Here is a 48629-nt window from a genome sequence, read left to right on the forward strand (position 1 = left end):
CTTATTGGGTACAAGTTGAAGGCATAATTAGTCAACAAGCTATAGATAAACTCGCTCAAGGTGTTCAGTTAAAAGAGTTCTATACTGCCGCAGCTATAGCGACTAAGCTGGAAGCGCCGACTAATCTATGGCAACGCGTTCCGCCTATTCGTGAACGTAAAGCTATTCCTACTTCTTGGCTAAGTTTAACTATTACGGAAGGAAAAAATCGTCAAGTTAGAAGAATGTGTGCTGCGGTTGGTTATCCTTGTTTACGTTTAATCCGTGTTCAAATTGGCAATTATAATCTCTTTACTCAGCATCTGCCGTTAGGTGAATGGCAATCTATCAGCGTAAATGATCTTTAGGCTTAAATAGATCACATTAATAAATACTAAATCATCACTTATTATCATTATTTTATAATAATATAACTCAATAATATTATTCACATTTATTGAATACATTGGGGTTTATTCTAAAATAAGATAAAATGATTATCAGTTATGCTCATGGGACAATTTATTTATGGTTGAACAAAAAAAAGAAGGTTTCTTTGCTCGTTTAAAAAAAGGTCTTTTCAAGACTAAACAAAATATTGGATCGGGTTTTTTAAATTTATTCAAAGGCAAAAAAATTGACGATGAATTATTTGAAGAACTAGAAGAACAACTGATTATTGCAGATGTAGGATTTGATACTACACAAAAATTAATAAGCTCATTAACACAACAAGCCTCAAGAAAAGAGTTAAAAGATGCAGATGCACTTCATGAAATTTTAAAACATGAAATGAAGTCTATTTTAGACGGGGTTGATCAACCGCTTGATATTGAAAGTCATAAACCATTTGTTATTTTAATGGTAGGGGTAAATGGTGTTGGTAAAACAACGACAATTGGTAAATTAGCTCGTCAATTTCAACAACAAGGTAAATCAGTGATGCTTGCTGCAGGCGATACCTTTCGTGCAGCAGCTGTTGAGCAATTACAAGTTTGGGGTGAGCGAAATAATATCCCCGTTATTGCACAGCATGTTAACGCTGATTCTGCCTCAGTTATTTTTGATGCAATACAAGCAGCAAAGGCAAAAAAAATAGATGTCTTAATTGCCGATACAGCAGGTCGTTTACAAAATAAATCACATCTAATGGATGAATTGAAAAAAATAGTTAGAGTGATTAAAAAACAAGATGAGACTGCTCCACATGAAATCATGTTAACAATAGATGCAGGAACAGGCCAAAATGCTATTAGCCAAACTAAATTATTTAATGAAGCTGTTGGTGTAACAGGAATGACATTAACTAAATTAGATGGTACGGCGAAAGGTGGTATTATATTTAGCATTGCTGATCAATTTAATATTCCAATCCGTTACATCGGTGTTGGTGAAAAAATTGAAGATTTAAGACCTTTTGTTGCTGATGATTTTATTAATGCGCTGTTTGAACAAACAGATGAATAGAGAGAACTCATGATCCAATTCCAGCATGTAAGTAAAGTTTACTCGGGTGGAAAGCCCGCCCTTCAAAATATAAACTTTACATTATTATCCGGAGAAATGGCATTTTTAACAGGTCACTCTGGTGCAGGTAAAAGTACTTTGATGCGTTTAATTTGTGGATTAGAAAAAGCTAATGACGGCAAAGTATTATTAAATGGTATCAATGTATCTAGCTTGAAAAAACAAGATATGCCGTTTTTACGCCGCACAATTGGGATGATTTTTCAAGATCACCAATTATTAATGGATCACACTGTTTATGATAATGTGGCTATTCCATTAATTATTTTAGGAAAACCTATCGAAGAAATTCGTAGGCGTGTTTCGGCCGCGCTCGATAAAGTCGGTTTGATAGATAAAATGAAATTCTATCCTATACAGTTATCAGGTGGTGAACAACAGCGCGTAGGAATAGCGCGTGCCATTGTTAATCGTCCAAGCGTCTTATTAGCCGATGAACCAACCGGTAACCTAGATGATAAACTTTCGAAAGATATTTTAAAGCTATTTGAAGAGTTTAACCAAGCAGGTGTCACCGTATTAATGGCAACCCATAATATGGGGCTTATTCGTCGTAAACACCATCGAATACTAAATTTAAATCAAGGGCGTTTAGAGGAATAACATAATGATAAACGCTAACATTAACACTATTAAGTCAAAATCGAAAAATAAAAATAACTTTTTATCCCGATGGAAAAGACAAATTAGTTATGCATGGCATAACGTATTTAATGATTTTCGTCAGCATATTTTTGCTTCAATATTGACAATTTTTGTCATTGCAATTTCAATAACATTGCCAACGATTAGTTATTTGTTGTGGAAAAATGCAAATCAAGCAGCGCATCAATGGTATCCAACTCCAAACTTAACTGTGTATATCAACAAATCACTTACGGCAGAACAAACTAAAGAATTAATCAGTAAATTTAAAACATACTCGGAAGTTGAGAAAATAGATTATCTTTCACGAGATGATACACGAGAAGAATTTAAAACTTGGTCTGGTTTTGCAACAGCACTTGATCTGTTAGATGAAAACCCTTTACCTGCTGTTGCTATTATTTTTCCTAAAGAAGAGGCTAAGCAAACTAGCATATTACATGGATTACAATCACAAATCATGAAAATAGAAGGGGTTGATGATGTACAACTTGATGATAGCTGGTTTACGCGATTAATGGCATTGACAGACATGGTAAAATCAATAGTCTGGACAATTTCGATTTTCATGATTATTGCTGTATCACTTGTTATTGGCAATAGTATTAGATTAAGTATCTTTTCCCGTCGACAAACGATTTTGGTGATGCAATTAATTGGTGCTACTGAAGGTTTTATATTAAGACCTTTTTTGTATAATGGGATTTTTATTGGGTTTATCAGTGCAGTACTTGCATTAATATTATCCAAAATATTCATTTGGCAAATTGACTCAATTATTTTGCACGTTTCAACTGTTTTTGGAACAAAATTTACTTTAGAAGGACTGTCATGGGATGAAAGTGTATTAATTATTTTGTTCTCAATAATTATTGGATGGCTTTCAGCCTTGATCGCGACTAAAAAATATTTGAAAGTAATGTACATTACTTAATTACAAAAATAAGATAGTTACTTATTGTTAAAAATTTTATTAAAATGTGAACTAATTGACTTTTTTGTAGTCTAATATAACAGTTAGAATTTAAATTGTTGCATACATAAAATTATGCAACAAAATCAGTTTAAATGAAGGAGGGAATTAAATGAGTACTGATTTAAAAATGCCAGTAAGTGCTTTAATCCCACAAGGCAATATAGAATCATACCTTCGTATGATTAACACCTATCCGATGTTAACAGCAGAAGAAGAAAAATCGTTAGGTGAAAAACTTTATTATCATGATGATGTTGATGCTGCACGACAATTAATCTTATCTCATTTGCGCTTTGTTGCGCATATTGCTCGAGGTTATTCTGGGTATGGTTTACCACAAGCAGATTTGATTCAAGAAGGTAATATTGGATTAATGAAAGCTGTACGTCGTTTTAACCCTGAAATGGGGGTTCGATTAGTTTCTTTTGCTGTGCACTGGATAAAAGCTGAAATTCATGAGTATGTGCTTAAAAATTGGCGAATTGTTAAAGTTGCAACCACAAAAGCACAAAGAAAATTATTTTTTAATTTAAGAAAGAATAAACAACGCTTAGGTTGGTTTAATAATGCAGAAGTTGATATGGTGGCAGATGAACTTGGCGTAACACCTAAAGATGTCCTTGAAATGGAATCGCGAATGTCTGCTCAAGATATGTCATTTGATGTAGATAGTGATGACGATGATAATTCTATTGTTGCTCCAGCACTTTATCTAGAAGATAGTAATTCTGATTTCTCAAAATCAATTGAAAATGATAATTGGGAAAATGACGCAACAGATAAATTGCATGATGCTTTATCACAATTGGATGAACGAAGTCAGGATATTATTAAAGCACGTTGGTTAGATTCCGACGATAGTAAATCAACTTTGCAAGTTTTAGCTGATAAGTATAGTGTTTCTGCTGAACGTATTCGTCAACTCGAAAAAAATGCAATGAAAAAATTACGAGTTGCAATCGAAGCATAATTTTTTTTCGTTAATGTTAACTTCCTGAACCTTACTTGTAACAAAGTAAGGTTTTTTTATAACTAAATTTTACTCACTATTGATTTTGCTATTTTATTTGAAATAAATATTAAACGATAAAAAATTATCGTTTTACTTTAATTTATTATTGTTATTTCTATTTTTATAGGCTAGACTGTGCTCAATCTTTATAAAAAAGGAAATAAATATGAACACAACATTAGCTCGATCAAACTTACGCTTAAATCAATATTGTCGATTTATGGTACTATTAACAACTCTTATTATCATAGTTATGTTGATTGGTGCATTATCGCCACTACTTTATTACTTTTTTAATATTGAAAATATTGGATTAGCATCAGGAGGATATTCTTTTTTTATATCTAACAGTGTTGATGTTGATCCAACTGAACTCGAGTTTTGGCAGGCTTTTTTAGCAACGTTAATTGATACTGTAGAAATCTTTATTTTAATTTATGCATTTTATCAGTTGCGATTACTTTTTTTAAAATACAGTCAATCTGATTTCTTTTCAGAAAGGTCAGCTAATCACTGCTATATTTTTGGTAAAATGTTAGTCATCTGGTCTATTGTTAGTATTTTATCTGAGCCTTTGTTAACTTCAATTTTAAGTTTCAACCAAGCTGAACGTTATTTTTCTTTTTCGTTTTCAAGTGATGATATTATGGTATTGTTCCCAGCTATCAGTATTATGGTTATTGGACAAATATTAAAAAAAGCATGCCAACTAGCGGAAGAAAATCAGCAGTTTGTATAGGGGGAATTAAACATGCCAATTACTATAAATCTAGATGTAATGCTCGCTAAACGAAAAGTAAAATCTAAAGATTTAGCTATGGCTATCGGTATTACGGAACAAAATCTATCTTTGCTTAAACAAGGTAAAGTGAAAGGTTTTAGATTAGCCACACTTGAGGCAATCTGTGAATATTTAGATTGCCAACCTGGAGATATTTTAGAGTATATTAACTATAAAAATGATAATGCTTAGTGACTTATTGCTAGCATAGCGGCGGCTTCTGCATGAATTAAGGCTGTATCAAAAAAAGGGATATTTCGATCTGATTGTGATATTAATAAACCAATTTCTGTGCAGCCTAAAATCACACCTTGTGCTCCGCGTTCAACTAATTTATCAACAATCGTTAAGTAAGCTTGTTTAGATGCAGGTTTAATAATCCCTTTACAAAGTTCATCGTAAATAATTTGGTTAACAACATTTCTATCTTCTTGATCCGGTATTAATACTATTAAGCCTTGGTCAATCAATTTTGATTTATAAAAATCTTGCTCCATTGTGTATTTAGTCCCTAACAATGCTACAGTTTTAATACCTTGTTGAATCAATTTTTTAGCTGTGACATCTGCAATATGAATAATTGGAATAGTAATTGCTGCTTGAATCTGATCTGCGACTTTATGCATAGTATTGGTACAAATGACAATAAAATCTGCACCTGCTATTTGTAATTTTTTGGCTGCATCAATTAAAATCAGTGCACTTTTATCCCACTCACCATTGGCTTGGCATAATTCAATTTCTTGAAAATCTACGCTATATAATAGCGTTTTCGCTGAATGTAATCCCCCTAATGATTTTGCTACCATTTGATTAATTACTTGATAATAGGTAACGGTACTTTCCCAACTCATACCGCCGATTAAGCCAATTGTTTTCATTTAAAAATACCTTATAAAAACTTATGATTTCATTGAAAATTTAGTTAACTAATTGATAATATTATATCATCTGTAAAGTTAATTAATATCAACTTTTGATCGTTAAGCGAGGGTTCACGCTATTTATTTAACATGGTTATTGTTTTTATTTAAAAGTAGATAACATAAAGCAGTCTATTTATTTTTTACATTACAACCATAAAATTTATAAGGAAACCGCTTTCAAGTTATCACATTAAGCTATATGGTTAAGCGTAAACCAATGTTGATTACCTTACTATTTACTTGGTGCTTCTCTTTTTGTCGACTGGTTGGCAAATCAATTCAAAAATGAGGCGTTATTGATCCCATGATGCTTTCATTTGGTGAGGATATTGGTCAATATTAGCTATTTCACATACTAGTTAGCAATCTATTTAGAACTAGACATCATAGCAAGCGCTAACCACAGCTTTGAAACTTTTCCTAATAATGGATATGTTTTACCTTTTGGCTTAAATATGGCTATTTTTTATAATTATGTCAATTGAATGCGCTATAATTTGACTGATAAAATTTTACAAATTGTATGAAATGTCGACTCGCATTAACTTTAAAATAATTATAGTATAATCAAGAAAATCAATGTACTTATTATAATGATGAAAAATACCTTTATTGGTCAAAACGGTGTTACTTAGCGAAAGAATAAAATCTGGAAAGATACATTGATTAAACAGAATGCTGCCGGTATGCTGAAATGTATTTCTTGCAAAGTGATGTATAAAATTTAGTTATAGTTAAATATGAAATTGATGAGGAAAGTATCAATTATGAACAAAATTAGTCCTTATTTATGGTTGATATCATTCTTATCGTTTTTTTTATCTTTTTCATGTTTAGCCGACACAAAAGTTATTCATGTTCTGGTCGCATTATGTGATAACAAATATCAAGGTATAGCGCCAGTTCCAGCTGCGATTGGTAATGGTCAAGATCCCAAAAATAATCTCTATTGGGGCGCGGCTTACGGTTTTAAAACCTATTTTGCTAAGCAAAAAGAGTGGCAAGTTATACAAGTTAATAAGCCTAATGATGGTAAAATATTAGAAGAGATAATATATAAACATCAAAATCAAGATGTTTACCTTATTGCTCAAGCCTATGATGGTAAATATATTGATGATACGGTAAATGATTTTATTGACTATTCTGCGGGAAAAAATTCGCTGTCATTATCAGTAGATAAAAAACAAATCAATGCTGGTGGTAACGCTGATCTTGTTGTTTATATTGGGCATAATGCATTAATGGAAACGCCATCTTGGCGCAGTTATTTACCAGGTAGTTGGCGTTGGAGCACATTATCTAAAACTCAACAAGAAAAGCAAAAATCGCGTTATGCTGCTGTATTTGCTTGTAAAAGTCAGAAATATTTTACTCCACCACTATCTCATTTAGGTATTAATCCATTAATCTTAACCTTGCACCGTATGGCACCAGAAGCTTATAGTATTCATGCTATGATTAACAGTTGGTTGGATGGTGAATCAAAAGATGAAATAAGGCTTAAAGTAGCAAGTGCTTACAGCCAATATCAAAAATTAAGCCAACCAGCCTTACATATATTTACCACCGAATATAGCCAATAATCTTTTATATCTTAGTAGATTATTTAACTTATCAATAAAAAGGAAAATAGATATGTTAAAAACGCCCAAAATTGTCATTTTAACAGGGGCTGGCATTTCAGCCGAATCGGGGTTATCAACCTTTCGAGCCCAAAATGGATTATGGGAAGGTTATGATGTTAATGATGTTGCCACTTATGAAGGTTACCGTCGTGATCCCATTGCGGTGCATAATTTTTACAATATGTTACGAAGAAAATTGCAAGATCCATCGGTAAAACCTAATCAAGCTCATATTGCACTGGCTGAGTTAGAACAAAAACTCGGTTCAAATAATGTATTGGTTGTAACTCAAAATGTTGATAACTTACATGAACAAGCTGGATCGAAAAATATTATTCATATGCATGGCGAATTATTAAAAGCGCGTAATGAAAAAACCGGAGAAATTATTGACTGTTTCAACGATATTAATTATCAACAAAATAAATTAATACGCCCGCATATTGTTTGGTTTGGTGAAATTCCATTACAGATGGATCAAATTTATGATGCATTATCACAAGCAGATTATTTTATTTCAATTGGCACATCGGGCAATGTCTATCCTGCCGCCGGTTTTGTTCAAATTGCTAATCAATCCGGTGCTAAAACGATTGAACTTAATTTAGAGCCAAGCTTAGGCGAAAGTTTATTTCAAACTAAAATTTATGGCCCAGCAAGTCAGGTGGTACCCGAATTTATTCAGACATTAATTTAAAACAGTTTTTACTCCATCTGTTTTAAATAATTTTTACCACCAAGATTAGCCATTTGCGCTCGAATCCATTCTGCTTTTTTTTGGACATAGTTTGTGGGGGTGGCTGGGCTCCATTTTCTTGGATTAGGTAACGTTGCTGCAAGTAAACTCGCTTGATAAGGTGTTAATTGATTTGCACTGACATTAAAATAATAACGAGATGCTGCTTCAATGCCAAAAATCCCCTCCCCCCATTCTACACTATTTAAATAGATTTCAAGGGTTCTTTGTTTTGACCAAATTAACTCAATCCAGATAGTAAACCAAGATTCTATTGCTTTACGTAGCCAACTTCGTGATGGCCATAAAAAAATATTTTTAGCTACTTGTTGGGTAATAGTGCTTGCGCCACGAATTTTTTTTGCATTTTGATTGTGTTTCAATGCTCGATTAATTGCATCAAAATCAAAGCCCCAGTGTGTTGCAAAGTTCTGATCTTCTGAAGCAATAACTGCGATTTTAATATTGTCTGAAATTGCATCCCAATCTTTCCATTCCCGCTGTTGTGTGATGCCCCAATTAACAATTTTTCTTTCCACCATTAACATTGAGCCAATCGGATCGATCCAACGCATTATTAAAATGAGAAAAATAGATAACAGCATTAATCCAATAACTACGTTTCTTGTTTTGATTAATATCTTTTTTAATAATGGATGCATATTGCTTAAATCAGGATATAGCTAAAGGTTAGCTATATTAACATATCATTTACATTGTTTTATTTAATGTTTATAAATTTTTGTTTGGAATATCAATCTTTCATTTTTCAATTGGCTATTTATGTTAAACAAGCTAGTAAATGAGTTACATCGCTATAAAAAATTAACTTTACTCAATACGTTTTATTGCCAATCAGAACATCATCATTAGATCAGTTAAATAGGTAATCGAGTATAAACTTCACAACTTGTTGTGGTTGATTGGTATCTAGCAATGGAATCGATATATCTAATTGGTTATCACTGGCGATAGCAAGCGTAAAGTCATCGATAAAAACGGGATGACTAATGGTTTGACGATGACAGATAATTTTAGGTATTTTTTCGTGTTTAAATCCTTCAATTAATATGATGTCTACATCTGTAAACTGATTTATCAGTGTAGTCAGATCTGCTGGTTTATTGGGCGTTTCATGAATAATTGCATAACGATTATCGCATACGATGGCTGTTTGTACTGAGCCGGCCTTACGCAATTCATAACTATCTTTACCAGGGATGTCTAACTCGATGTCATGATGGGCATGTTTTAATGAGCCTACATTAACGCCCTGTTTAATAAGTAGTGGAATAACCTGTTTTAACAATGTAGTTTTGCCACTACCGCTATAACCACAAATTCCGATAATCTTTTTTTTATTCATCACTAGTTTATGTTAATGTACCATATTCGATAGATAAACAATATTACATGATTTTTTGCAGCAGATGTTCAAAAAGAGAATAATATGAACGATTTTTTGAATGATTACAATCAAACTGTTCACCCCAGTTTGTTAGAAAGTTTTATTGCTATTAATAATAAGAAATTAGCGGGTTATGGTTTAGATGAATATTGCAAACAAGCTATAACAAATATCCAAAAACGATTACAATCTCCTCATGCTGATGTGCATTTTATGCCTGGTGGCACAATAACCAATCTAACGGTCATTTCACATATTTTAAAACCCTATCAAGCCGTAATTGCCGCGAATACCGGACACATTAACGTGCATGAAACCGGAGCGATTGAAGCGACAGGGCATAAAGTAATCTCGGTGCCAACAGCTGATGGAAAACTTACGCCGGAATTGATAGAACCTGTATTATTTCATCATAGTGATGAACATATGGTACAACCTAAGCTTATTTACATCTCTAATACCACTGAATTAGGCACAATATATAGTCAGCAAGATCTTAAAAATCTTTATCAATATTGCCAAAAAAATCGCCTTTTTCTCTATTTAGATGGTGCCCGCCTAGCGATGGCATTGGCAGCAAAAGATAATGATCTGACTTTGCCTGATTTAGCTAAATACACTGATGTATTTTATATTGGTGGAACCAAAGTCGGGGCGTTTGCTGGTGAAATGGTTATTTTTAATAATCTATCTATTAATCAAGACTTTCGTTTTAGTATGAAGCAAAAAGGTGCAATATTAGCAAAAAGCTGGATTGTTGCTGTACAGATGAATGAGTTGATGCAAAATGATTTGTACTTCCAGTTAGGGCAACACAGTAATAATATGGCCGATAAACTAAAAATTGTTTTTGAAAAAGCTGGATTAACATTTGCCAGCAAACCACAAACTAACCAACTATTTGTTAATTTTCCCAACCAACTGGCTGAAAAGATTATTGCTCATTATGCGGTTGATAATTTAGGTCCTATCGATGACCATAACTGCTGTTTACGTTTTTGTACTTCATGGTCAACTCAAATAGATGAAATTGATAGGTTAGATAGACTATTGCAATCATGGTTATCGTAAAATTTGATTTAGGATAAATGTGCGTTGGCTAATACGTCATAGGTATTAATATTCACAAAAGATGTTGGCGTATCACTAAAATCTACGGCTTTAGCTTGTACTTGCTGCAAAAATAGCATTAGTTTGCGGTTCCCTAGTGCTAAATATTGTTCTAATTGTACAAGTACACAACGATGTATAAGTAAAATCGTTGGATGAGCGTATTTGCCATCAAAAGGGTAGATAGCGCTATAATTGGTCGTATATTTTGCTAAACGGGCAATTAAATCCTTGGGTAAATAAGGGGTATCACAACTAACAAATAAGTTCCAATCGGTATTGGTCCGACGTAATCCGCTATAGATGCCCGAAAGTGGCCCTAAAAAACCCTCTAAATCATCACTAAATATGGCATAACCTGCTTTTTGATATTGATCTAAATGACGATTGCAATTGATCATTAGTGTGCCGACTTGAGGCGCAATGCGATCAATAACATGTTGATAAAGCGCTTTGTCATTTAATAAGATTAAGCCTTTGTCTTCACCATTCATGCGTGAGCTTTGACCTCCAGCTAAAATGATTGCGGTAATAGCGCTTTTCTGCATAAATTATTTCTCTTTTACATTGCCAAAACACAAAATAACATTACTATATAGCAAAGTTATTTTAAATCGTACAATTTATAACATAGTCTTCATACTTAGATTAAGTAATCAAGTGTTGTAATTGGAAAATGAAATATATCTGTATTGGTTTTTCAGGTATGGAATAATTGATAAATTCAATTAAACATGTTTACATCATTTATTTTGATAAATTGTTTTTATCAATAGTGTTATGCTTAAACTAATGAGTAACACAATATCAAAATAAAATATTAAATCATCATCTTCAATGGGTTTGAAGATTCAAAAAAGGTATAATTTATGAAATGTCATCGTATTGATGAAGTAATGGAATTATTAAAGTCAGCTTGGGAAAATGATTCAGATCTCAGTTTGTTACAATTTTTAGTTAAACTCGGTCAGGAAGCTGGCTTCGAGGGCGATTTAAAAGATCTGGGCGATGAAGTGTTAATCTATCACTTAAAGATGCGCGATGCAGATAAAAGTGAAGTTATTCCCGGACTAAAAAAAGATTATGAAGAAGATTTTAAAACCGCACTATTAAAAGCTCGCGGCATCATTAAAGAATAAGGAGAATTAGTTAAATGAAAAAAACGCTTATTGCTATGGGAGTATTACTGTTTTCGGTAAATTGTTTTGCTGATGAAGCGCCTTCTAATGCAAAAACAGACGCATCGCAAACAGCCGCTCCGGCGACGACTCAAGCTCCGATTGAAGTGGATAAACAATATATTGTATTACCCACTAATCCATCGCCAGATAAAGAAGTGATCGAATTTTTTTCGTTTAATTGTCCTAGTTGTTATAGATTTGAAAACCAATATCATGGTTCACAAGTTATAGCTAAAGCTATCCCTCAAGATATCAAAATTAAACGTTATCATTTATTGGATTTTGGTCCACTTGCTCAAGATTTAGCTCAAGCATGGGCGATTGCTAATGTACTTGGTATTGAAGATAAAGTTTCACCAGCACTGTATAATGCAGTACAAAAAGATCGTAGTATAAAAACGCCAGATGATATTAAAGCTGTATTTGCTGAACTCGGTGTGGATTCTGAAACTTATGATAAAACCAAAGACAGCTTTTTAGTTAAAGCTTTTATGGCGCAACAAGCTAATGCTATTAAAGAAATGCAGCCAACATCCATACCAACTTGGATTGTTAATCGTAAATTCTATATCAATACTAAAGGGTTAGATGTGTCAAGTGATGATGCATTTATTAAAGATTATGCGAGGGTTACAGCCTTTTTAGTTGGTTTAGATCCGAATGTCAAAGCTCATGATAAACAAGCAAACAGTAATGAGTAATTTATTACTGTTTAAATAATTGATAGATACATAGAAAATATTCATTGCATTAATCAATTAGCGAGCTGTAAATTAATCAATCCCTTTGTTTGAGTTATTTCAGCAAAGGGATTTTATTGGAGTATTATTCACGTTCTAGTGCATAAATTGGATCAAGTTTTGCCGCTCGTTTGGCAGGAAAATAACCAAAAATAATACCAATGATACTTGAACAACTAAATGCCGCAATAATTGAAATGATTGAAAAACTCATAGCAAATAAAGAGACAAAATAATTGAAAATCAGCCCAACCACAAATGATAGTATAATTCCCAAAATACCACCAATTAAACAGACTAACACTGCTTCAATTAAAAATTGTTGAAGAATATCACTAGAGCGAGCACCAACCGCCATTCTTACCCCAATTTCTCGCGTTCTTTCTGTGACTGATACCAGCATAATATTCATTACGCCAATACCGCCAACCAACAGTGAAATTAACGCAATAGTTGAGATTAATAATGTTAACACCAATGTTGAAGAATTAACGGTTTCACGAATACTATCGGAATTAAATATAAAAAAGTCTTTAGTGCCATGGCGTTGTAGCATAATCTTATTAATCGCTTGTTCTGCTACGGATAGATCAACATTATCATTTACTCTAACAGTAATGCTTTTTAATGATGTTTGCCCAACCATGCGATTGATCACTGTGGTATAAGGTAACCAAATATTCAGGCTTTCATTACTACCAAAGCCTTGCTGTTGTTTAGTTGCAATACCAATGACTTTAACTGGTAGTTGCCCAACCATAATAATTTTACCAATTGGATCTTGATTATTAAATAAGCGATTAACGGTATTTTCATCGATGACAGCATCTTGCGCGGACGACAGAACACTTGCGTGATCAAACGCTTTACCTTTAGTTATATTATAACCACGTACAGTAAAATACTGTTCACCAACCCCATTAACCGTTCCTGTTACCGCCAAATTATTAACGCGAAAATAGACACTAGTTGAAAGGTTAGGCGTGGTACTATGGACAAAACTTTGTTTGGCTAAAAAGTCAGCATCAGAAGATCGCAATGTTGTGATTTTATCGGCATTACGATCACCAAATCCATTACCAGCATAAATTTCTAAGGTGCTTGTTCCTAATGAATTAATGTCAGACAGAATTTTTTGCTTGGTTCCTTGCCCTAATGCCACCATTGACACAACAGAAGCGATACCAATAATAATACCAAGCATGGTTAAAAAAGTACGTAGTCGCTGCGATAACATAGATAATATTGCCATATTAAATGCATCACGAAAACGATAGTATTTGGCTAACCAGTTATCTTGTGTTTTGGTTGTTTCTATCTGTTTTATTTGTCGATTATCATCATCATCATGATAGTTAGGATTACTAGCATCTGAAATAATATTACCATCACTGATTTCTATAATGCGCTGTGCACTTTGGGCAATATTGCTATCGTGAGTCACAATGATGACAGTATGGCCTTGTTTATGAAGTTCGCGCAATATTGCCATAACTTCTAAACCGCTTTTACGATCTAGCGCGCCGGTTGGTTCATCGGCTAAAATCACTTGCCCACCATTGATTAACGCTCTCGCAATACTGACTCGTTGCTGCTGACCGCCAGATAATTGATTCGGCTTGTTATTGATTTTATCTTCTAACCCTAATCGCGTTAAAATTTCAACAGCACGTTGTTGCCTAAATTCATTAGATGCGCCAGCATAAATTGCTGGAATTTCGACATTCCCTTGCGCAGTAAGGGCACTTAATAAATGATAACGTTGGAAGATAAAACCAAAATGTTCACGACGTAATTCGGCTAATTCATCGGGGGATAATTGATTAGTGGTTCGACCTCCAATAGTATAAACCCCCGAACTGGGTTTATCTAAACAACCCAAAATATTCATTAAAGTTGATTTGCCCGATCCTGAAGCGCCAATAATGGCAACCATTTCACCAGCATTAATCGACAAATTGATACCTTTAAGCACTTTTATGGTTGAATCGCCAGCAGGGAATTCACGTACTATATTTTCCAGTTTAATCAGCGGGTTATTATTTGTCATATTAGAATCTTATCCTTGGGGTCCGTCCATTAGGATTGAGTTGTGCACCATTGATACTACTTACAATGACGACTTCTCCTTCTTTAAGCCCTGATTTGATTTCAACATTAACATTATTGTTGACACCTAAACTGACTTTTCGCTCTTCAATATCATTATGTTGATTAAGTACGTAAACAATAGCTTTATCGTCATCTAAATTCTTTTCAATAGCTTGTGATGGAATCGTAAGCACATCCTTAGCTTGTGATAACACTATATAAACTTGAGCTGTCATCGAAATACGTAAAATGTGATTTGGATTATCAACATCAAACAAACCATTATAGTAGATGGCTGTTTTAGTCGTTGAAGAGGAGGTACTTGAGTTAGATGAACTTTCGGTATTAATTGAGTCTGGTGCAGGCTCGATTGCTCGTAGTGTTAATCCCTCAAAACGTTTATTGGGCTGGCCTAATATTGTAAAATAAACAGGCATGCCTTTTTTTACATTAATCACATCTGCTTCAGAAATTTGTGCCTCAATGGTCATTTTATCCAGTTGTGCAACTTTGACTATTGTTGGCGCACTTTGAACAGAGTTAACAGTTTGCCCTTGATCAACCGGAATTGCCACAATGACACCATCAATTGGCGAACGAATTTTAGTATACCCTAAGTTCACTTTAGCGGTATCAACGGCAACTTGAGCACTGATAATATCTGCATCTAGTGCTGCTATATCGGCTTTAATTCCATCAAGATCAGCTTTAGCGGCATCTAAATCGGATTGAATTCCAACCCCTTTATTGACTAACTTTAATTGACGATCGTAAGTAAGTTGATAGTTAACTAATTTTGCTTTTTTCGATTTACGTTGAGCTTCTAAACTATTTAATGAAGCTTCTGACTGTCTTAAATCATTATTTTGTTTAAGATCATCTATTTCGGCAATCATATCGCCTTGTTTAACTTCATCGCCTAATTCCACATATAATTTTTTGATTTGACCAGAAACCTGAGCACCAACGCTTACTTGCTTAAAAGCACTGATGGTTCCATCGGCAAGAACAGTTTTTTCAATATTACTTTTAGTCACTGGTGCGGTAATATAATTTACTGCTTTTTCAGAAGGGGATAAAATCCAATAAACAAGATAAATAATGGCTAATATAATAAAGGTTATAGCAATATTTTTAATTTTTAAAAACTTTGACAATCTTTTCATCCTATTATTTTTTATAAAATTTTTCGTCATTGTATCGTATAAAATCAAATGCCATTGATAACTAACGATAATAAATTGTAATAATTATGAAAATATTTTAAGCAATTTTAAGTGTGATAAGGCTTTCTTTGGTTGTAGCATGAAAATTTGGAAGATATTTTTGAATTTCAACAAAAATACTCATTTAACTAATCTAATAGTTTATATTATCTTACTTAGATAAAGGTATACTCATACATTACCTTTTTTATAAAACAGACTAATTTTGAATTTGCTTACTGCATCTTATCTTAGGTTTTATTAAGGATTGCGTTATAATGGCGCAAATTTTTTAAGTGGATTAAGAAAAACAAAGTAATGGCGTTAAAAATAACCTCTAAGTGTATTAATTGTGATATGTGTGAACCTGAGTGTCCGAACGAGGCTATCTCGATGGGGTTTGACACCTACGAAATTGATCCCAATAAATGTACTGAATGTGTGGGTTATTATGATCATTCAACCTGTCAACGTGTTTGCCCTATTCAAAATGCGATTATTGCTGATCCTGAGCATATCGAGACCCATGATCAGCTACTGGCAAAATTTGAGCAACTAAAACACTCAAATTAAACTGTTAGTTTGCTTTTACTTCAATCCGAAGTGCTTTAGGTATTTCAAATGTAATATTTTCTAAAATACCGTCGGTTTCGGTGAGTGTTGTACAACCTAAATTTTTTAAGTGATCGATAACTTGTTGGACTAAAATATCGGGTGCAGAAGCGCCTGCCGTCACTCCTATTGTGCGGGCATTGGTTAACCAAGCGGGATCAATATCAGAGGCAAAATCAATTAAATAAGCATGCTTGCTATTGCGTCTAGCGAGTTCAGCTAAACGATTTGAATTAGACGAGTTTTTAGAGCCAACAACTAATACCACATCTGCTTGTGAAGCGAGCTGTTTAACCGCTTGTTGGCGATTAGTTGTGGCGTAACAAATGTCATTTTTACGAGGGCTGCGGATATTTGGGAAACGCTTTTTTAGTGCAGCAATAATTTCAGCTGTATCATCAACTGATAGTGTGGTTTGCGTGGTAAAACAAAGGTGTTGTTCGTTTTTCACTTTTAGTTTTTCAACATCTTCAATGGATTCGATCAGATAAATTCCACCTTCTGGGTTATTGTACTGCCCCATGGTGCCATCGACTTCAATATGTCCAGCATGACCAATTAAAATGACTTCTTCACCTCGATAACTCGATCGAGCCACTTCCATATGCACTTTAGTGACTAATGGACAAGTAGCATCAAATATACGAAGTTGACGTTGTTTGGCTTCTTCACGAACGCTTTTAGACACACCATGTGCTGAAAAAATTAAAATAGCATTGTCTGGCACCTCATTGATCTCTTCAATGAAAATAGCCCCTAACTCTTTAAGGCGATTAACCACATAGCGGTTATGAACAACTTCATGACGGACATAAACTGGTGCACCAAATAACTCTAGTGCTCGTTCAACGATAGTAATCGCACGATCAACACCGGCACAAAAGCCTCGTGGATTCGCTAAAATAATTTGCATGTTAGATGGTCTTCTTGGGTTTTTTTAAGCTGCTAAGAATAAATAATCCAATACCTACGCAAATTGCACAGTCTGCAATATTAAACGTTGGATAGTGCCAATCACCAAAATTGACATCAAGAAAATCGACAACAAAACCATGGTAAAGGCGATCGAATAAATTTCCTAATGCGCCCCCTAAAATTAATGATAATGAAAAGTTTTCTAATTTTTGTCTGCCTGTATTGCGATATAACATATAGATAATTACACCACTAATAATTAATGCAATAGATGCAAGCATCCAACGTTGGCCTTCAAAAATACTAAAGGCTGCACCAATATTACGCACATAAGTGATTGAGAAGAAAGGTAAAAGATTCACTGACTCATATAAAGCAAAGCGATCTAATATCCAGAATTTACTTGCAATATCAACAATAAAAACAACTATTGCTAACAATAGCCAGTAAAGCCCATTGTTTTTTTTCATAGCGTATATGCTCATTATGTTTCCGCCGACAATTGTCGGCGGTAAAGAAATTAAATTGTTATAGTGTGGTTGCCTATAACCCTTGTTTGATGAATTAATGACTATTTATTAAGCAAAATGTCTGATTTCACCATTACCATGGATGTTTTGTTCACAACGTTTGCATAAATGCGTTGTTGGATCATTATCGTCAGTATAATGCCAGCAACGAGGACATTTATCACCTTGCGCTTTAGCCAATTCAATTTTCAAACCTTTGATATCGCTTTGTATTGCTGATTTTGGCGCAGACGCTAATGTTTTAACACTAGCTTGTGAAGTTAATAAAACAAAACGTAATTCATTTTCTAATTTTGCTAAAGCATCCGCAATTTTTTCATCGGCGTAAAGTGTCACCGCAGCCTCAAGTGAGCCACCAATCACTTTATCGTTACGACCTTGTTCAAGCACTTTATTGACTTCGCTACGAATAGCTAAAATTTGTGCCCAATATTCGCTATTTAATGCTTCACTATCAGATAAACTAAAGAGTGAACAATACCATTCATCTTCAAACACAAATTCTGATTTTTGTGATGCAGGTAAGTATTGCCAAATTTCATCAGCTGTGAACGATAATACCGGCGCTATCCAACGTACCATGGCTTGCGCAATATGATATAACGCTGTTTGGCAACTATGGCGAGCAATACTGTCGCTTTTTGCTGTATATTGGCGATCTTTAATAATATCTAAATAGAATGAGCCCATTTCAATTGAACAGAACTGCATGATACGTTGAACAACTTTATGGAAGTCATAGTTTTCATAAGCTTGTATGATTTGTTCTTGTGCTTCTTTAGCCATACTAACAGCCCATCGGTCTAGCACCACCATATCTTCCGGTTTTACCATATCCTTAGCTGGGTCAAAGCCATTTAAGTTAGCTAATAAGAAGCGAGCTGTATTACGAATTCGACGATAGCTATCGGCTGAGCGTTTGATAATTTCATCGGAATAGCTCATTTCACCGGAATAATCAGTTGAGGCGATCCATAAACGTAAAATATCTGCACCCAGTTTATTCATTACTTCTTGTGGTGTCACAATGTTACCAAGTGATTTTGACATTTTACGGCCTTGACCATCAACCACAAAGCCATGGGTCAATACTTGCTGATAAGGGGCTTTGTTATCAATCGCGGTTGATAACATTAATGAAGACATAAACCAACCACGGTGCTGATCTGAACCTTCTAGGTACATGTCTGCTTCATGACCTGCAAATTCAGCACGAACACCAACGACTGAATAGAAAGTTGATCCGGAATCAAACCACACATCTAATGTGTCGGGTACTTTACGGTAATCATCGGCATCAGGACCTAATAGATCTCTAATATCAGCATCCCACCAAGCTTGAATACCATTTTGTTCAACTAATTTAGCGACTTTTTCAACTAATGCTAATGTGTCTGGGTGTAGCGCTTCGGTCTCTTTATGCACAAATAACGTCATTGGTACGCCCCATGTACGTTGACGAGAAATACACCAATCTGGGCGGTTTGCTACCATGGTTTCAATTCGTGCTTGTCCCCAATCTGGGATCCAACGAACTTGTTTGATCTCTTTTAATGATTGCGCACGTAACCCTTGTTTGTCCATGCTGATGAACCATTGTGGTGTTGCTCGGTAAATGACCGGTGTTTTATGTCGCCAACAACATGGGTAACTGTGTTCAATGTTTTCAAAATGCAGTAATGCATTATTTTCTTTTAGAATGTCAATTACAACTTTGTTAGCTTTAAATACAAATAAGCCATCTAAACCTGCACCTGTACCCGGTAAATAGCAGCCATTGCCACCAACAGGGTTAGCCACTTCAAGACCATATTTTTGACCGACAATAAAGTCTTCCGCACCGTGACCTGGTGCGGTGTGCACTGCACCTGTACCGGCATCAACAGTAACATGATCACCGAGTACAATAGGTTCGTCAAAGTCAAGGAAAGGGTGTTTAAAGCGTAATAGCTCAAGCGCATCACCTTTACAGCTGCCAATAATTTTCCACTCTGAAATTTCGGCACGTTTCATGACTGATTCGACAAGGTCAGTGGCTAAAATTAAGCATTCTTTATCATTGATTTGTACCAGTTGATACTCAAAGTCAGCATTTAAGGCAATACCTCGGCTTGCCGGCAATGTCCAAGGTGTTGTTGTCCAAATCACGGCATAGATGGTTAAATCAGTATTGACACCAAATTTATTAGCAACAGCTTGGTTATCCATCGCTTTGAATTTTACGTCAATGGCTGGTGAAGATTTATCGTAGTATTCAACTTCAGCTTCAGCTAACGATGACATACAATCAGTACACCAATAAACAGGTTTAGCACCTTTAACTAAATGACCATTTTGAATGACTTTTCCTAAAGCACGTATAATATTGGCTTCAGTATCATAGTCCATTGTACGGTATGGATTTTGCCAATCACCCAGCACACCCATACGAATAAAATCGGCTTTTTGTAGTTCAACTTGTGAAGCGGCATAATCACGACAAATTTGACGAAACTCAGCAGGTGTTACTTTTACGCCCGGTTTTCCTACTTGTTCTTCAACTTTTTGCTCAATCGGTAAGCCGTGACAGTCCCAACCTGGAATATATGGGGAATCATAACCACTTAACCCTTTTGATTTAATGATAATATCTTTAATTATTTTGTTAACTGCATGACCAATATGAAGTTTGCCATTGGCATATGGAGGTCCATCATGCAAAATAAAGGCTTTTTTACCCTTTTTTACTTGGCGGATTTTACGATAAAGTTCTTTATCGTACCAATTTTGTAACATTGCCGGTTCTCGTTTAGCAAGATCGCCTCGCATTGGAAAGCCTGTTTCCGGTAAGTTTAGTGTATTTTTATAATCTGTCATGCTGATTTATTCCAGTTAATTTGGTTGATACTACTTCTTTTTAATGGGTTAATTGTGCACTGATCTGTTTGGCAGTGCAAACATCTTGTGTAATTTGTTGTTTTAACTCAGCCAATGAGTCAAATTTTTTCTCGTCGCGCAATTTTTGGACAAAAGTCACGTCTAAATATTGTCCATAAATGTCACCCGAAAAGTCAAATAGATTCACTTCTAAAACTGCTTTTTTTCCTTGAATAGTCGGTCTTAAGCCAATATTAGCAATGCCAAAATAGTGTTGTTGGTTACAGCAATTTTTAACTTTAACCACATAAACCCCTTGCAATGCAGGCTTTTTTCGATGTAGATGAATATTAGCTGTTGGAAAACCGAGTTGTCTTGCCAACGCATTACCGTGCACCACACGACCTTGGATGGTGTAATCACGCCCTAATAAACTGTGTGCTAATTGAAAATCATTATTCAACAAAGCTTGGCGCACTGCTGTGCTACTAATTCTTAAATGATTCCAAACAAATGTCGGCATATTTTCCACAGCAAAATCGTGTTGATGTGCATAGTGTTGTAAAAGGTTGATATCACCTTGCCGTTCGAATCCAAATCGAAAGTCATCACCAATAGTGATAAATTTGGCTTTTAGCTTATTGATTAACCAATCTTGAATAAAACAATCAGCTGACATGCGGGCAAAGGTCTGAGTAAATGGAATCGCTATAATATAATCAATCCCAAGCTCTTTAATAAAAATCACCTTTTCTTGAAATGATGTTAACCGTGAAGGCGCATTATTAGGATTAAAAAACTCTAATGGCTGTGGTTCAAATAACATTAACACAGTGGGTAAATTTAATTTTTTACCTTGTTTAATAAGATGATGAATTAATTGCTGGTGACCCAAATGCACACCATCAAAATTTCCTAATGTTAAAACGCATTGAGAAAATTGATTTTTTAAATTAGCGATACCACGGATAATCTTCATGAAAACAATGTTATTTATATTAAGTAGCCGAGAATTATACCAATCTTTCTTGAAGATGCACGTAATATAAAGTCGGATTTGTTATTGTCTTATATCACTTATTTTAATATGTTTTAGACCGATATTTAATGCTAAGTTTGGGTTTAACATCAATATCAATCAAATCGGGCTATTATTGTTAATAATGATTAAGTGCTCGTAAAAATTCTTGTCTGGTACTTGGATTTGTTTTAAACCCGCCGCCCAGCGCTGTTGTCGTTGTTCTACTACTTGAATCTTTAATGCCTCGAGCCTTAACACAATAGTGGGTTGCATCAATTGAGACCGCCACATTGACCGTCCCTAGTAAGGTTTGAAGGGCAACGAGTATTTGTTGAGTTAACCTTTCTTGTACTTGTGGACGTGAGGCAAAAAATTCGACAATTCGGTTAATTTTGGATAAGCCTATCACTTTATCTTTAGGGATATAAGAGACAGTTGCTTTGCCGTCAATGGTGACAAAATGGTGTTCACATACACTGGTTAAAGTGATATCACGAACGGTTATCATCTCGTCAACTTGCATTTTATTTTCAATTAAGGTGATCTTCGGAAAGTTTTCATAGTAAAGCCCCGAAAAAATCTCATCAACGTACATTTTAGAAACTCGATGTGGTGTTTCAGCCAGACTATCATCTGTTAAATCAAGTTCCATTAACTTCATAATTTCACGAAAATGAGCTTCAATTTTAGCCTTACGCTCACTATTATCCATAGCTAGACGACATGATGGCGTTTCAAGATTTTTATCAGCTAAGGCCGCTTTGACTTTTTGCGCAGCTAGACTTAATTGTGTCATTTATCAAATACTCAGGCAAAAAATAGATGTGATATTATATAACAGTCACAGTGTAAGATACAGTTTTTTACGCGTTTTTTATACTAAAGTGTATGATTCATATTAAACATTTTTACGTTATATTATCGGTCATAATAAGAATATTATTGCCAATTAGGTTATACTATTCACTATTATATAGCATAACCTAGGTGATTATGATGCCAAATAACACACCCATTATCTTAATTGATGGTTCTTCTTATCTTTATCGTGCTTTTTTTGCATGTCCTCCGTTAACTAATGCCAAAGGTGAACCAACAGGGGCTATTTTTGGTGTCATTAATATGATTCGTAGTTTAATTAATCAATTTAATCCGACTCATATTGCTGTGGTTTTTGATGCTAAAGGGGGATCTTTCCGTAATGAGATTTATAGCGAATATAAAGCAACCCGCGAAGCGATGCCTGAAAATCTTCGCCCTCAAATTGAGCCTATTCATACTATTTTGAAAGCAATGGGATTACCCTTACTGTGTATTGAAGGTGTTGAAGCTGATGATGTTATTGGTACGTTAGCTAGACAAGCTGAAAGCGAAAATCTGGATGTGCTAATTAGTACTGGTGATAAAGATATGGCTCAGTTAGTGAGTCATAACATTACTTTAATTAACACTATGAATAACACCGTACTTAATCCTCAAGGGGTGATCGAAAAATTTGGTGTTCCACCCGAGAAAATTATTGATTATTTAGCACTGCGTGGCGATTCTTCCGATAATATTCCTGGCGTTCCTGGTGTTGGTGAAAAAACAGCTCAAAGCTTATTAGCTGAATTTAGTGGCATCACAGATATTTATGCTCGTCTTGATGAAATTGAAAAACTTTCAATTCGTGGCGCAAAATCTTTAAAACAAAAACTGATTGATAACCAAAAAGAGGCTGAACTCTCTTATTTACTTGCCACCATTAAAACTGATGTAGAATTGGATTTTACTAGCGAACAACTGATGGTAAGTGATATTGATGTGAATGCATTAAACGAATTATTTGCCTATTATGGTTTTCACCGCTGGCAAAAAGAGTTAATGGCAGGTACTTTCTTAAAACAACAAAAATCATCCCCTAGCGGTGGTGTGCCATTATTTTCCGATAATGAAGACGTTAAACAAAATAAAGAGTCTGATTATCAATGCATTTTAACGTCGGCACAACTCGATGAATGGCTCACTAAGTTAAGTAATAGTAAACAATTTGCTTTTGATACAGAAACAGATAGTGTTGATCATGTGCATGCTAAGCTCGTTGGAATATCGTTAAGTGTGGTTCCTTATCAAGCCGCTTATATTCCTCTAGCTCATCAATACTTAGGGGTTCCAGATCAGTTACCACTTGATGAAGTATTAGCAAAATTAAAACCAATTTTAGAAAATCCTAATATCAAAAAGATCGCGCAAAATGCTAAGTTTGATTATAGTATTTTGGCTAATTATGATATTAAAGTGCAAGGCATTGCTTTTGATACGATGCTTGAGTCTTATGTATTAAATAGTACCGAACGTCATGATATGGATAGTATGGCTCATCGTTACCTAAATCATAAAACTATTACTTATAATGAACTGACTAAGTTAGATAAAAAACAGCTAACTATTGATGCCATTGATATTGAAAAAACCACTCAATATGCCGCTGAAGATGCCGATATTACGCTACAACTGCATAATAAATTGTGGCCAAGCCTTGAAAAAGATCCAAAATTAATCAAACTCTTTACTGATGTTGAAATGCCGCTTGCTCTGGTACTTGCCGAGATGGAAAGAACAGGCGTTTTAGTCGATGCTAAGTTGCTCAATGAATATTCAAAGGAATTGGACAGCAAACTAAGGGAAACCGAGCAACAACTACAATTTTTGGCTGGCGAAAAATTTAATCCTGCTTCGCCAAAACAAATACAAGCCATTTTATTTGATAAGCATCAATTGCCGGTATTGAAAAAAACACCTAAGGGTGATCCATCAACCAGTGAAGAAGTGCTAAGTGAACTTGCTAATGATTATCAATTGCCACGTATGATTCTGTTTTATCGAGGCTTGGCAAAACTTAAAAATACCTATACTGATAAATTACCATTAATGATTAGCCCTATTGATCATCGTATTCATACCAATTATAACCAAATTGGTACAGTGACGGGGCGCTTATCTTCTAATGACCCAAATTTACAAAATATTCCAGTTCGAAATGAAGAAGGTCGCCGCATTCGTCAAGCGTTTATTGCCCCAGAAGGGTATAAGATCATCTCGGCGGATTACTCACAAATTGAGTTACGTATCATGGCGCATTTGTCGCAAGATAAAAGCTTACTTAATGCTTTTGCTCATGACAAAGATATCCACCGCGTAACTGCGGGCGAAATTTTAGGCAAGTCCGAAAGTGAAGTGACATCAGAAGAAAGGCGCCGAGCGAAAGCGGTGAATTTTGGACTGATTTATGGCATGAGTGCTTTTGGTTTGTCGAAACAAATCAATGTAGCTCGCAAAGAAGCACAATTTTATATCGATCGGTATTTTGAACGTTATCCCGGCGTACAAAACTATATGGAACAAACGCGTCAGTTAGCCGCTGAACGTGGTTATGTTGAAACACTTTCGGGTCGACGTTTATATCTACCAAAAATCACCTCAACAAATGGCATTGAGCGCCGCGGAGCGGAACGCGCAGCGATTAATGCACCGATGCAAGGCACTGCTGCTGATATTATCAAAATTGCCATGATTGAGATGAGTAAATGGATTAAAAAACAGTCAGCCGGTAATATAAGAATGGTTATGCAAGTGCACGATGAGTTAGTGTTTGAGGTTAAGCATGAATTAGTTGATGCGTATCGAACTGAAATTAAATCTATTATGGAAAATTGTTACCAATTATCAGTCCCGTTAAAAGTGGATGTCGGTGTGGGTAATAATTGGGATGAAGCACATTAATTTTTAGTTAAAACACGCATAGATTTGTTTGTTCAACGATTTCTATTAAATCGTCTAAATCAACTTAACTGTATTAACGATTGTCGCAATCATGTTGCCGATAGTAATCGGCTATTGCCGAAACCTTTTACCATGCTAGAATAAGCAACTAAACTGAATTTATATCAAAAAGTTATTCTATTGACTGATTGGGTCGAATTAGAGAAAAAAGCGTTGGTTTTGAGTTTTCATGACCAAGCTTACTTTTGTTATTATTAGGATTATTTCATGAAAATTAAAACTCGTTTTGCGCCAAGTCCAACTGGCTATTTACATGTTGGTGGTGCTCGTACTGCACTTTATTCTTGGCTCTATACTCGCCATGCCAAGGGTTCATTTGTCTTACGTATAGAAGACACTGATCTTGAGCGTTCAACACCAGAAGCGATTGATGCTATCATGGATGGTATGAATTGGCTTAAATTGTCATGGGATGAAGGCCCATATTTCCAAACTAAGCGTTTTGATCGCTATAATCAAGTGATTGACGAAATGTTGGCCAAAGGAACGGCTTACCGTTGCTATTGTTCTAAAGAGCGCCTAGAAAAACTGCGCGAAGAGCAAATGGCAAAAGGGGAAAAAGCCCGTTATGATGGGCATTGTCGTTGTGATGCTGTACAAAAACAGCATACTCATGATGAGCCGCATGTTGTGCGTTTTGCTAATCCGGTTGATGGCGTTGTTGTTTTCAACGATTTAATTCGTGGTCCAATTGAAATTGCCAATAAAGAGCTTGATGATTTAATTATTCGCCGAACTGATGGTTCACCTACTTATAATTTTTGCGTTGTCGTTGATGATTGGGATATGCAAATTACACATGTTATACGCGGTGAAGATCATATTAATAATACGCCTCGTCAAATTAATATTCTTAAAGCATTAGATGCACCTCTACCTGAGTATGGGCATGTATCAATGATTTTAGGTGACGACGGACAAAAATTATCAAAACGTCATGGTGCAGTAAGTGTGATGCAGTATCGTGATGATGGCTATTTACCGGAAGCATTACTTAACTATTTGGTGCGTCTTGGTTGGTCACATGGTGATCAAGAGATCTTTTCGATATCTGAAATGATAGATCTATTTTCGTTAAATGCAGTAAGTAAATCTGCAAGTGCGTTTAATACCGAAAAATTACTTTGGTTGAATCATCATTATATTAATCATTTGGATGCCGACTATGTTGCGCAGCATTTAGTTTGGCATATGAACCAACATGGCTATGATTTAAGTCAAGGTCCTGATCTTATAACCATAATTAAATTGTTTGCTGAGCGTTGTAAAACCTTGAAAGAGATGGCTGAGTCATGTGCGTATTGTTATCAAGATTTTGATGATTTTGATGCTGATGCAGCTAAAAAACACCTACGCCCAGTTGCTAAAGCGCCACTATTAGCTATTAAAGCGAAAATTGAGGCGATTGCTGATTTTGATTGGCAAATTGATAAAATTCATCATGCTATTGAAGCAACCGCAACTGAGCTTGAGGTTGGTATGGGTAAAGTGGGTATGCCATTACGCGTTGCTGTAACGGGTATTGGTCAATCTCCATCGGTTGATGCAACCGTTTTTGCTGTAGGTAAAAAACGGACTTTAGCTCGTATAGATAAAGCGCTTGCTTATATTGATCAACGGGAACAGACATCAGTGTGATTCAATTATCATTGCCGGCAAAACCGGCAATGAATGTAATGGGTCAGGAATATTAAATGGTACGTTTAAAGAAGCGTTATTTGATCCCATCTTTTCTATTACTCATTGTGCTATTATTTAGTTCATTTGGATGGTGGTATTGGCAGAGTTTAAAACAAGAACTCGGTCTTACAGTTGATTGGCGAGGTATGAGCATCGGTTTTAACGGTTTATGTTTTGATGAACTGACCCTATCTAAACAATCTCAACTGAAAATTACCGGTAAAAATTTAAAATTTTCTTGGTCGAATTTATCGGCGACAGATTTAGAAATTTACTGGCAAGCAAATCAAAGTAAAATCGATACAGATTCATTGCCAATAGATGATAAAAGTCATACTGAACAATCAGATAGCCCCTTTTCCAATTTCGCTAGTTTTTATACATGGCTTCCCAAATTAATACATATTGATTCAATACGTTTTTATCAGCAACGCAATGAACTTATTGATATTAAAATTAATGTGGAAAAGCAGTTAGATTCATTGCAACTTCGTGCTTCATTCAATAAAAATTATAGTGGTGAACTTTCAGCTAATTTATTGTTAAATCGTGCTGAATCTCGAGTGGATATCACCACTGCTGAATTTAATACTATCTTAAATCAAGCTGATATAAAAAATGCCAAAATAACGGTTCTTTTTAATGGGTGGCTAAAACATGATCGTCTTTCACTCAATGTCAGTAACTCGACAATAAATGCAGAGCAAGTAAGTATTTCACCCAACCTAATGTTAGCTAATCTTAATGGCACACTAAATTTTGCAATGCAATCTAAAATTCCAGTTACTATTGAAAATGTCATCATTGACGGAAGATTTAATATCCAAAATTTGGATGGTATTTATGATAATGTTGAAATCAAATCAGCATCAAGTGGTGGGCAACTTTTAGTTAAAGATAATAAGTTCTTGATTGAAACATTTAATACAAGAATACGAAATGTGAATGTCGGCATATTATTTGAAAATGTAAAATTTGCCGGAGAATATTTAGCATCTTTTAACGCCATAAGCAAAGGCAAATTAAGTTGGCATCGCTTTGAGTCAACGCTTTTTTCTGGAAAAATTTTGGTTAACAATAGCACAATAAATTTCAATAAACTTAAGCAAAGTATCAAAGTCTATTTAAAAGCAATCCAATTAAAGGATATCTTAACCACTTACCCGGTTGAGGGACTTAATGGTGAAGGATCTATTGATGGTATGTTACCAATCAAAATAACTCAGATTTCAACAGCAAATAATAATAGGTATAATGTCTCTATTGAAAACGGTGAACTTGCTACAACTGCATCAGGGTATTTAGCATTTAATAATTCAGCATTGCAAGATTATGCAAAAAACAATCCTAACATGCAATTAGTCACCAATGTGTTACAGAATTTTGAATATACTAAACTTGCTGCTAGTGTTAATTATGCTGATGAAATAGCAAATTTAGCGATTAACATTCAAGGCAAAAATCCAAAAATAAAAAAAGGTAAAGCCGTTAATTTAAATATTAATCTACAAGAAAATATTGTTAAATTATTGATGAGTTTACAATTATCAGATCACATTAGTGAACCGATTCGTCAACGTATTGAAGCACATTTAAAGAAGGAATCTTTTAAATAAGAGGTTATTTTATGCTACGAAATGTTATTGCAATGGTGATATGTGCCACTATATTAAGTGGATGTTCACCCACAGTTAAAGTAGAAGCACCAAGTGAACCTATTAATATTAATTTAAATGTAAAAATAGATCACCAAATTAATATTAAAGTTGATAAGGCATTAGATAATATTATTAATAAGTCAGGCTTATATTAAATGATTGGATTTTAGTGTTTGATTGGCATTTTTGATATTGATAAATAAAAATCTAATATGGTATATCAATAACTTTTGTTATTTATATTCAATTAAATAAATTATGATGTAATTGTTTAGGGGGTTGTTATGACAATCTATAAAAAAGTATCATGTGTTTTATTGTCGATGGTTTTATCTTTTTCCGTTTTTGCATTAAATTTAGATCAAGCAATGGATGCATTGAGTCAAGCTAAAGCGCAAGGTTTTGTGGGTGAGCAAGATGATGGTTATTTAGGTGTAGTTAAAAATGAAGCTAATGCAAGTGAAATTGCTCAATTAATTAACCAGGCTCGTAAAGCACAATATCAAAAAGTCTCAGCTGAAACGAATGTGTCTTTAAGTGAAGTTGAAAAAAGAGCGGGTAGTAAAGCTCAAGAGAAAACCCCAGCAGGGCAATATATCAAGCAACAAGGTCGCTGGTTAAAAAAATAATTTTTAGCTTTTCGCAGTAATAGGAAAAGTATAATCACATTGTACTTTAATTGTGTATGAATAATGTGTATGCTGTTAAACAGATAGTTTGACATACCTTATTTTACTAATAACAATGGTGTGAATTTTTTAGTTAGTTTTTTATTTTGTAATAGTATCGCGTGTGCGATTTTAAATGGAGAAAATCAATGTGTTCGATTTTAGGTATTCTTGATATTAAATCAGATCCAGAACAACTACGAACAAAAGCACTAGAATTATCAAGTCTACAGCGTCATCGTGGACCTGATTGGTCTGGTATTTTTGCTTCTGATAAAGCAATCCTTGCTCATGAACGTTTATCAATTGTTGATGTTAATACTGGATCTCAGCCACTTTATAATAAAGATAAAACATTAGTTTTAGCAGTTAATGGCGAAATTTATAATCATCAAGAACTCCGAAATCAGTACAAAGATCGTTATGAATTTCAAACAGGATCAGACTGTGAAGTAATCCTTGCTCTGTATCAAGAAAAAGGCATTCATTGCCTTGATGACTTACAAGGTATGTTCGCGTTTGTTCTTTATGATATTAATAAAGATGCTTACTTTATTGGTCGTGACCATATTGGCATTATTCCTATGTATATGGGTTATGACGAAAATGGCACATTTTACGTCGCTTCTGAAATGAAAGCATTAGTGCCAGTTTGTAAAACGATTGAAGCTTTTCCGCCGGGCAGTTATTTGTCAAGCACTGAAGGTGAAATCAAAACTTATTACAAACGCGATTGGATGGATTACGAAAATGTCAAAGATAATAAAACTGACATTAACGAACTTCGTGTAGCATTAGAAGAGTCGGTTAAAAGCCATCTTATGTCTGATGTTCCTTATGGCGTACTACTTTCTGGAGGACTTGATTCTTCGGTTATTTCAGCTATTACCAAAAAATTCTCAGCAAGACGGGTTGAAGATCATGAAAAATCTGAAGCTTGGTGGCCACAATTGCATTCATTTGCTGTTGGCTTGAAAGGCGCGCCTGATCTTAAAGCTGCACAGGCTGTTGCTGACCATCTTGGTACCGTTCACCACGAAATTAACTTTACTATTCAAGAAGGTATTGATGCTATTCGTGATGTAATTTATTTTATTGAAACTTACGATGTAACAACCATCCGAGCTTCTACACCAATGTATTTGATGGCGCGAAAAATTAAAGCGATGGGCATTAAAATGGTCTTATCGGGTGAAGGTGCCGATGAAGTATTTGGTGGCTATTTGTATTTCCATAAAGCGCCAAACGCCAAAGAGTTCCATGAAGAAACGGTTCGTAAATTAGCGGCACTTCATATGTATGATTGTGCTCGTGCTAATAAAGCCATGGCAGCATGGGGCGTTGAGGCTCGTGTTCCATTCTTGGATAAAAAATTCTTAGATGTGGCGATGCGCATTAATCCTAAAGATAAAATGTGTGGCAGCAACGGCAAAATGGAAAAACATATTGTCCGTGAAGCATTTGAGTCTTATTTACCCGCATCTGTTGTTTGGCGTCAAAAAGAACAGTTTTCTGATGGTGTAGGTTATAGCTGGATTGACACATTAAAAGAGATTGCTGAAAGTAAAATTACTGACCAGCAATTAGCAAATGCTAAATTCCGTTTTCCATATAACACACCCGCTTCAAAAGAAGCATATATGTATCGTGAAATTTTTGATGAATTATTCCCAGTTGAAAGTGCTGCTCACTGTGTACCGGGTGGTCCAACGGTTGCTTGCTCAACAGCAAAAGCGATTGAGTGGGATGAGTCATTTAAAAATCTCAATGATCCGTCAGGTCGTGCTGCGATAGGCGTGCATAATGATGCTTATAAAAAGTAATATATCAACTTTAAATACTCGCTTATTTATCTGAATTGATTATAAAAAGGGCTATATGCCCTTTTTTATTGTTCAGTGAAGTCTAAATACTTTCTTTATGGCCCTATCTATACGGGATCTTATCATTCACCATCTGCCTATTGCAGTGCTCAATTTTTTTATTACTGATACTCATTTTAAGTATGATTCAATTGGATTGGTTAATTTGATAATTGATGAACTAAATTGCATTGCGATTTTTTATCAAAAATAGTTTATTGGCTTTCCAATATCTTTCGTTTTTGGGCTCTATTTAATAGAAAAAGTTTTTTATTAAATCTGTGATCTAAATTCACTTTTTTCTAAATCTTATAAATTATACTAAATGTTACCAGTCACATTATGGCTGTCTGGAAAGTAAATTACCTTTATTTTCCGATAATTAATACGTAAGGGTGTATGATTAATTAGGAGCATTGAGTGAAAAATTATAAAATTGCAATAATCAACTCAAGTAGTTTTGGGAAATATTTTCCTGATCATTTAAAACGATTAGAAAAAATTGGTGAAGTAAAACATTTTACTTTTGAAAATAATATTCCCGGAAAAGAACTCGCCGACGCATTGCAAGAATTCAATATTGTTATAGCAAGTGTTAGACCATTTTTTAACAAGGCGTTTTTTGATAATAAAAAACAACCTTTACTCCTACTTTCACGTCATGGTATCGGCTTTAATAATGTTGATGTAGTAGCAGCTAAAGAGCATGGAACTATCGTCACTATTGTGCCGCCTTTAGTTGAGCGTGATGCGGTTGCCGAAAATGCTGTGACTAATTTATTGGCATTAATTAGACAAACTGTTCAATCTCAAGCTGCGGTTAAGGCAAATGAATGGCAAAAAAGAGCCTCTTTTCTAGGCATCAATGTTACGGGTAAAACTGTTGGTGTTATCGGATGTGGGAATATTGGTAGCCGCGTAGCAGAAATATTCAAACACGGTTTTAATGCTCGATTACTGGTTGTTGATCCTAAAGTTAACAAAACATGGGCGAGTAAACACAGTATCGAAATTGTTGAGTTAGATTATTTGCTGAAAAATGCTGATATCATCTCTTTAAATGCATCATTAAACGAAACAAGCTACCATATATTAAAACAACCTCAATTTTCTTTGATGAAAAAAGGTGTTTATATTACAAATACCGCACGAGCCGAATTGATTGACGAAAGTGCATTAATTAACGCGCTAGATAGTGGTGTTGTTGCAGGACATGCAACAGATGTAATGTACGTTGAACCTTCATATAACGATAATCCCTTAGTCCAGCATCCAAAAGTGCTTGTCACACCTCATACTTCAGCTTATGCCATTGAATGTTTACAAGGTATGGGTGAAAAATGTGTGCAGGATGTAGAAAATTTTGTCAATAATTTACAATTGCAATCCGTTGTTTCTTAATGGTTTATTTTAAAGTTTAATTGATAATAACAATATCAAGGAGTTTAGATATGCAAGATATGCATGTTACATTTCTACAAGCCGCGATTATTTCAGTATGGGTTGCGATGGTTATGTCTCGGGGGCTAGGTGGGGCAACTTTGACACTAAGATTTACACCGATGATGACGGGGTTAATTGTCGGTATTGTCTTTAATGATATTCATAATGCCATGATAACCACAGCAGCTATTCAACTAATCTACATGGGCGTTTTTTCACCAGGTGGGCAAATGCCATCAGAACCTGCCATTGCAACAGCCGTTGCGGTTCCTGTCGCTTTACTGGGTAAAATGGAACCAACCGCTGCAGTTGCCGTTGCAGTGCCTGTTGGATTATTGGGATCTTACCTATATCAGTTAAGATTTTTCTTTAATACGATGATTATGAAATTAACTGAAAAGTATGCACAAGAGGCAAATAGCTCTGGTCTAACTTTATCAATCATCATACTACCAATAATTTGTAGCTTTGTTCTTTTTGTCCCATTTATGTTTGTAGCACTGTATTTTGGTGCGCCAATTATTGCGGATGTTATTAAAACAAATGCAGGGGGATTAGTTTTCCACATCCTTAATGTTATTGGTGGCGGACTTGCTGCTGTCGGTATTGCATTAACTATCTATGTTATTGGTAAAAAAAGTTACATTATTTTCTTCTTACTTGCGTATTTTATGGCTGTTATGGCAAAACCACTTAATATCACCATGGTCACTTACGCGATTGTTGGCGCTATCATTGCATTTATTTTTGTTCTAGCAAAAAGTGAAGCAGTTAATTCTGTCGCAGATCAACCAAGAAGTAATTCAAATAATAACAATCAAATTGATGATGATGATTATTAATCTGTAACTATTTGATTAATAGATTAGAAAGAGGAATTTTATAATGACACAAATAGTACAAGAAAGTATCGATCTAAAGCCAGAGGCAATTACTAAACGAGATATCACTTTTGCTTGGTTACGGTGGTATTATGCTAATGAGATCCCACACTCATTTGACCGTTATCTAGCTGCTTCGTTAATGTGGGGGTTAATGCCAATTCTTAAAAAATTATATAAATCAAAAAGTGAGTTAGCTGCTGCTTACCAAAGACATTTACTGTTTTTTAATACCCAGATAACTTGGGGCGGCGGTACTATCTCAGGCATTATGGCTTCATTAGAATCTGTAAGAGCAGATGAAGTTTATCAGAAAAAACCGATCAGTATTGATAATGATGTGCTTTATAATACCAAAGCGGGTTTAATGGGGGCCTTGGCGGGAATTGGTGACGCGATTGACTCAGGAACCATTCAGTATATCTTCATAGCCATTGCGCTACCTTGGGCTCAAGAAGGTCTAGCAATCGGTGCTTTATTTCCTTTCTTTGCTTTTGTCATTTATCAACTTTTTGTGGGGTACTATTTTGCTCAGTTAGGCTTTAAGTTAGGTCGAAATGCGGCAACTGAAGTTGTTGGTAATAAAATGCAGATGATTATTGAAGCACTATCCATTTTAGGGTTGTTTATGATGGGGATTTTAGCTGCTAGTTATATTAAAGTATCATCAAGTTTAAAATTTACTTTATCAGGCAAAGATTTCGTGATCCAAGACACATTGGATAAAATTTTACCAGGGGTTTTGCCACTTATGGTTGTGATGGGATTATATTTCTATTTTTATAAGAAAGGATTAAAAGTAACTCAAGCATTAGTTGGATTAACAATAATACTCGGTGTATTAGCAGCTATTGGCATTTTATAAAATTAAAAAATATAGAGGTTAAATTATGGGAAAAGTCGTTTTAGCGCGCGTAGATAGTCGCCTTATTCATGGTCAAGTTGCCACTAATGTGTCTAAAGCAGCCGGAGCAAATGCGTTGTTTGTAGCCGATGATTACTCTGCAAATGATGAGTTTACTAAAAATATTATTTTAGGTGCTGGTGCCAGCACAGGGCATAAAATAAGAGTATTAAAAGAAGATGGTGCAGTAAGATATTGGAATGATCGCCAGTATGATGATTTTAATGTTATTTTGATTACTAAAAATATTGAAGTTATGTATAAAATTATTAAGGCGGGCGTGCCAATAACCAATCTTAATATTGGTGGTTTACCACTTGTACCGGGAGCAACGTCAATAATTAAAGAAGTATCAATTAATAAACAACAACTTGATTTGCTAATCGATTTACAAAACAGCTATCCCAATATGGATATCTATTTTCAAGCAACCCCTTCTTTGAAAAAAGTAACGTTAAATGAAGCGATTAAAATGTTTGAATAATCGAGGAAAATAATATGATAGGTGTATTATTAGTGAGTCATGGCAAGATGGCTGAAGGGATTAAAGATAGTGTTACAATGATTGTTGGTGAACAAGATAAATTTGCATCATTATCGCTTAATCCAGGACAAGATATTAATCAATTAAAAACCGATTTGTTTAATTGTTCAAAGTCGCTTAATAGTGGTAAAGGTGTATTAATTTTTGTCGATTTGTTTGGTGCCTCGCCTTATAACGCATCAATGCGATGTTTGCCTGAGTGGGAAAAATTAGGTATGAATGTCCGGATAATTACCGGTATGAACTTGCCAATGGTCATTAATGCTGTATGTAATAGGGATTCATTATCACTACTGGATTTAGCAAAAGAGTGTATTGAGGCAGGACAAGAAAATATTCAAGAAGCTATTGGCAATATGGCTAATTTTGCCCAATCTCAAAACGAAGATGATTATTGATTAAACTCACATCTTTAATAGATAATCATCATTTTAATATTATCTATTTGTTTCGCTGTTAGTGTGAATGATAAATCGCACTAACAGTTTTTCTAAATTCAAATAATGATTAAAAATGGATAAATTTAAAGACCTTGTACTAAGATACTGTGTCATTTTTGGTAAACGATTTACGTCTAAAGAGAAAATTACTTTTTTAAGAGTAATATCGAAAGAACTGATTCAATTAGGTTATAGTGTTGAAGCCAAAGTAGCAAAATTAAAGTTAGCAACAAGACGATATGAAAATTATTACAATGCTTATATTGGTGATTTAGATAAAGCTGAATTAATTATTTGTACTTATTATGATACCGGTATTAAAAATTTTAATCTTCAGAAAAAATACGCATTCACGCCTCAATTTAGTAAATTAGGTTATTTAGTAGGTATTTTACCTATTATTATCTTATTTATCGCGTCACTGATATTAAATTACTTTGTTTTTATTCCTAAAATTCAAGTTGAGGGATTTTTTAGTATTTCCGGAATATTGTCGATTATTTCGACCATTTTATTATTTTTTATTGTTTTAAAATACAAAAATGGCATTCCCAATCAAAAGAATTTTGTTTGTAATACTTCAAGTATTATTACAATTATTAATTTAATTCATCAGCTTGATAAAAAAGAAAAGAAAAAAATTGCGTTTGTTTTATACGACGATGGTAATGGTGGCCAATATGGTTTAAAAATGTTAGAAAGCTATTCGGAACAAATGAAAGAAAAAAAATTTATTTTTATCGATAGTATTGGTAATGGGGAGGATTTAATTTTTTTAAAACCGAAAACATCAATGCTAACTTTAGATGGTGTGACTTTTCATTCTGGTGAAATGGCAACACAATTAACCAACTACTTAATGATTACATCTGGTAATATCGATCAAGATAGTAAAATTCTTATCAAGAATGCTGGCTCTTCAAAAGATAATTATCTATCAGAGCAAATAATTACCAAGCATACTCAATCTCTTGTAAATGTATGCAAGGCTTTACTCACCAAACACACTAAATAATTCATTAATTGAGTAATTTTTTATAAAAAAAACGGGGTATCCCCCGTTTTTATTACTCGCTTATTCGTCATTGCATGACGACTTAATATTATTAATGTGCAGCACCTTTAGGCGCGCCAATTGGTAAAATTGTACGGCCATATTGTTCATTAAGTACTTCGGCCATGGCAAGGTAAATAGCGCTAGCTCCGCAGATAATACCTTCAAAACCAGCTATATGAATAATGTCATGGTTGCCACAAATGTTACCAATTGCTAATAAAGCAAATAAAATCGTTAAACTAGCAAAAACGAATTGTAATGCACGATTAGCTTTTAAGGTACCAATAAACATAAAAGCGGTAAAAATCCCCCATAACGCAAGGAAAATACCGACAAAAGTTGCATCAGTTGGTGCAGTTGCTGGTGAGGTTGGTAAATACCAAATTCCTACTAATGCAATCCAAAAGAAACCATAAGAGGTGAATGCAGTTGTACCAAACGTGTTACCTTTGCGAAATTCTAAAATTCCAGCAATGACTTGCGCAAGCCCTCCATAAAAAATACCCATAGAAACGATTGCTGTCATCACAGGGAAAAATCCTGCATTATGAATATTTAATAAAATGGTGGTCATGCCAAATCCCATCAAGCCAAGTGGACCTGGGTTTGCAAGTTTAGTTTGTTCCATAAGGATCCTATAAATAATTATCATAATAAAAAAGAGCGGCAATAATAAGTGTAGAAAAGCTGATAATCAAGATTTAAGAAAAAATAATTTTTTTGCCCCCTTGATATTGATAATAATGTTCCCATTTATGTGGAAACAATAACATTTCTTTGTGAAAAATAAGCTCTTGAAAATAAATATTTAAGACTTATATACAAGAAATAAAATACAGGTTTTGAGGAGAAAAGATTATGGGTAAAATTATTGGTATTGATTTAGGTACAACAAATTCATGTGTTGCAGTAATGGACAATGGTCAAGCAAAAGTATTAGAAAATGCTGAAGGCGATCGTACAACCCCGTCAATTATTGCATATACACAAGATGGTGAAATTTTAGTTGGTCAACCCGCTAAACGCCAAGCAGTAACCAATCCACAAAATACACTATTTGCCATTAAACGTTTAATTGGTCGTCGTTATGATGATGCCGAAGTACAACGTGATGTTGCTATTATGCCTTATAAAATTGTTAAAGCTGATAATGGCGATGCATGGGTAGATGTCAAAGGTCAAAAAATTGCGCCACCGCAAATCTCTGCTGAAGTATTGAAGAAAATGAAAAAAACCGCAGAAGATTATCTTGGTGAGCCAGTCACTGAAGCAGTTATCACTGTTCCAGCGTATTTTAATGATGCACAGCGTCAAGCAACTAAAGATGCGGGCCGTATTGCTGGTTTAGATGTTAAACGTATTATTAACGAACCAACAGCCGCTGCACTTGCTTACGGTTTAGATAAAGATGTGGGTAACCGCACTATCGCTGTATACGACCTTGGTGGTGGTACATTTGATATCTCAATTATCGAAATTGACGATGTTGATGGAGAGAAAACATTCGAAGTATTAGCAACTAATGGTGATACTCATTTAGGTGGTGAAGACTTTGACTCACGCTTAATTAACTATTTAGTTGATGAATTTAAACGTGAACAAGGATTCGATCTGAAAAATGATCCACTTGCAATGCAACGTTTAAAAGAAGCGGCAGAAAAAGCGAAAATTGAATTATCATCAGCACAACAAACTGATATCAACTTACCATATATCACGGCTGATGCATCAGGTCCAAAACACTTAAATATTAAAGTGACACGCGCTAAACTTGAATCATTAGTCGAAGATTTAGTTAAACGCTCAATGGATCCGGTTAAAACTGCACTACAAGATGCTGGTTTATCTGTATCTGATATTAAAGATGTTATTTTAGTCGGTGGTCAAACTCGTATGCCTATGGTGCAAAAAGCGGTTGCTGACTTCTTTGGTAAAGAACCACGTAAAGACGTTAACCCTGATGAAGCTGTAGCAGTGGGCGCAGCAGTACAAGGTGGGGTACTTGGTGGTGATGTTAAAGATGTGTTATTACTTGATGTAACACCATTATCTTTAGGTATTGAAACAATGGGTGGTGTGATGACTACCTTGATTGAGAAAAACACAACTATCCCAACTAAACATAGTCAAGTGTTCTCAACAGCTGAAGATAATCAATCAGCGGTAACCATTCATGTGTTACAAGGTGAACGTAAACGTGCAAGTGATAACAAATCATTAGGTCAGTTTAATCTTGATGGTATTCAAGCTGCACCGCGTGGTATGCCACAAATTGAAGTAACATTTGATATTGATGCTGACGGTATCTTACATGTATCAGCAAAAGATAAAAACACTGGACGTGAACAAAATATTACTATTAAAGCTTCTTCAGGTTTAAGTGAAGAAGAGATTCAAAAAATGGTAAATGATGCTGAGGCGAATGCAGAAGCTGACCGTAAGTTTGAAGAGTTAGCTCAAATTCGTAACCAAGCAGATCACCTTGTTCACTCAACGCGTAAACAAGTGTCTGATGCAGGCGATAAATTACCAGCTGCTGATAAAACAGCCATTGAAGATGCAGTGAGTGCATTAGAAGTTGCAGCGCGTGGTGAAGATAAAGCTGAAATCGAAGCGAAAATTAATGCATTAATGGAAGCATCTAAAAAATTGCTTGAATTAGCACAGCAACAAGGTCAGACAGAACAGTCAGACCAAGCTGGAAGTAGCTCTACAGCGCAAGACGATGTTGTTGATGCAGACTTTAAAGAAGTTGATGATGATAAAAAATAAGCATTAACCGCTGTGTTTTTTAATGAGTTATTTCAACGAGTTTTAAACATGTAACACATTAAACGGGCGCGAGGTAACTCAAGCCCGTTTAGTTGTTTATGTAATAAATAAAAATAAAGGTAAATTATGGCGAAGAAAGATTATTATGAAACATTAGGCGTAAGTAAAAGTGCCACTGAAGCTGAAATAAAAAAAGCCTATAAACGCCTTGCCATGAAATATCATCCTGATAAAAATCAGGATAATAAAGCTGAAGCAGAAGCAAAATTTAAAGAAGTGAAAGAAGCTTATGAAGTTTTGACCGATGCGCAGAAAAAAGCAGCTTATGATCAATATGGGCATGCTGCTTTCGAGCAAGGTTTTGGCGGTGGTGCAGGAGCGGGTGCCGGTGGATTTGGTGGCTTCGGCGGCTTTAGTGGTGGTTCAGCATTTGATGATATATTCAGTGATTTCTTTGGTGGTGGTCGTGGCGGACGAGCGCAAAGCGCATCACGTGGTGCTGATCTGCAATACAATATTACCTTAACACTTGAAGAAGCCGCTGCAGGTGTCAGCAAAGAAATAAAAGTACCAACATGGGTTACTTGTGATACTTGTCATGGTCAAGGTACAGAAAAGGCATCAGATGTTGTTACCTGTGAAACTTGCCATGGTGCAGGGGTTGTGCAAATGCGCCAAGGTTTCTTTGCCGTACAGCAAGAGTGCCCAACTTGTCATGGACGAGGCAAAGTAGTTAAAAATCCTTGTAAAAAGTGTCATGGCGAAGGTCGTATCCAAAAAACAAAAACACTTTCTGTAACTATTCCTGCGGGGGTGGATACGGGTAATCGTATTCGACTTTCCGGTGAAGGTGAAGCAGGCTTAAACGGTGCACCAGCTGGTGATTTATATGTTCAAGTGCAAGTTAAACCACATGGTATTTTTGAACGTGATGGTAATAATTTACATTGTGAAATTCCAATTAATATTGCATTGGCGTCACTAGGTGGCGAAGTTGAAGTACCAACACTTAATGGTAAAGTCAGTTTAACGATACCAGCCGAAACACAAACAGGAAAAATGTTTAGATTACGTGGTAAAGGTGTCAAATCATTACGCGGTAGTACAATGGGTGATTTGTATTGTCATGTTGTGGTTGAAACTCCTGTTAATTTAACGGGTAAACAAAAAGAGTTGTTAAAAGAATTAGGCGAAAGTTTTAAAGCCGATAAAAGTTCTAAGCATAGTCCAAAAGAAAAAAGCTTTTTTGATAAAGTGAAAAAGTTTTTTGGCTAATAATTTTCAATAATGTACAAATGGCGAGGCAGAAAAACTACCTCGCCATTTTTATTTATCTAGTTCATATCAATAAACCCTCATTTTTAAATGTTTTTTTGTTAATTCTTGATAGCTAAATTTTGTGCAATATTTTGTATCAAACGTAGATAATCGATGTTGTTCAAAATTAAATTGATGTAGTATATTGAATTACATATTATTTTTATTTGTATATAATTTTAATCACTTTTATCTATAGGATTTTTTTATGTTTTTTAAAAAACTTTGGCAAAAATTGCGACCACAAAATGTAGTCATTGCTCAACAATCAACACAAGATGATAACCTCAAAATAGCTATCCAATCCTTTTGGAATAAAGTTAAACAGTCAGAACAGTCTCTTAGTGAATTGCAACCTTTAGATTTAATGGAAAAGCTCAATAACTTGTTAAGTGAAAACCAATTAGACGTTATTGCCGAAATTATGGGGGGAGAGGTAAAAAAACATAAAATTATTTTTACTGCTGAAGGTAAAATTGAACGTTTTGAACTAGTAGTAGAAATTGTTAAATTAGCACCTAGTTTAGATCTATTTGAAATCGAGGCATTTCGTCAACGAGCTAATAAAATTTCTGATTTTGAAATAAATTTTAATGGTACCTCTTTTTCATTGGGGGCATCTGATTTATTGATTCAATATCATGAAGATCATCGTAAAATTGCTTTGGATTTAATGTTTGCTAAACCAATCGCCAAAGATCAAATAAATTATGCACAAACATTAGCTTTAGTCATTTTGGATCATCTTTTAGGGGAGTACGACTTAGCTATAAAAGTGCAATCAATTAATTTTGTCGACACAATGCCTGATTCTAATAGTATTACGGCTGAAGAGTTTGCTAAACGATTTGATGATATCTGGAAAAATGATTTAAAACACACCGGTATTTTTCCTATTTCTGAAAGTGAAGATCAATTGTTTGTATTTGAATTAGCAAGTAAAGATGATCCTGATGATACGACCTTAGTGCAGCGTAACGAAACGGCTAATGCATTGGCTTGTGATATTAATTATGGTTATGGACTTAATCTGAGTATAGAGCTAGATTGTAAAGAGACCTTATCGTTAGTTTACGATATAGAAGATGCCATTAGCGCCGCTTTCCGTGAAAATAAGAAAGGCATTCATGCCCAAAATTCTTTACACCAAGCAACAAGAACTATGCTTTGGTATGTAGAAGATAAACATTTTGCTACTCAAATAATTCAAAATATATTAAATCAATATCAAGATCTATCAGTAAAAATTGACTGTGAGTTTGATCCTGCTTGGATGGAGTATTTAGCTTGGGTAGACTAGTTTAGAACAAAGAAATTTGTTTTTTCATAAAAATAAACCCAGCATAAGCTGGGTTTTAATCATTCGATAATAAACTAAAATTACATTTTAGTTGTGAATGTACGAGCAATAACGTCGCGTTGTTGTTCAGCAGTTAATGAGTTGAAACGAACTGCATAACCAGAAACACGAATAGTTAATTGTGGATATTTTTCTGGGTGTTGAACAGCATCTTCTAAAGTTTCACGACGAAGAACATTCACATTTAAGTGTTGACCACCTTCAACTTTGATAGTTGGAGCAACATCTAATGGAACTTCACGATATTCGAATTGACCAAGTTCTGCAGTTGGGATAACTTGATCTTCTTTATAAACTGATTTTGCAGCGACACAACGAGCTTCTTTTGTAGAGTCGTCCAATAACCAGAAAGAGTTAAGAAGTGCTGCATTGTCTGCTTTAGTAATTTGGATACCTGTAATCATTTTTAAATCCTCCTAACGGGGCCTTATTGCCCTAAAATAATTAAGGTTAATATAGCACTTTCAAGTTTTGATTAAAGTCAAAAAAAGCTATTAATTCGATAAGTAATACCTTTGATAAAAATTGATTAATATTTTTTTTAAACTAATCAACTGATTGATATGTAAGATATTATTATTCAATTGTATTAAAATACTTTACAAGTAATAAAACGACGATTAATAAGTTAGGTAAATCAAGTTGCCTTAAAAACGGTATTTTTTACATCAATTTTAAGCGGTTCACTTAAGGTAAAAGTAAATTTTAATGCCACACCTAGCCTATTATCATTTAATAACTTTTTATCAATAGCAATACGATTATCAATACAAATATGATCTTATGCATATTTTATATTATTCATCTAAGTATACGTATTGCCAATAACCATAAATATCATTAATCCCTTTGGGATGATTACTTTGATGATGAGTGTGTTACTCATTAATAAAATTAATTAGATTATTAATCAATCCAAATTTCAGATCTTAATTCAAAAACTTGGATTATTACAAAAATGATCGTTAAATATTGATGCTGAACGAGCAAGTTATGCCTAATTTATGTTTAATTGAATTTTTAAGCGTGTTTATTTAGATTAAACGTACTTGATTACTGTTAGGTTTATTATTATTTTTAGGTATAATTAATGTTATCGGCTGATAATGTTGTTGAGCCATATGAAATAATAATATAGGTATTGTATGAGTAATCAATTAACATGGCATGATGTCATTGGATCGGAAAAAGATAAACCTTATTTTCAACAAATATTGCAATTTGTCGCATCAGAACGAGCTAAAGGTAAAGTGATTTATCCTCCACAGCATGATGTGTTTAATGCATTCCGCTTTACGCCTTTTAATGACATTAAAGTCGTGATATTAGGACAAGATCCATATCATGGACCTAATCAAGCTCACGGTTTGTCGTTTTCAGTACTACCTGGCGTTAAACCACCACCATCGTTACTTAATATCTATAAAGAGCTTTCGACGGATATTGAGGGTTTCAAAATTCCTTCTTATGGTTATTTAGGTTCTTGGGCAAATCAAGGTGTTCTTTTATTAAATACGGTATTAACTGTTCAAGCAGGGCAAGCTCATTCCCACGCTAAAATAGGTTGGGAAACGTTTACTGACCATGTTATTGCGGCAATTGATAAATATCTTGAAGGTGTTGTATTTTTATTGTGGGGCTCACCCGCTCAAAAAAAAGGGCAATTTATCGATCGGCAAAAACATCATGTTTTAACGTCTGTGCATCCATCACCATTATCTGCACATCGTGGCTTTTTGGGTTGTAAGCATTTCTCAAAGGCAAACGATCTTATTATAAAACAGGGTAAAACACCGATTGATTGGCAGCCACAACTTCCGGAAAAACAGTGATGAGTTATAGTAAAAAACGGCGAACTGGTTTGCAAGAAATTGCTAATTTAATTGGCATAAGTAAAATGACAGTGAGTCGATATTTACGCGATCCTAATTTAGTGTCTAAACCACTACAGTCTCAAATTTCAGCGGCAATCGAGCAGCTTGGTTATATCCCTAATAAAGCGCCTGATATGTTATCAAATGCAAAAAGTAATGCGATTGGGGTTGTGTTTCCATCGTTAACCAACCAAGTTTTTGCGGATATTTTAAAAGGAATTGAGATGGTAACTGATGCCAAAGGATATCAGACCATGATTACTCATACAGGATACAATGCCGATAAAGAAGAGCAACGGGTTCGTTCATTACTTTCTTATAATATTGATGGATTAATCTTAACTGAAAGAATCCATAATCCTGCTACATTAAAAATGATCGAAATTTCGGGCGTTCCTGTGGTTGAAATTATGGATAGTGTGTCGCCGTGTATTGATATGGCCGTTGGATTTGATAATTTTACTGCAACCCGAAATATGATTCATCGTATGATCGAAAAAGGGCGTCGCAATATTGTTTATTTTAGCGCAAGGCAAGATCAACGTAGCATTATTCGTCAACAAGGCTATGAAAAAGCTATGCAAGAAGCAGGCTTAACGCCGCGTACGTTAGCGACTAAAGAAGCCTCCTCTTATGAACTTGGCGCACGTTTTTTACACCAAATTTTAAAAGAGTTTCCTGCCGTTGATGGGATTTTTAGTACTAACGATGATTTGGCTTTAGGCGTACTGCTTGAATGCCAACGAATGGGCATTGAAATTCCTAAACAAATAGCTATTGTTGGTTTTCATGGGCATCAAATAGGTCAATATATGAATCCAAAATTAGCATCAATACATACTCCAAGAATTGAAATGGGTAAAATAGCTGCAGAACTATTATTAAAAAGAATTAATGGGGAAAGGATAGATCAAAAAGTGGTGGATTTGTCTGTTGAATATCTAGATGGAGAAAGTATTTAATTGCATAAAAATAATGTTGGAATAATAGAACCTCATCAATAAAATTAATGAGGTAAACAAGCAATTATAATCCTTTCGGATTATCACCATATTGGTTACTACCCGGTGTAGAATTTATACACATGAAAACAAGCAGTACAATACCACCAACAAATGGGATGAAACTAATTAAATACCACCAGCCTGATTTGTCGGTATCATGCAAACGACGTACCGTCACTGCTATGTTTGGGATAAGAATAACAAGTAAAAAAATTACTTCAATTAGTGACATTGCTGATGCCATAGTTTCACTGAGTGAAGCTAAAATGATTAATACCAAATAAAATATAGCGACAAATAAGGTGAAAAGCCAATACTCTTTACGACGAGCTCGGCCACTAAAGTTTGCATAATTTTTTGTCATACAACTGATAAACCAATTCATTGTTATAATTCCTTTTTTTTATTTATATTTGACTTTTGCTATTTAAAGCGGCGACTATTCTAATAAAAAAACATAAATAAAACAAAATATTTACACATAGTAACAATATATTAACAAACAATATGTTATTTTTATGTTTGCTATGTTTTGCTCACGATTATAGGTTTTCAGTTACAATGATCTATGTTAACATTATCGCTCAGTGGTTATTTATACCTACTAATAGATGATAAAAAGTAACACTGAGGCCCTCCCATGAAAATAGTTGAAGTAAAACATCCTCTAGTACGCCATAAAATTGGTTTAATGCGCGAACATGATATTAGCACTAAAGATTTTCGCGATCTTGCTAGTGAAGTTGGCAGTTTATTAACCTATGAAGCTACTGCTGACTTACCCACTGAAAAAGTGACCATTGAAGGCTGGTGTGGACCAGTACAAGTTGAACGAATTAAAGGTAAAAAAATTACCGTAGTACCTATTTTACGTGCCGGCTTAGGCATGATGGATGGTGTACTTGAGCATATACCTAGTGCACGTATAAGCGTTGTTGGTTTTTATCGTAATGAAGAAACGCTTGAACCTGTTCCTTATTTCCAAAAATTAACTTCTGATATTGATGAACGTATGGCTTTAGTTGTTGATCCGATGTTAGCAACGGGTGGTTCTATGGTTGCAACAATTGATCTACTAAAAAAAGCAGGTTGTAAAAATATTAAAGTGCTTGTTTTAGTGGCCGCACCAGAAGGTATTAAAGTATTGGAACAAGCTCATCCTGATGTTGAACTTTATACCGCTTCAATCGATGATAAATTGAACGATAAAGGTTATATATTACCAGGGCTTGGCGATGCTGGAGATAAGATATTCGGCACAAAATAAAATCTCAAATTTTAGACCGGTTTATCCGGTTTTTTTATGTCCGCTATTTAGTAAAGAAATAAATATCAATTAATAGAGTAATTAAGAGAGGACCACGTGACTAAAAATGCTCTTGATCAAATAAACAATAATATCTCGCCACTTAAACATGCTTGGCAAGATATTTTTACCGGTGCGCAAATGTTATTTGTTGCCTTTGGTGCATTGGTTTTAGTGCCACTTTTAACTGGATTAAATCCAAATGTTGCAATGTTTACAGCGGGTGTGGGTACGTTATTATTTCAATTAACCACGAAAGGAAAAGTGCCTGTATTTTTAGCTTCTTCATTTGCATTTATTGCACCTATCTCTTTTGGGGTTGCACAGTGGGGAATTCCAGCTACGTTAGGTGGATTAGTTGCGGCAGGTTTGGTTTTTATGTTTTTTGCTTTTTTAGTCAAAATTAATGGCAGCCATATTATTGATCGCATTTTACCTCCAGTTGTAACAGGGCCAATTATTATGGTTATTGGTTTATCTTTAGCGCCGGTAGCGGTTGGCATGGCAATGGGTAAAAATAGCAGTTTATCAGCAGAAAACTATCAATTGATTATTATTTCAATGGCTTCTTTATTAACGACGTTGATTGTAGCAATCTGGGCAAAAGGTTTTTTTAAATTAGTGCCAATTATTGCTGGAATTATTGTTGGTTACATGTTTTCTTGTATTTTTGGTATTGTCAACTTTCAACAAGTCATCGAAGCACCTTGGTTTAAAATTCCAGATTTCACTTTTCCTGAGTTTCAATGGCAAGCCATTTTATATATGATTCCGATCGTTATAGCACCAACAATCGAGCATGTTGGTGATATTATGGCCATTAGTTCTGTCACCGGTAAAGATTACACTAAAGAACCAGGATTACAGCGCACGTTACTGGGTGATGGGTTAGCAACATCTGCTGCTGGTTTCTTTGGTGGCCCGCCATGTATTACCTATGCTGAAGTTATTGGTGCAGTCACATTAACGCGTAATTTTAGAACTAGAGTAATGACCTGGGCAGCTATTTGGGCTATTTTAATGTCATTTATTGGTAAGATTGGTGCTTTTTTAAGCTCTATTCCGACAGTTGTAATGGGCGGAATTATGGTATTACTTTTTGGCTCGATAGCTTCGGTTGGCATTAATATTTTAGTCAAACATAAAGTTGATCTTTCTGTATCACGTAATATGTGTATCGTCTCGTTAGTACTTGTATTTGGTATTGGCGGCATGATTTTTGATTTTGGATCTTATGCTTTGCAAGGAATCAGTTTATGTGGAATTTTAGCGATTGTACTAAATTTAATTTTACCTCATAAATCAGCTGACTAATAAATAGCCGTTAATTATTAAGTTGATTAACGGCTAAAAATGTCGCTTATTTTTTCGAAAAGAGCGAGTGATATATTTTCGAATAAAAAAATAATCCGCTATATTTTAACTATATTTGACTATTTAAAGGCTATTAGCGTTTGTTATTTATGGTGTTATTTACATTTCTTTGCAAATAATTCGGCTGAATGAGTGGCTTTTTTTTGTCATAGCCTTATAATTCCGAAAATTAAGCTTATTTAAGCTTGATTTATAGCCATTTAACATAAAAAAGCGAAATAAAATAACATATTAGTTGACGGGTGGAACGCCATGCAGTATAATTATAGACACCAGACACCAGACACCAGCGCTGGCAAAACAATGTTTTAAAAACTCCCCAATCTCTCTTTAGGCTAAAATTTAATTCAATTCTGAATTCTACACTTACCTTATTTCATCGAAGCAAGGTAACTCACCCTCGTTTTTCAGCAATCAAAGTAAGCAAAAGATGCACATTTAGTTTAGCGTTATGCTATCGCTTAATTAAAGCGATAAATTTAAGGTTAATCTTACGTCCAACCTTGTTTTTTACGCAAACTCAAGCATCAGGTCAATTATCTAAACTGGCTTTAGCATCGATACCATGGCTATTATTGCTGTATGCCGCTACGACTCAAGCATTGTCGGCAACGACGGCGCAAGTCATTCATGGTAGTCAGCCCTATTTAACCTCTGATAATGGGGTAACTAAAATTACCACTACTGAGGGGCTGTTAGGTATTACGTTATCCGATGGTACCCGCATTACACCTTCCAATAATACTTCAACCTTAGATAATCCAATAGTGTTACCTAAAGAAAA

Annotated in this window: 45 protein-coding genes and 2 pseudogenes; 33 read left to right on the forward strand and 14 right to left on the reverse strand. The window is 34.7% G+C overall.

Features of this window, described 5'->3' with window-relative positions; translation table 11 throughout:
- From J3U66_RS11740 to J3U66_RS11770, 7 genes and pseudogenes are all read left to right on the forward strand, one after another.
- Positions 1–347: pseudogene (locus J3U66_RS11740) on the forward strand (pseudouridine synthase); the annotation flags it as partial.
- Between the two features lie 175 nt (positions 348–522).
- Positions 523–1446 (forward strand): annotated as a pseudogene (ftsY, locus tag J3U66_RS11745) (signal recognition particle-docking protein FtsY); the annotation flags it as partial.
- A 9-nt stretch (positions 1447–1455) separates the two neighbouring features.
- Entirely contained in the window at positions 1456–2109 is a 654-nt protein-coding gene (gene ftsE, locus J3U66_RS11750; RefSeq protein ID WP_065633227.1) for a cell division ATP-binding protein FtsE, read from the forward strand.
- Between the two features lie 4 nt (positions 2110–2113).
- Complete coding sequence (ftsX, locus tag J3U66_RS11755; RefSeq protein WP_267334422.1) at positions 2114–3085, forward strand: permease-like cell division protein FtsX; 972 nt, start codon at positions 2114–2116, stop codon at positions 3083–3085.
- A gap of 151 nt (positions 3086–3236) precedes the next feature.
- Complete coding sequence (gene rpoH, locus J3U66_RS11760) at positions 3237–4097, forward strand: RNA polymerase sigma factor RpoH (RefSeq protein ID WP_065633225.1); 861 nt, start codon at positions 3237–3239, stop codon at positions 4095–4097.
- A gap of 208 nt (positions 4098–4305) precedes the next feature.
- Positions 4306–4878: a DUF2975 domain-containing protein gene (locus tag J3U66_RS11765; protein WP_267349097.1), complete on the forward strand. Its 573-nt coding sequence runs from the start codon at positions 4306–4308 to the stop codon at positions 4876–4878.
- Between the two features lie 12 nt (positions 4879–4890).
- Positions 4891–5112, forward strand: a complete 222-nt coding sequence (locus tag J3U66_RS11770) for a helix-turn-helix domain-containing protein (protein WP_267349098.1) — start codon at positions 4891–4893, stop codon at positions 5110–5112.
- Here the strand turns inward: J3U66_RS11770 and J3U66_RS11775 are convergent.
- Positions 5109–5801, reverse strand: a complete 693-nt coding sequence (locus tag J3U66_RS11775) for an aspartate/glutamate racemase family protein (protein ID WP_267334416.1) — start codon at positions 5799–5801, stop codon at positions 5109–5111. The two genes, J3U66_RS11770 and J3U66_RS11775, sit on opposite strands and share 4 nt — an antisense overlap.
- A gap of 812 nt (positions 5802–6613) precedes the next feature.
- On the opposite strand from J3U66_RS11775, the gene J3U66_RS11780 reads away from it, so the two are divergent.
- Both J3U66_RS11780 and cobB read left to right on the forward strand, forming a co-directional pair.
- On the forward strand, positions 6614–7432 hold the full coding sequence (locus tag J3U66_RS11780) for a hypothetical protein (protein WP_267349099.1): 819 nt from the start codon (positions 6614–6616) through the stop codon (positions 7430–7432).
- A 52-nt stretch (positions 7433–7484) separates the two neighbouring features.
- Positions 7485–8171 carry a Sir2 family NAD+-dependent deacetylase gene (cobB, locus tag J3U66_RS11785; protein ID WP_065633219.1) on the forward strand — a complete coding sequence of 229 codons (687 nt, stop codon included), beginning with the start codon at positions 7485–7487 and terminating at the stop codon, positions 8169–8171.
- Between the two features lie 8 nt (positions 8172–8179).
- Here the strand turns inward: cobB and mtgA are convergent, their stop codons facing one another.
- On the reverse strand, positions 8180–8872 hold the full coding sequence (mtgA, locus tag J3U66_RS11790) for a monofunctional biosynthetic peptidoglycan transglycosylase (RefSeq protein ID WP_267344792.1): 693 nt from the start codon (positions 8870–8872) through the stop codon (positions 8180–8182).
- A 212-nt stretch (positions 8873–9084) separates the two neighbouring features.
- Complete coding sequence (mobB, locus tag J3U66_RS11795; protein WP_267349101.1) at positions 9085–9576, reverse strand: molybdopterin-guanine dinucleotide biosynthesis protein B; 492 nt, start codon at positions 9574–9576, stop codon at positions 9085–9087.
- Between the two features lie 84 nt (positions 9577–9660).
- Between mobB and J3U66_RS11800 the strand changes: the two genes are divergently transcribed.
- Complete coding sequence (locus J3U66_RS11800; RefSeq protein WP_267349103.1) at positions 9661–10689, forward strand: threonine aldolase family protein; 1029 nt, start codon at positions 9661–9663, stop codon at positions 10687–10689.
- An 8-nt stretch (positions 10690–10697) separates the two neighbouring features.
- Here J3U66_RS11800 and mobA read toward each other — a convergent pair whose 3' ends face one another.
- Positions 10698–11276, reverse strand: a complete 579-nt coding sequence (gene mobA, locus J3U66_RS11805) for a molybdenum cofactor guanylyltransferase MobA (protein WP_267349105.1) — start codon at positions 11274–11276, stop codon at positions 10698–10700.
- A 321-nt stretch (positions 11277–11597) separates the two neighbouring features.
- On the opposite strand from mobA, the gene J3U66_RS11810 reads away from it, so the two are divergent.
- Together J3U66_RS11810 and J3U66_RS11815 are read left to right on the forward strand one after the other, a co-directional pair.
- Complete coding sequence (locus J3U66_RS11810; protein ID WP_065633215.1) at positions 11598–11867, forward strand: YihD family protein; 270 nt, start codon at positions 11598–11600, stop codon at positions 11865–11867.
- Positions 11868–11881: 14 nt separating this feature from the next.
- The gene (locus tag J3U66_RS11815; protein WP_267334401.1) at positions 11882–12610 is read left to right on the forward strand and encodes a DsbA family protein; all 729 of its coding nucleotides are present in this window, start codon (positions 11882–11884) and stop codon (positions 12608–12610) included.
- A 124-nt stretch (positions 12611–12734) separates the two neighbouring features.
- Here the strand turns inward: J3U66_RS11815 and J3U66_RS11820 are convergent, their stop codons facing one another.
- Both J3U66_RS11820 and J3U66_RS11825 read right to left on the reverse strand, forming a co-directional pair.
- The gene (locus J3U66_RS11820; RefSeq protein ID WP_267334399.1) at positions 12735–14699 is read right to left on the reverse strand and encodes a MacB family efflux pump subunit; all 1965 of its coding nucleotides are present in this window, start codon (positions 14697–14699) and stop codon (positions 12735–12737) included.
- 1 nt (position 14700) lies between these two features.
- Positions 14701–15906, reverse strand: coding sequence for an efflux RND transporter periplasmic adaptor subunit (locus J3U66_RS11825; RefSeq protein WP_416379613.1), 1206 nt, complete (start codon positions 15904–15906; stop codon positions 14701–14703).
- Between the two features lie 357 nt (positions 15907–16263).
- On the opposite strand from J3U66_RS11825, the gene J3U66_RS11830 reads away from it, so the two are divergent.
- Positions 16264–16518 (forward strand): YfhL family 4Fe-4S dicluster ferredoxin, encoded by a 255-nt coding sequence (locus J3U66_RS11830; protein WP_267334395.1) that lies wholly within the window; start codon positions 16264–16266, stop codon positions 16516–16518.
- Positions 16519–16522: 4 nt separating this feature from the next.
- Here J3U66_RS11830 and ispH read toward each other — a convergent pair whose 3' ends face one another.
- The 5 genes from ispH to folE all read right to left on the reverse strand — a co-directional run bounded on the left by ispH (position 16523) and on the right by folE (position 22675).
- Entirely contained in the window at positions 16523–17470 is a 948-nt protein-coding gene (gene ispH / locus J3U66_RS11835; RefSeq protein ID WP_267349106.1) for a 4-hydroxy-3-methylbut-2-enyl diphosphate reductase, read from the reverse strand.
- Position 17471: 1 nt separating this feature from the next.
- Positions 17472–17942 (reverse strand): signal peptidase II, encoded by a 471-nt coding sequence (gene lspA / locus J3U66_RS11840; protein ID WP_267334391.1) that lies wholly within the window; start codon positions 17940–17942, stop codon positions 17472–17474.
- A 108-nt stretch (positions 17943–18050) separates the two neighbouring features.
- The gene (ileS, locus tag J3U66_RS11845) at positions 18051–20858 is read right to left on the reverse strand and encodes an isoleucine--tRNA ligase (RefSeq protein WP_267349108.1); all 2808 of its coding nucleotides are present in this window, start codon (positions 20856–20858) and stop codon (positions 18051–18053) included.
- 40 nt (positions 20859–20898) lie between these two features.
- The gene (ribF, locus tag J3U66_RS11850; RefSeq protein WP_267349109.1) at positions 20899–21837 is read right to left on the reverse strand and encodes a bifunctional riboflavin kinase/FAD synthetase; all 939 of its coding nucleotides are present in this window, start codon (positions 21835–21837) and stop codon (positions 20899–20901) included.
- Positions 21838–22015: 178 nt separating this feature from the next.
- Complete coding sequence (gene folE / locus J3U66_RS11855; RefSeq protein ID WP_267334385.1) at positions 22016–22675, reverse strand: GTP cyclohydrolase I FolE; 660 nt, start codon at positions 22673–22675, stop codon at positions 22016–22018.
- Between the two features lie 197 nt (positions 22676–22872).
- Between folE and polA the strand changes: the two genes are divergently transcribed.
- From polA to J3U66_RS11915, 12 genes are all read left to right on the forward strand, one after another.
- Positions 22873–25641 (forward strand): DNA polymerase I, encoded by a 2769-nt coding sequence (gene polA / locus J3U66_RS11860; RefSeq protein ID WP_416379743.1) that lies wholly within the window; start codon positions 22873–22875, stop codon positions 25639–25641.
- A gap of 267 nt (positions 25642–25908) precedes the next feature.
- Positions 25909–27339: a glutamate--tRNA ligase gene (gene gltX, locus J3U66_RS11865; protein ID WP_267334382.1), complete on the forward strand. Its 1431-nt coding sequence runs from the start codon at positions 25909–25911 to the stop codon at positions 27337–27339.
- A gap of 56 nt (positions 27340–27395) precedes the next feature.
- Positions 27396–28997, forward strand: a complete 1602-nt coding sequence (locus J3U66_RS11870) for an intermembrane phospholipid transport protein YdbH family protein (protein ID WP_267349113.1) — start codon at positions 27396–27398, stop codon at positions 28995–28997.
- 11 nt (positions 28998–29008) lie between these two features.
- Entirely contained in the window at positions 29009–29194 is a 186-nt protein-coding gene (locus tag J3U66_RS11875) for a YnbE family lipoprotein (RefSeq protein ID WP_267334378.1), read from the forward strand.
- A gap of 129 nt (positions 29195–29323) precedes the next feature.
- On the forward strand, positions 29324–29668 hold the full coding sequence (locus J3U66_RS11880) for a YdbL family protein (RefSeq protein ID WP_267344784.1): 345 nt from the start codon (positions 29324–29326) through the stop codon (positions 29666–29668).
- A gap of 188 nt (positions 29669–29856) precedes the next feature.
- Positions 29857–31530 carry an asparagine synthase B gene (asnB, locus tag J3U66_RS11885; RefSeq protein ID WP_065633200.1) on the forward strand — a complete coding sequence of 558 codons (1674 nt, stop codon included), beginning with the start codon at positions 29857–29859 and terminating at the stop codon, positions 31528–31530.
- 459 nt (positions 31531–31989) lie between these two features.
- Positions 31990–32970: a D-isomer specific 2-hydroxyacid dehydrogenase family protein gene (locus J3U66_RS11890; RefSeq protein WP_267349115.1), complete on the forward strand. Its 981-nt coding sequence runs from the start codon at positions 31990–31992 to the stop codon at positions 32968–32970.
- Positions 32971–33029: 59 nt separating this feature from the next.
- Positions 33030–33854, forward strand: coding sequence for a PTS mannose/fructose/sorbose/N-acetylgalactosamine transporter subunit IIC (locus J3U66_RS11895; protein WP_416379615.1), 825 nt, complete (start codon positions 33030–33032; stop codon positions 33852–33854).
- Between the two features lie 43 nt (positions 33855–33897).
- Entirely contained in the window at positions 33898–34758 is an 861-nt protein-coding gene (locus J3U66_RS11900) for a PTS system mannose/fructose/sorbose family transporter subunit IID (protein ID WP_267349118.1), read from the forward strand.
- A 25-nt stretch (positions 34759–34783) separates the two neighbouring features.
- Complete coding sequence (locus tag J3U66_RS11905; RefSeq protein WP_267334367.1) at positions 34784–35281, forward strand: PTS system mannose/fructose/N-acetylgalactosamine-transporter subunit IIB; 498 nt, start codon at positions 34784–34786, stop codon at positions 35279–35281.
- Between the two features lie 14 nt (positions 35282–35295).
- On the forward strand, positions 35296–35739 hold the full coding sequence (locus tag J3U66_RS11910) for a PTS sugar transporter subunit IIA (protein WP_267344781.1): 444 nt from the start codon (positions 35296–35298) through the stop codon (positions 35737–35739).
- Positions 35740–35854: 115 nt separating this feature from the next.
- Complete coding sequence (locus J3U66_RS11915; RefSeq protein ID WP_267344780.1) at positions 35855–36796, forward strand: hypothetical protein; 942 nt, start codon at positions 35855–35857, stop codon at positions 36794–36796.
- Positions 36797–36887: 91 nt separating this feature from the next.
- Here the strand turns inward: J3U66_RS11915 and satP are convergent, their stop codons facing one another.
- The gene (gene satP / locus J3U66_RS11920) at positions 36888–37466 is read right to left on the reverse strand and encodes an acetate uptake transporter (RefSeq protein ID WP_065633193.1); all 579 of its coding nucleotides are present in this window, start codon (positions 37464–37466) and stop codon (positions 36888–36890) included.
- A gap of 230 nt (positions 37467–37696) precedes the next feature.
- Here satP and dnaK point away from each other — a divergent pair, with 230 nt between their 5' ends.
- The 3 genes from dnaK (at position 37697) to J3U66_RS11935 (ending at position 42227) form a co-directional block, all read left to right on the forward strand.
- Entirely contained in the window at positions 37697–39610 is a 1914-nt protein-coding gene (dnaK, locus tag J3U66_RS11925; RefSeq protein ID WP_065798499.1) for a molecular chaperone DnaK, read from the forward strand.
- Between the two features lie 126 nt (positions 39611–39736).
- Entirely contained in the window at positions 39737–40885 is a 1149-nt protein-coding gene (gene dnaJ, locus J3U66_RS11930) for a molecular chaperone DnaJ (protein ID WP_065633191.1), read from the forward strand.
- Between the two features lie 250 nt (positions 40886–41135).
- Positions 41136–42227 carry a DUF695 domain-containing protein gene (locus J3U66_RS11935; RefSeq protein ID WP_267349120.1) on the forward strand — a complete coding sequence of 364 codons (1092 nt, stop codon included), beginning with the start codon at positions 41136–41138 and terminating at the stop codon, positions 42225–42227.
- Positions 42228–42307: 80 nt separating this feature from the next.
- On the opposite strand, the gene grcA is transcribed toward J3U66_RS11935, so the two are convergent.
- Entirely contained in the window at positions 42308–42691 is a 384-nt protein-coding gene (grcA, locus tag J3U66_RS11940) for an autonomous glycyl radical cofactor GrcA (protein WP_065633189.1), read from the reverse strand.
- Between the two features lie 741 nt (positions 42692–43432).
- Between grcA and ung the strand changes: the two genes are divergently transcribed.
- Together ung and gntR are read left to right on the forward strand one after the other, a co-directional pair.
- The gene (gene ung / locus J3U66_RS11945; protein WP_267334356.1) at positions 43433–44119 is read left to right on the forward strand and encodes a uracil-DNA glycosylase; all 687 of its coding nucleotides are present in this window, start codon (positions 43433–43435) and stop codon (positions 44117–44119) included.
- Positions 44119–45123 carry a gluconate operon transcriptional repressor GntR gene (gene gntR / locus J3U66_RS11950; RefSeq protein WP_267334354.1) on the forward strand — a complete coding sequence of 335 codons (1005 nt, stop codon included), beginning with the start codon at positions 44119–44121 and terminating at the stop codon, positions 45121–45123. The genes ung and gntR overlap by 1 nt, the downstream gene beginning before the upstream one ends.
- A 64-nt stretch (positions 45124–45187) precedes the next feature.
- Here gntR and J3U66_RS11955 read toward each other — a convergent pair whose 3' ends face one another.
- Positions 45188–45550: a DUF805 domain-containing protein gene (locus tag J3U66_RS11955; RefSeq protein ID WP_267349121.1), complete on the reverse strand. Its 363-nt coding sequence runs from the start codon at positions 45548–45550 to the stop codon at positions 45188–45190.
- Between the two features lie 255 nt (positions 45551–45805).
- Between J3U66_RS11955 and upp the strand changes: the two genes are divergently transcribed.
- The 3 genes from upp to J3U66_RS11970 form a co-directional block, all read left to right on the forward strand.
- Positions 45806–46432, forward strand: coding sequence for a uracil phosphoribosyltransferase (gene upp, locus J3U66_RS11960; RefSeq protein ID WP_065633185.1), 627 nt, complete (start codon positions 45806–45808; stop codon positions 46430–46432).
- A 96-nt stretch (positions 46433–46528) separates the two neighbouring features.
- Positions 46529–47785 (forward strand): uracil-xanthine permease family protein, encoded by a 1257-nt coding sequence (locus tag J3U66_RS11965; protein ID WP_267349122.1) that lies wholly within the window; start codon positions 46529–46531, stop codon positions 47783–47785.
- A gap of 563 nt (positions 47786–48348) precedes the next feature.
- Positions 48349–48629: hypothetical protein (locus J3U66_RS11970; protein ID WP_267349124.1), on the forward strand; the 281-nt coding region annotated here is incomplete at its 3' end.

The sequence above is a fragment of the Gilliamella sp. B2969 genome, assembly GCF_026536195.1.
GTDB lineage: Bacteria > Pseudomonadota > Gammaproteobacteria > Enterobacterales > Orbaceae > Gilliamella.

What these genes read in the sequence shown, in the direction of transcription:
- ftsE (WP_065633227.1), top strand. Translation starts at nt 1,456, where the DNA reads ATGATCCAATTCCAGCATGTAAGTAAAGTTTACTCGGGTGGAAAGCCC.
- ftsX (WP_267334422.1), top strand. Translation starts at nt 2,114, where the DNA reads ATGATAAACGCTAACATTAACACTATTAAGTCAAAATCGAAAAATAAA.
- rpoH (WP_065633225.1), top strand. Translation starts at nt 3,237, where the DNA reads ATGAGTACTGATTTAAAAATGCCAGTAAGTGCTTTAATCCCACAAGGC.
- J3U66_RS11765 (WP_267349097.1), top strand. Translation starts at nt 4,306, where the DNA reads ATGAACACAACATTAGCTCGATCAAACTTACGCTTAAATCAATATTGT.
- J3U66_RS11770 (WP_267349098.1), top strand. Translation starts at nt 4,891, where the DNA reads ATGCCAATTACTATAAATCTAGATGTAATGCTCGCTAAACGAAAAGTA.
- J3U66_RS11775 (WP_267334416.1), bottom strand. Translation starts at nt 5,801, where the DNA reads ATGAAAACAATTGGCTTAATCGGCGGTATGAGTTGGGAAAGTACCGTT.
- J3U66_RS11780 (WP_267349099.1), top strand. Translation starts at nt 6,614, where the DNA reads ATGAACAAAATTAGTCCTTATTTATGGTTGATATCATTCTTATCGTTT.
- cobB (WP_065633219.1), top strand. Translation starts at nt 7,485, where the DNA reads ATGTTAAAAACGCCCAAAATTGTCATTTTAACAGGGGCTGGCATTTCA.
- mtgA (WP_267344792.1), bottom strand. Translation starts at nt 8,872, where the DNA reads ATGCATCCATTATTAAAAAAGATATTAATCAAAACAAGAAACGTAGTT.
- mobB (WP_267349101.1), bottom strand. Translation starts at nt 9,576, where the DNA reads ATGAATAAAAAAAAGATTATCGGAATTTGTGGTTATAGCGGTAGTGGC.
- J3U66_RS11800 (WP_267349103.1), top strand. Translation starts at nt 9,661, where the DNA reads ATGAACGATTTTTTGAATGATTACAATCAAACTGTTCACCCCAGTTTG.
- mobA (WP_267349105.1), bottom strand. Translation starts at nt 11,276, where the DNA reads ATGCAGAAAAGCGCTATTACCGCAATCATTTTAGCTGGAGGTCAAAGC.
- J3U66_RS11810 (WP_065633215.1), top strand. Translation starts at nt 11,598, where the DNA reads ATGAAATGTCATCGTATTGATGAAGTAATGGAATTATTAAAGTCAGCT.
- J3U66_RS11815 (WP_267334401.1), top strand. Translation starts at nt 11,882, where the DNA reads ATGAAAAAAACGCTTATTGCTATGGGAGTATTACTGTTTTCGGTAAAT.
- J3U66_RS11820 (WP_267334399.1), bottom strand. Translation starts at nt 14,699, where the DNA reads ATGACAAATAATAACCCGCTGATTAAACTGGAAAATATAGTACGTGAA.
- J3U66_RS11825 (WP_416379613.1), bottom strand. Translation starts at nt 15,906, where the DNA reads ATGAAAAGATTGTCAAAGTTTTTAAAAATTAAAAATATTGCTATAACC.
- J3U66_RS11830 (WP_267334395.1), top strand. Translation starts at nt 16,264, where the DNA reads ATGGCGTTAAAAATAACCTCTAAGTGTATTAATTGTGATATGTGTGAA.
- ispH (WP_267349106.1), bottom strand. Translation starts at nt 17,470, where the DNA reads ATGCAAATTATTTTAGCGAATCCACGAGGCTTTTGTGCCGGTGTTGAT.
- lspA (WP_267334391.1), bottom strand. Translation starts at nt 17,942, where the DNA reads ATGAAAAAAAACAATGGGCTTTACTGGCTATTGTTAGCAATAGTTGTT.
- ileS (WP_267349108.1), bottom strand. Translation starts at nt 20,858, where the DNA reads ATGACAGATTATAAAAATACACTAAACTTACCGGAAACAGGCTTTCCA.
- ribF (WP_267349109.1), bottom strand. Translation starts at nt 21,837, where the DNA reads ATGAAGATTATCCGTGGTATCGCTAATTTAAAAAATCAATTTTCTCAA.
- folE (WP_267334385.1), bottom strand. Translation starts at nt 22,675, where the DNA reads ATGACACAATTAAGTCTAGCTGCGCAAAAAGTCAAAGCGGCCTTAGCT.
- polA (WP_416379743.1), top strand. Translation starts at nt 22,873, where the DNA reads ATGATGCCAAATAACACACCCATTATCTTAATTGATGGTTCTTCTTAT.
- gltX (WP_267334382.1), top strand. Translation starts at nt 25,909, where the DNA reads ATGAAAATTAAAACTCGTTTTGCGCCAAGTCCAACTGGCTATTTACAT.
- J3U66_RS11870 (WP_267349113.1), top strand. Translation starts at nt 27,396, where the DNA reads ATGGTACGTTTAAAGAAGCGTTATTTGATCCCATCTTTTCTATTACTC.
- J3U66_RS11875 (WP_267334378.1), top strand. Translation starts at nt 29,009, where the DNA reads ATGCTACGAAATGTTATTGCAATGGTGATATGTGCCACTATATTAAGT.
- J3U66_RS11880 (WP_267344784.1), top strand. Translation starts at nt 29,324, where the DNA reads ATGACAATCTATAAAAAAGTATCATGTGTTTTATTGTCGATGGTTTTA.
- asnB (WP_065633200.1), top strand. Translation starts at nt 29,857, where the DNA reads ATGTGTTCGATTTTAGGTATTCTTGATATTAAATCAGATCCAGAACAA.
- J3U66_RS11895 (WP_416379615.1), top strand. Translation starts at nt 33,030, where the DNA reads ATGCATGTTACATTTCTACAAGCCGCGATTATTTCAGTATGGGTTGCG.
- J3U66_RS11900 (WP_267349118.1), top strand. Translation starts at nt 33,898, where the DNA reads ATGACACAAATAGTACAAGAAAGTATCGATCTAAAGCCAGAGGCAATT.
- J3U66_RS11905 (WP_267334367.1), top strand. Translation starts at nt 34,784, where the DNA reads ATGGGAAAAGTCGTTTTAGCGCGCGTAGATAGTCGCCTTATTCATGGT.
- J3U66_RS11910 (WP_267344781.1), top strand. Translation starts at nt 35,296, where the DNA reads ATGATAGGTGTATTATTAGTGAGTCATGGCAAGATGGCTGAAGGGATT.
- J3U66_RS11915 (WP_267344780.1), top strand. Translation starts at nt 35,855, where the DNA reads ATGGATAAATTTAAAGACCTTGTACTAAGATACTGTGTCATTTTTGGT.
- satP (WP_065633193.1), bottom strand. Translation starts at nt 37,466, where the DNA reads ATGGAACAAACTAAACTTGCAAACCCAGGTCCACTTGGCTTGATGGGA.
- dnaK (WP_065798499.1), top strand. Translation starts at nt 37,697, where the DNA reads ATGGGTAAAATTATTGGTATTGATTTAGGTACAACAAATTCATGTGTT.
- dnaJ (WP_065633191.1), top strand. Translation starts at nt 39,737, where the DNA reads ATGGCGAAGAAAGATTATTATGAAACATTAGGCGTAAGTAAAAGTGCC.
- J3U66_RS11935 (WP_267349120.1), top strand. Translation starts at nt 41,136, where the DNA reads ATGTTTTTTAAAAAACTTTGGCAAAAATTGCGACCACAAAATGTAGTC.
- grcA (WP_065633189.1), bottom strand. Translation starts at nt 42,691, where the DNA reads ATGATTACAGGTATCCAAATTACTAAAGCAGACAATGCAGCACTTCTT.
- ung (WP_267334356.1), top strand. Translation starts at nt 43,433, where the DNA reads ATGAGTAATCAATTAACATGGCATGATGTCATTGGATCGGAAAAAGAT.
- gntR (WP_267334354.1), top strand. Translation starts at nt 44,119, where the DNA reads ATGAGTTATAGTAAAAAACGGCGAACTGGTTTGCAAGAAATTGCTAAT.
- J3U66_RS11955 (WP_267349121.1), bottom strand. Translation starts at nt 45,550, where the DNA reads ATGAATTGGTTTATCAGTTGTATGACAAAAAATTATGCAAACTTTAGT.
- upp (WP_065633185.1), top strand. Translation starts at nt 45,806, where the DNA reads ATGAAAATAGTTGAAGTAAAACATCCTCTAGTACGCCATAAAATTGGT.